This window comes from Sphingomonas sp. GW821-FHT03E12, assembly GCF_059420685.1.
Genome location: NZ_JBWKUF010000001.1, coordinates 1006091 through 1063761 on the forward strand (window position 1 = coordinate 1006091; position 57671 = coordinate 1063761).

Consider the following 57671-nt stretch of genomic DNA (forward strand, 5'->3'; position numbering starts at 1 on the left):
GCGGCGATCGGGGTCACCATGCCCTCGAACAAGCAGCAGTTGCGCGGCCTGATCGTCACCGAGCTGGATGTGGAACTGGTCCTGCGCGACGGGATGAAGCCGGTCTGGCGTGGCCGCGCGCTGACCGCCCAGGCGGAAGGGACGCGCGCCGATGCGCCGGCGACGCTGGCACCGAAGCTCGCCAGCGCAGCGGTTCGCGGCTTTCCGGCCGAGCAGCCCGAGCCGGTCTCGATCCCTTAAGGGCTACAGATCGAGCTTTTCATACTCCGGCGGCGGATTGATCCCCTCCATCCGCTCGGCGAGCAACGGGCGGAAACTGGGGCGGCTTTTCATGCCGACATACCAGCGCTTGGCCTGCTCGTGGCTCTTCCAGTCGATCCCGCCCAGATAGTCCGCGACGCTGATCTGCGCCGCGGCGGCGAGATCGGCGAGGCTCATCGTCGCGCCGCCCAGCCAGGTGCGGTGGTCGAGCAGGAAATCGATATAGTCGAGATGCGCGACCGCGGCTTTCATCGCCTCGCGCAGCGCGGTCGAATCCGGTGTCGCGCGGTGGACGATGCGTTTGAGCATCCGCTCGTGCAGCAGCGGCCCGGTGATGTCGCGAAAGAACTGGACGTCGAACCAGGCGACTAGGCGGCGGATCTCGGCGCGGTCGGCGGCGGTGCCGTTGAGCAGGGCGGCCTTGCTCACCGTTTCCTCGAAGAACTCGCAGATCGCGACCGAATCGATCAGCACCACGCCGCGGTCGTCGGCCATCACCGGCGTCTGTCCCGCGGGGTTCATGTCGAGAAATTCGTCGCGCCGCGCCCAGGGGGATTCGCGCACCGGCTCATAGCCGACGCCCTTCTCGCCCAGGACGAGCCGGACTTTCCGGGAAAAGGGGCACAGGGGGAATTGATAGAGCTGCCACATGACTCAAGGCTTTAGGCGGCGGACACGGGCGGCGGCAAGCGCCGGTTTCCCGATCAGGCGGCGATGCGCAGCCAGAGCGCGGTGGCGTCGTCGCTTCGCTTGAAGCGCGGATAGCGCGTGCGGCCGGCATCCTCGGCCTCGATGGCGCGGAGACGGGCAGCGAGCGCGGGCAGACCATCCGCACGCAACGTGGCGACGAAGGTTTCCGGTGGCATGCCATAATCGTCGATCAGCGCCGCCATTCCGTCGGTCATCAGCAGGATTTCGTCACCGGGCGTCACCGGAACCCTCGCGGATTCGACAAAGGCGAGATGCGCGGGATCGACGCCCAGAATGTAGCGCTCCGGACGCATGCGTTGCGCGCGCAGCATCTCCAGCGGGCGTTCAGACCCCGCGGCGTAGATGCGCGCCCGTTCGGTCTCGTCGCTGCTCGGTTGCGGGCCAAGGCGGGTGACGGTCTCGCCGCGCAGCAGGAAGCATGCGCAATCGGCGAGCCATGCGAGGTCGAGTGTCCCGGGTGTCAGCGCGGCCGCCAGAAAGGCGGCGCTCGGCAGCTCCCAGTCGCCAGCAGGTGCGCGCAAACGCTCGGCAGCATAGGCCGCAGCGGTCTGCGCGAAGACGTGCTGGAGGATGACGGGAAGAGCGCCGTCCTGGGCCGCGGCAAAGGCGCGTGAGGCGGTCTCGGCAAGCCATGCCGCGCCGGGCTGGCTCCCCATCAGTCCCGGCGGGCCGAGGTCGGTCGCGCCGTCGATCATCCAGGCACGCGCCGGTGTCGCGCCGCATCGGTCGTCATTGGGGGTGGTGGCGGAGCCGGCAAGGCTGATGCTCTGGATCAGATCGAAATGCATGGCACCCGCTATCGCGCACTTGTGACGCGGCCGCTACGCCGCAGGCTTGCGCTTTTCGCCTCAGGCAGTCACGCTGACCGCATGGACGCGGATATCGATCCGTTCGAGACGGTGGTGATCGCCTATAGCCAGCCTCAGGCGGCGGTGCTGATGTCGCTGTTCGCATGGCACGGGATCCCGGCCTACGCCCATAGTATCGAGATGGTCCGGACCAACGCGCCGCTTACGCTGGCGCTGGGCGGAATCCCGATCCGCGTGCACCGCGAAGCGGCAGCAGAGGCGCGGGAGCTGCTTGCCGTGGCGGTTGCAGATGCAGAACCGCCTGCATCCCGGTCCGCAGGACGCCGTGCAACCAGCGGCCTCGGCGCCCTGATCGGCTTCCTGCTTGCGGGGATCGCCCCACCGCCGCGGGTCAGCGCGGTAGTGATCGACGATAGACGCTGACCGGATTACGCCGGGCAGGGCTCGCCGACAATGCTCCAGACCCTGCGACCTGCATTGTCTCGAGAGCCGACCAGCCGAACCCGATCACCTCGATTGAGCGTGAGCAAGCAGCGCATCGTGCGCGTGACATCGGCCTCTTTCCCATCATCCAGGCGCAACCGGATCGAGGCCCATGCTTGCGCTCCACTATGACCTCGCGGAAACCCGTAGGCGATCGCCACGACCGTTGCCTCGGTCGTAACGGTCGCGCGATCACGGCCGGGGAGGTCAGCCCACCTGAACCAGGTGAACCCCGCCACCAGCGCGAGGCAAATGAGCGCGGCCACGACGTCGCCGCGCGACAGTCGCAGCCACACGCTCACTCCGCAGCGACCAGCTCTTGTCTGTCATCCAGCGGATGCGACAGCCGTTCGAGCATCTCCTTGGGAACGACCTGCCAGAAATTGCCGCTGATCCGGTCCCAATCCTCGAGCAGCCCGCCCGACCAGTTACTGTCGGTCGTCGCGTGATGCTCGGTGACGAGGGTCTTGAGCACGGCCTCCCAATGCGTTGACGACAGGCGCTGCCACACGATGCTGTCGGGATTGGCGTTGGTCTCGAACACGCCGTCTTCGTCATAGATGAACGCCATGCCGCCGGTCATGCCCGCACCGAAATTGGTACCGGTGCGGCCGAGCACCACCGCAACACCGCCTGTCATATACTCGCAGCCATTGGCGCCGCAGCCCTCGACCACGACCTGCGCGCCCGAGTTGCGGACCGCAAAGCGCTCGCCCGCCTGACCCGCCGCGAACAGGCGGCCGGAGGTCGCGCCGTAGAGGACGGTGTTGCCGATGATCGTGTTCGCGCGGCTATCAAGCGGCGAGCTCACCAGCGGGCGCACCACGATGGTACCGCCGGACAGGCCCTTGCCGACATAGTCGTTGGCGTCGCCGAACACTTCCAGCGTCACGCCCTTGCACAGGAACGCGCCCAGCGACTGGCCGGCTGATCCGCGCAGACGGACCTGGACATGGCCGTCGTTGAGCTTCGACATGCCGAAGGTCCGCGTGATCTCGCTCGACAGACGCGTACCCACCGCGCGGTGCGTGTTGCGGACATTGTAGGCGAGTTGCATCTTCTCGCCGCGTTCGAACACGGCCTTCGCATCGGCGATGATCTGCGCGTCGAGGCTGTCGGGCACCGCGTTGCGCCAGGTGTCGAGGCTGAAGCGGCGCTCGCTCTCGTCGGCATCGACCTTGGCGAGGATCGGGTTGAGGTCGAGGTCGTCGAGATGCTCGGCGCCGCGGCTCACCTGGCGGAGCAACTCGGTGCGGCCGATCACCTCGTCCAGGCTCTTCGCGCCGAGCCGGGCCAGAATCTCGCGCACCTCTTCGGCGATGAAGGTCATCAGGTTGATGACCTTCTCGGGCGATCCGGTGAACTTTTGCCGCAGGCGCTCGTCCTGCGTGCACACACCCACCGGGCAGGTGTTCGAATGGCACTGGCGCACCATGATGCAGCCCATCGCGACCAGGCTGAGCGTGCCAATTCCGAATTCCTCGGCGCCCAGGATCGCGGCGATGACGATATCGCGTCCGGTCTTGAGTCCGCCGTCGGTGCGCAGCTTCACGCGGCCGCGCAGGCCGTTGAGGGTCAGCGTCTGATTGACCTCGCTGAGCCCCATCTCCCAAGGCGTGCCGGCATATTTCACCGAGGTCTGCGGCGAGGCGCCGGTGCCGCCGACATGGCCGGCGACCAGAATCACATCGGCATGGGCCTTGGCGACGCCCGCCGCGACGGTGCCGATGCCCGCCGACGAAACCAGCTTCACGCAGACCCGCGCGCGCGGGTTGATCTGCTTCAGGTCATAGATGAGCTGCGCCAGATCCTCGATCGAGTAGATGTCGTGATGCGGCGGCGGGCTGATCAGCGTTACGCCGGGCGTCGCGTGACGTAGCTTGGCGATGAATTCGGTGACCTTGAACCCGGGTAGCTGACCGCCCTCGCCGGGCTTGGCGCCCTGAGCGACCTTGATCTCGACCTCGTCGCACGCGCCGAGATATTCGGCCGTCACGCCGAAACGGCCCGATGCGATCTGCTTGATCGTCGAATTGGCGTTGTCGCCATTTTCATAAGGCTTGTAGCGGATCGAATCCTCGCCGCCCTCGCCCGACACCGCCTTGGCGCCGATGCGGTTCATCGCGATCGCCAGCGTCTCATGCGCCTCAGGGCTGAGCGCGCCGAGCGACATGCCCGGCGTCACGAAGCGCTTGCGGATCTCGGTGATCGCCTCGACCTGGTCGATCCCCACGCCCTCGGCCGGGAAGTTGAACTCAAGCAGATCGCGCAGGTAAACCGGCGGCAGATCGCGCACCCCGCGCGAGAATTGCAGATAGGTCGAATAGCTGTCGGTTGCGACCGCGGTCTGCAGTGTGTGCATCAGCTGCGCCGAATAGGCGTGCGTCTCGCCGCCATGGCGCTGGCGGTAGAAGCCGCCGATCGGCAGCGTCGCGACGCCGGTGTCGAACGCAGCGTCGTGGCGCAGCTTGGCGTTGAGGTGCAGCGAGGCATAGCCCTCGCCCGAGATCTTCGCGGGCATGCCGGGGAAGAAGTCGTTGACCAGCGCGCGGCTCAACCCGACGGCTTCGAAATTATAGCCGCCGCGATAGCTGGAGATCACCGCGATCCCCATCTTCGACATGATCTTGAGCAGACCCTCGTCGATCGCCTTGCGGTGGTTCTTCAGCGCCTGCTCGAAGCTCATGTCGCCGAACAGGCCGCGGGCATGGCGGTCTGCGATCGACGCTTCGGCCAGATAGGCGTTCACCGTGGTCGCACCGACGCCGATCAGCACCGCGTAATAATGGGTGTCGAGGCACTCGGCCGAGCGGACATTGACGCTGGCATAGCTGCGCAGACCCTTGCGCACGAGGTGCGTGTGCACCGCCGCCGCAGCGAGTACGCCGGCGATCGCGATGCGATCCGGTCCGATATGCTCATCGGTCAGGAACAGCTCGGTCGCGCCTGCGCGCACCGCCTGTTCAGCCTGGAAGCGGACGTCTGCGATTGCAGCGCGCAACGTCTCCGGTCCACCACCGGCCGGGAAGGTGCAATCGATTTCGGCGGCGAGGCCGCCGAAATGGCCCTTGAGCCGTGCCCAGTCATTGTTGGTCAGCACCGGGCTTTCGAGCACGAGCACCTTGTTCGCCGTCTCCCCGGTATCGAGGATGTTGGCGAGGTTGCCGAAGCGCGTCTTGAGCGACATCACATGCCGCTCGCGCAGACTGTCGATCGGCGGGTTGGTGACCTGGCTGAAATTCTGGCGGAAGAACTGACTGATCAGCCGCGGCTTGTCGCTGATGACGGCCAGCGGGGTGTCGTCGCCCATCGATCCGACCGCTTCCTTGGCATCGGTCACCATCGGCGAGAGGATCAGTTCCATGTCCTCGAGCGTCTGACCGGCCGCGACCTGACGGCGAGTCAACTCGGCACGGTCGAAGCGTGGTCCGCCTTCGCCCACCGCAGGGAGATCGTCGACGGTCAGGAACTCGCCGATCATCCCGGCATAGTCATATTCGCCGGCGATCCGGTCCTTGACCTCGTCGTCCTGATAGAAGCGGCCTTCGTCCAGATCGACCGCGATCATCTCGCCCGGCCCGAGCCGGCCCTTGGCGACGACGGTCGATTCGGGGATCTGGACCATGCCGGTCTCGGATCCGACGACGAGCAGGCCGTCGGCGGTGCGCGTATAGCGCAGCGGACGCAGCGCGTTGCGGTCGACGCCCGCAACCGCCCAGCGGCCATCGGTCATCGCCAGCGCGGCGGGGCCGTCCCACGGCTCCATCACCGAAGCCAGATACTTGTACATCGCCAGATGGTTGGCCGGGGTCTCGGGGCCCATCGCCTCGGGTACCAGCATCAGCTTTGCCGTCGGCGCATCGCGGCCCGAACGGCAGATCGCCTCGAACACCGCGTCGAGCGCTGCGGTGTCGGACGCACCCGCCGGGATCACCGGCTTGATGTCTTCCGAATGCTCACCGAACGCCAGGCTCGCCATCTTGATCTCGTGGCTGAGCATCCAGTTCTTGTTGCCGCGGATCGTGTTGATCTCGCCATTGTGCGCGAGGCAGCGGAACGGCTGTGCCAGCCACCATTGCGGGAAGGTGTTGGTCGAATAGCGCTGGTGGAAGATCGCGACGCGGCTGACGAAGCGCTCGTCCTTGAGGTCGGGGTAGAACTCGCTGAGGCTCTCGGCGAGGAACAGTCCCTTGTAGATCACCGACCGGCAGCTCAGCGAGCAGATGTAGAAGCCGCTGATCTGCGCCGCGATGATCCGCTTCTCGATCCGGCGGCGGACGAGGTAGAGGTTCTTCTCGAACTCTTCCTCGGACACCTGGTCGGGCATCGGCCCGGCGATCATGATCTGCTCGATCTCGGGGCGCGTCGCCTGCGCCTTCTGGCCGATGACGGAGACGTCAACCGGCACCTGGCGCCAGCCATAGATTGTGTAGCCGGCCTCGATGATCACGCTCTCGACGATCGTGCGGCAGGCCTCCTGCGCGCCGAGATCTACGCGCGGCATGAAGATCATGCCGACTGCGAGCCGGTTGGGCAGCACGCGGTGGCCCGAAGCCAGCACTGCGTCGTCGAAGAAGCGCAAAGGCAGATCGACATGGATGCCCGCGCCGTCACCGGTCTTGCCGTCGGCATCGACCGCGCCGCGGTGCCACACCGCCTTCAGCGCATCGATCGCGCTCTGCACGACGCGACGTGAGGGCTGGCCGTCGATCGCCGCGACCATGCCGACGCCGCAGGCATCGCCCTCGAATTCGGGGCGGTACATGCCTTCCGCGGCGAGGCGGAGGCGCTCCTGCTGGAGGTCGGTCATCAGTTCAGATTCCTTTTCGCTGCAGCCAGCTCGAACTCTCTCTCCATTTCCGCAATGATCCTGGGCTCGACCTTCTCCGCCCAGGAAGCGCGCGCGGTCGCGAGATCGGAGACGAGCGTGGCGTACTTCATCGCCAGAGGAGAGGCCTTGAATTTGAGCACCTGCTCGCGTTCGGCGGGGGAGAGGGTGGCGAGCGCTAGCGGATAAGCCTGGCCTATCATCGCCCTCGCCGCTCCACGATCGACTTGCTGGGATTTGCTGTCCATCGCTCGTGCAAGATCGATGCGCCGAATAATATCCCGCGTGAGCTTCACATTGGCCGGGGAGGAATAATAGGCAAGCAGCCTCTCGGCCTCATCCGGGGTCAGTCTTCGGCGATAGACGCCGGCGATCACTTCCCAGAGAGCGGGAAGGTCGCCTTTGAGCTGTGCCGTGATCCTTGGCCAAGCGTCGGTCATGACCTCTTTGATAAGGTCGGGCTGCTCGCGCATGAGTTCGGCTGATTCGGGCGACTTCGCCATCAGCGCGGGCATCGCCTCGAGTAGCGAACCCCATAGCTGGTCGGCGCGTTCTTCGCTGTTGAGAAAGCGCGCCAGCTCGTATGCGTGATCGGCGCTGGTCTGCGCTTTGGCCGAACCGGTGGGCTCGTTGGCCGAACCCGATGGCTCGACCCCGCCGCATGCCGCTACCGCAAGGGCGAGCGCTAGGGCTGACGTGATCTTCACGCCGCTTCGCGCTCCTTGCGCACGGGTGCCGTCGCCTGCGCCTTGAGCCAGGCGTGCATCCGCTCGCTGACATCGCGGCCGTCGCGGATCGCCTGGACGACCAAGCTGGCACCCTTGACGATGTCGCCCGCGGCGAACACGCCGTCGAGGTTGGACATCATCGTGCGCGCATCGGTACGGATCGTACCCCAGCGGGTCACGCCCAGCTCCGCCGCACCGAACAAAGTCGGCAGATCCTCGGCGTCGAAGCCGAGCGCCTTGATCACCAGATCGGCGGGGACGTCGAACGCCGAACCCGGGTCGGGCTCGGGCGCGCGGCGGCCGCTGGCGTCAGGCGCGCCGAGGCGCATGCCGACGGCCTTGACCGCGGTCACCGTGTCGCCGCCATCGAATGCTTCGGGGGCGGAGAGCCAGACGAACTCGACGCCTTCCTCCTCGGCATTGGCGGTCTCGCGCTGCGATCCGGGCATGTTGGCGCGGTCGCGGCGATAGAGGCACTTCACCGATGCCGCGCCCTGGCGCACCGCAGTGCGGACGCAGTCCATCGCGGTGTCGCCGCCACCGATCACGACGACGTTCTTGCCCTGTGCATTCAAGCTTCCGTCATCGAACGCCGGCACCGCGTCGCCAAAGCTTTTGCGGTTCGACGCGATCAGATAGTCGAGCGCTTCGACCACGCCGTCCGCGCCCACGCCCGGGGCCTTGATCGCGCGCGCCTTGTACACGCCGGTCGCGATCAGCACTGCGTCATGCTTGGCGCGGAGTTGCTCGAGCGTCGCGTCGCGGCCGACCTCGAAGCTCTGGTGAAAGACGATGCCGCCCGCCGCCAGCCGGTCGGTGCGGCGCATCACGACTTCCTTCTCCAGCTTGAAGCCGGGGATGCCATAGGTCAGCAGCCCGCCCGGCCGGTCGTGCCGGTCATAGACATGCACGTCATAGCCGAGCTTGCGGAGATACTCCGCCGCGGTGAGTCCCGCCGGGCCGGCGCCGATTACGCCCACCGACTGGCCGCGGGCAGGGCCGGGGACGAGCGGCTCGACCCAGCCTTCTTCCCAGGCAGTGTCGGTGATGAACTTCTCGACCGAACCGATCGTGACCGCCCCGTGCTGCGAGAATTCGATGACGCAATTGCCCTCGCAAAGGCGATCCTGCGGACAGATGCGGCCGCAGATCTCGGGCATGGTCGAGGTGCTGTTGGACAGCTCATAGGCTTCGCGCAGTCGGCCTTCCGCCGTCAGCCGCAGCCAGTCGGGGATGTGGTTGTGCAGTGGGCAGTGCACCGAACAATAGGGCACGCCGCATTGCGAGCAGCGCCCGGCCTGTTCCTCGGCTGAGGGCGGCGCATAGCGTTCCGCGATCTCGTGGAAATCCTGCGCACGCAGCTGGGCCTCGCGCTTCGGCGGAAACGCCTGCGCACGGTCGACGAATTTGAGCATGACTTCGTTTGCCATGCCCGCGCCGTGACAGGTCGCGCGAGGCGAGTCACGCAAAAACCGGCATATAGGTAAACTATGCTGACCTATTTAGCAATAATTGATCAGGTTTCCTTCATTAGTTGCGAAAGACTCTCAATAATAAAGTCCGTTCCGGTCCTATCTGGCCAGAAGCCACACCAAGGCGGCGCTTCCGGCGATGATTCGGTACCAGGCAAAGGGGGCGAAGCCGTAGCGCCCGACCACCTTCACGAATGCCCGTACGACCAGCAGCGCGACCACGAACGCCGCGCCGAACCCGATCGCGATCGCGCTCAGGTCGTCGAAGCTCAGCAGGTCGCGGTCCTTCCATAGCGAATAGGTGGTCGCGGCGAGCATCGTCGGTACGGCAAGGAAGAAGCTGAACTCGGCCGCGGTCTTGCGCTCGACGCCCATCAGCAGCGATCCCATGATCGTCGCACCGGAACGGCTGACGCCCGGCAGCATCGCCAGGCACTGGACGACGCCGATCGATACCGCGGTGCCTGTGGGGATTGCCTCGACGCGCTGGTAGCGGACGGTTTTCACCATCCGTTCGATCAGCAGGATCAGGAAGCCGCCGACGATCAGCGCTACTGCGACGATCACCGGGGTCTGCATCGCCGCGCGAATCGCGTCATAGGCGATGACGCCGATCGCGAGAGCGGGTGCGAAACCGATCAGGATGTTGCGCACGAATGCTACCGATTGCGGCTCACCCCGCAACAGGCCGGTCCCCCGGTCCCAGAAGGTGCGCCAATAGGCGACCAGCACCGCCAGGATCGCGCCGAACTGGATCGCGATCTTGAACGTGATCGAGCTGCTGTCATTGAATCCGAACAGCTCGCCCGCCAGGATCAAATGCCCGGTCGAGGAGACGGGCAGGAACTCGGTCAGCCCCTCGATGATCCCGAGCAAGATATAGGTCAGCGTGTCACTCATGCCGGATGGTTCCCCTGCCGGGGTTCACCCGGTCTTGAATGTGCCGGAAAATCTGGGCTCAGGCGGCTTGATGCGCGCCAGCGAAGCGCCCGTGGCGGCGATACTGGACCAGCCAGCCGGGCGCGACCGCGCCAAACAGGGTCGGTGCAACGCCCAGTTCGGCCAGTCCGTCCGCCGCCGCGACATTGTCGGTCTGCAGCATTAGCCACTGATCCCAGCTGATCGGCATGCCGGGCAGGAAGCCCAGCGTCGCGATCACCGCGCCCGCGAAATCGGGCAACTCGATCAGTGACGGATGGCGGCCGATCGCATCGGCAAGGCGCTGGTGGAACTGGGTGAAGGTGATCACCTCGGGCCCGCCCAGCTCGAACGTCTTGCCGCCGAAGGTCTCCGGGGCGGAAACCGCCTTGACTACGGCCGCGGCGACGTCGCCGACATAGACCGGCTGCATCCGCATCGCGCCGCGCAGGACCGGCACCGCCGGCGCGCGCGCGATCAGCCCGGCGAAGCGGTTCACGAACTTGTCCTCGCGCCCGAAGATGAATGAGGGGCGCAGGATCGTCGCGGCGGGGAAGGCAGCACGGACGAGCGCTTCGCCCTCGCCCTTTGAGCGGCCATAGTCCGACTGCGCCTCGGCGTCGGCGCCGATCGCGGAAATCTGGACGAAGGCCGTTGCCCCCGCCGCAGCGGTGGCCTTGGCGGCATTTTCCGCGCCGATCGCGTTGATGGCATTTGCCTCACGCCCGAACGCGCCGGCAAGGTTCACCACGGCATCCGATCCGGCAAGCGCGCGCGCGAGCGAATCGGGCTTGCGGACATCACCCGCGACGAACTGGGTCTGGCCGAGGCCGCCGAGCGGCTTCAGGAACCAGGCCGAGCGCGGGTCGCGCTGGACGATTCGGACGCGCGCGCCCGTCTTGAGCAGCGCTTGCGCGACATAGCGTCCGACGAACCCGCCGCCGCCGATCAACGTCACCAGCTTGTCCTTCATCACGCCCTCGAAAGTCTGTCCCAATTTCATCCCCCATGCCGCGCGACGCGGCAAAGGGCAACCATATGAAGATGAGTTGCGAGAAGCGGTTGACAGGCCCCCCGGCCGTCCCCTAGAGGCGCCCGCCTACCCCGTGCCCAGATGGCGGAATTGGTAGACGCACCAGCTTCAGGTGCTGGCGGTCGCAAGGCCGTGGAGGTTCGAGTCCTCTTCTGGGCACCACCACCCCTCCGGGTGACGGAAAACGCCAGTTTTCCAGCGTTCTCAGCAAGAACCGCCGGATGGAATCCGGGCTTAATACGCCCAGAGTCACTGGCATTTGGCATATTGTCAGCCCTGGCAGGGCCTTGGCGGCTCCGGTAAGCGTTGCTGCGGGTGCAGTCTCGACTCTGGATCGCATCCGGATCGCAGCGTCGATCTCCGGGACAGCGCGCGGATGACTCCGTCGGCGCTGTGATGTCTCTGCGCTGGCAGGCTGCGTCCGATTGTGTTGTCCCCTGGATGGACGGGGAAGGGGCCTGCCCGAGGACCGCCCGACACGCATCGCTCACATGCGCAGGGAGCGCTGGCAGTCTGCATCGCCTGATCTTCACTTTCGAATCAGATGCTTATCACAAAAATGCATATCGCGATAATTTAATGCTGGACAAGGCCGATCCAGCGGATGTAGCTAAACATTATCGCGATAAGGAATATCGCGGAAGCAAATGAAAGGAGATAGATCATGACCAAGTCGAACAAGCTTCTCGCCGCCGCTGCCTCGCTCGCTCTGGGTGCTGCTCCCGCCATCGCCCAGGACAAGGCCGCCGAGCCGGTCAAGTCGGTGGTCCTCGTCCATGGCGGCTTCGTCGATGGCTCGGGCTGGATGGACGTCTACAAGATCCTCAAGAAGGACGGCTACAAGGTGACGATCGTCCAGAACCCGACCCTCTCGCTCGAGGATGACGTTGCGGTCACCAAGCGCGCGATCGCCGCCGCCGATGGCAAGGTGATCCTGGTCGGCCACAGCTATGGCGGCGTGGTCGTCTCCGAAGCGGGTACCGATCCCAAGGTCGCCGGCGTCGTCTACATCGCCGCTTTCGCGCCGGACAAGGGCGAGTCGGTCTCCAGCCTGATCGCCAACCCCGCGCCGGGTGCGCCGGTGCCGCCGATCCTGCCGCCCAAGGACGGCTTCCTGTTCCTCGACAGCGTCAAGTTCGCGGCATCCTTTGCCGCCGATGTCCGCCCCGATCTCGCCCAGTTCATGGCGGACTCGCAGGTTCCCTGGGGTGTCGCTGCGCTCGACGGCAAGGTGACCGTCCCGGCATGGCGGGTGAAGCCGAGTTGGTATCTGGTGGCGAGCGAGGACAGGATGATCCCGCCCGCAGCCCAGCGCCAGATGGCTGCCCGCGCCGGTGCCAAGGTCGAGGAAGTCGCGGCCAGCCACTCGCTCTACGTCTCCAAGCCCGCCGCCGTCGCCGCGATCATCGAGCAGGCGGCAAAGGCTGCCCAGTAACCCGCCCGCCTGAGACTCCGATGCCGGTCCCCGATCACAAGGGGCCGGCATCTCCCTATCTGGATCAGCTCAAACCCGGATACTCGATGCGCTATCCTGACCGGCATCCGGGCGGTTCGCTGCTGAGGTTCGCGTCGTGGGTTTCATTCTCCCGCGAACGCCTTCTCGGCATCTTCGCCATGGAGATTCATGAGCGAATCCATCAGATCGCTTTCCGCGCTTGAGCAGACGCCGAGCACCACTGCCTCGTCGCAGTCGTCGCCGGTGATATAGGCGTGGCCCATGTTCGAATCGATATAGATCGACTGCCCCTGCTCCAGCGCGACCGGGTCGTAGAATTCGGTATGCACAACGATGTTGCCCGACACGACGAAGACGAATTCCTCGCCGGGGTGGCGTACGAGCTCGCCAAATTCTTCGGGGGTCTTGGCGCGGATGCGGGTCATGATCGGCAGCATCCGCTTCCGCCGCAACTCGGTGCATAGATAGAAATAGTCGTAGTTGGGCGTCTTGACCCGGACCGCGCGGCTCAGATCGCCGACGCTGCGCCGGGCCGTGACCTGCGTATCGCTCCCCTCATTCTCCGCAAACAGCTCCGACATGCGGATGTTCAGGCGGCGGCTGAGCTGAAGGAGCTTGTCGTAGGTGAGGGTGAGGCGGTCATGCTCAATCTTGGAGAGCGTCGAAACCGGAATGCCGGTCTGCTCGCTCATCTCCTTGAGGGTCCAGCGATGACGATCGCGCAGCCCGCGCAACAGCTTTCCTAGCGTCGGCTGTCCGTCCTTCATGCAATGTCGCGCTTTGGTGAATGCAGGTCGAGCGCGTTTCGGGTCAGGATCATCTTGTCGCAATCGAGAATAGAACTCGATCACGACTATACCGGTCCAAGCGCGCAACGCAATGCGAGGGTCTTCAAGCCTTTACGTGTCGGAAACGGAGGTAGCGAGGCTGCCGGTTTACTTGCAAACCGCGGCGCCTGGTGCGGATGCCTAAATCGGCCATTGACAAACCTGTTCCAGATGGATTGTCTCAAAATGAAAAAAATTTCATTTGAGAAATTGCCGATGCCTTCGAGATGGAGGCGAGCGGCGTCGGGAGGGCAGGATGCGGTTCGGCAGATCAATCAAGGTGGCGAGCGCACTTGCGCTCGCGGTGCTGGCGGGCGCAGCCGCGTCGAACCCGTCGGCCCCCGCGACGCCTGCCGAGAGCGTCACCACGCGGCTTCCGGAACGCGAACTGACCAAGGCGGACGTCGATACCTGGCTCGACGGCTACATGCCTTACGCGCTCGAACGCGGCGATGCGGCGGGCGCTGTCGTCATCGTGGTCAAGGACGGAAAGGTGCTGACCCAGAGGGGTTTCGGCTTTGCCGATATCGCGAAGCGGCAGCCGGTCGATCCGGAAACCACGCTGTTCAAACAGGCGTCGGTATCGAAGACGATGACCTGGACCGCCGTCATGCAGATGGTCGAGGCCGGGAAGATCGACCTCGACAAGGACATCAACGCCTATCTCGATTTCAAGATTCCGCCCTATGACGGCAAGCCGGTCACGATGCGCAACCTGATGACGCACACCGCGGGCTTCGATGAGGTCCAGCGCGGCCTGAACAGCTACGACATCAAGGACATTCCAACCCTCGCCGTGGCGATGAAGCGGCAGGTTCCGGCGCGGATCTACGCGCCCGGTTCCACGCCCGCCTATTCGAACTACGGCACGGCGCTCGCCGCCTATATCGTCGAACGGGTCTCAGGCGTTCCGTTCGACGACTATGTCGAGCAGCGGATCTTTGCACCGGCCGGCATGGCGCATTCGACCATGCGCGCGAAGCTGCCGGCACGGCTCGAACCGCTGCTCGCAAAGGGCTATACCCTTGGCTCGGGCAAGCCCGGGCGCCCCGAACTCAACAGTTTCGCGCCGGCAGGGGGACTGGCCGCGTCGGGTACCGATCTCGGCCGCTTCATGATCGCGCATCTCGACAATGGAGGACCGCTGCTCAAGCCCGAAACCGCACGCCTGATGCATGACAGCATCACCCGCGCGATCCCGCCCCTCAACGGCATGGCGCTCGGCTTCTACGAACAGAATATCAACGGGCGGAGGGTGATCTCGCACGCCGGCGATTCGATCGAGTTCCACAGCCAGCAGTGGCTGTTCCTGGCGGAGAAGGTCGGCATCTACATGTCGATGAATGCCGCGGGTTCGAACAAGGTTTCGGGCGCGATCCGCAGCCAGCTATTCGAGGGCTTTGCCGATCGCTACTTCCCGGCGGTTCAGCGCGACGGCCGTGTCGATGCCGCGACCGCGCGCGAGCATGCGCGGATGATGGTCGGGACTTACAACAAGACCCGGCGGATCGAGGCGAGCTTCCTGAAGGCGGCGGAAATTGCCGGGCAGTTCAAGGTCTCGCTCGACGCCGAGGGTGGCCTGGTCTTCGACGCGGCGCAGACCATCGGGGGGACGCCCCGCAAATGGGTCGAGATCGCCCCCTTCGTCTGGCGTGAGGTGGGCGGCAAGATGCGGCTGGCGGCGAAAGTGGAGAATGGCCGGGTCGTCCGCTTCGGAATCGATTCGTCGTCGCCCTTCATGCTGTTCGAACCCGTTCCCTGGTACAGTTCCAGCGCCTGGCTCGCTCCCGCGCTGTTTGCGAGCCTTGCCGCGCTGGCGCTGACCGCGCTGTTCTGGCCGATCACCGCACTGGTCCGCCGATATTATGGTGCCCGCCCGGCGCGCAGCGTCGCGGAATGGCGGGCCTATCGCCTGACGCGCGCGCTTGCCGGACTGGCGGTGGCGGTGATCGTCGCCTGGCCGATGTTCGCATCGGCACTGTTGTCCGACTTTTCTTCGATGAACGGTGAACTCGACGGGACCTTGATCGCGTTGCGGATCGCGACGCCGCTCATCCTCGTCGCGTTGCTTGGTGTTGCGGCCTGGAACCTGTGGCTGGTCTGGAAGGGCGCGCCGGGCAAGTTCCGCCGCTTCTGGAGCGTGGTGCTGGTGATCTGCTCGGTCGTGCTGCTGTGGTTCGCCACCGTCTTCCACCTCATCGGCTGGGGCACCGCATTCTGAGACGCGCCGAATTGTGTTGAGTTTTCTAAATGGAGAATTATTATCAAATCAGGTCATCGAGGCGTGCGGCGTGCAATCGCCTCGAATGTCCGGTTTTTGATTTTAGCAGGGTGAGTACGTGAACATCCAAACCTCTTTCGATGTGAGCGCCGGGTCGTTGGTCCTGCCGCAGCCCTATCTGCTCTTTCTCGGCGATACGACCGAGCGCGGCTATGCGAAGACTGCGTTCGGGCTTCGCGACTGGGCGCCCGAGAAATGCGTCGGCGAATATGCGTTGGCGGGCGCGACGGTCAGCGCAGGCCTGGAGCAACTCACCCCGCTGCAGGCACAGGTGCGGGGCGCTCGTTCGATGCTGATCGGCGTCGCGAACAGCGGCGGCGTCATCGCCGCGAGCTGGATCCCGGCGCTGGTCGAAGCACTCGATGCCGGGCTCGATATCGTCAGCGGCATGCATATGCGGCTGGCCGACATCCCTGGCCTTGCCGAACGAGCGCAACGCCTCGGCCGGCAGCTCATCGACGTGCGCCACCCGCCTGCCGGATTGCCGGTCGGCTCCGGGCGCAAGCGGACCGGCAAGCGCCTGCTCACCGTCGGAACCGACTGCGCGCTGGGCAAGAAGTATACGGCGCTGGCGATCGCGCGGGCCTTCACCGCGCGCGGGGTCGATGCCGATTTCCGAGCGACCGGCCAGACCGGCATCATGATTGCCGGCGGTGGCATCCCGATGGACGCCGTGGTGTCCGATTTCGAGGCGGGCGCCGCGGAGGCAGTTAGCCCCGATGCCGCACCGGACCACTGGGACGTGATCGAAGGGCAGGGGTCGCTCTTCCACCCGGCCTATGCGGCGGTGTCGCTCGGGCTGCTTCACGGCAGCCAGCCCGATATGATCGTGGTCTGCCACGAGCCCGGCCGCACCGATGTGCTGGGCCTGCCCGGCTATAAGCTGCCGAGCATCGAGGAGACGATCGACCTGAACCTGCGTCTGGGTGCGCGGACCAATCCGGCGATCCGTTGCGCGGGCGTGTCGTTCAACACCGCGCATATGGATGCGCAAGCGGCGGCGGATCTCATGACGGTGGAGAGCGCACGGCTGGGCATGCCGGTCGCCGATCCCATTCGCGGCGGCGAGATGTTCGACCGTCTCGTGAGCGCCTGCCTCGCATGAGCGCCGGTTCAGCCATCGAAAGGAACGCCTGATGTCCGACGCAGCGATCAAGAAGCCGGGCGGATGGAGGCGTGTCCTTCGTTGGCTGAAACGCATCCTGCTCGGCCTGCTGGCCCTCGCCATGATCATCGTGATCATCGGCACGATCTATGAAGCGCTGGGCCGCCGCAATGCACAGGCGGACTATCCCCCGCGCGGCCAACTGGTCGATGTCGGCGGGCGCAAGATGCACATCGATTGTCGCGGCACCGGATCGCCGACCGTCGTCTTCGAATCCGGGCTGGGCACCGGCGGGACGATCGACTGGACGCTGGTGCACGACAAGATCGCCCAGACGACGCATGCCTGTGCCTATGATCGCGCGGGGATCATGTGGAGCGATCCCAAGACCACGCCCCAGCACGCCGCCGCCGTGGCCGACGACCTTCATGCTTTGCTGAAGGGGGCGGGCATCACCGATCCGCTGGTGCTGGTCGGCCATTCGATCGGCGGGCCCTATGTGCGCGCTTACACAGGCAAATATGGCGATCAGGTCGCCGGGCTGGTGCTGGTCGACACCTCGCACCCCGATCAGGTCGCCCGGCTCGGCAAGGTCTCAAACACCAACGCCCATCCGGGGCAGGTCGCGTGGATCATGCACACGGCGACGAAGCTTGCATGGACCGGCGCCGTGCGGTTCCTGATGGCCAAAGCGGGGCAGGGGGACTTGCCCAAGGATGCGACGGCGAAGCTGGCCGCATACGCCAGCACCTCGGTGGTCGGCGCGACCTCGGAACTCGACGGGTTCGACGCCACGATGGACGATGCGCGTGTGGTCCGCAGCTTCGGCAACCGCCCGGTGATCGCGCTCACTGCAATGAAACCGCTCGGGCCGGAGGAGCTGCAGGGACTGAACATGAAGGCGGCGGACGGCGCGCGGTTCAAGGCGGAGTGGAAGCAGCTCGGCGCCGAACAGGCCGCGCTTTCGACCCGCGGCCGCCAGCAGATCGTGCCGGATGCCGGGCACTACATCCAGATCGACCGGCCCGACCTCGTCATCGCGGCCGTCCGCGAAGTGGTGGGCGAAGTCCGCGCCGACGCCGCCAAGAGACCGGCTGCAGGTCAGTAACAATGTCGCCGGGACACCGGCAGGGAGATGGTATGATGAAGCGTAAGATCCTGTTCGGCGCCCTGTCGTTGCTGCTGGTCGCGAATGGTCCCGCGCCCGAGTACGACATCGTGATCCGCGGCGGTCGTGTGCTCGACGGCGCGGGCAGCCCCTGGGTTCGCGCGGATGTCGCGGTGAAGGACGGGCGCGTGGTCCGCATCGGCCAGGTCTCGGGCAAGGGCGCCAAGGAAATCGACGCGCGCGACCGCTATGTCTCGCCCGGCTTCATCGACATGATGGACCAGTCGGGCAGCGTCCTGCTCAAGAGCGGCGCGGCCGAGAACAAGCTGCGCATGGGCGTGACCACGGTGATTGCGGGCGAGGGCGGCACCCCGGTACCCGCCGCCGAGATCCCGGCCTATTTCGGCAAGCTCGAGCAGCAGGGCATCTCGGTCAATTTCGGCACCTATTACTCCGCCACTCAGGCGCGGATGAAGGTGATGGGTGATGGTGCCGGATCGCCGACCGCGGCGCAGCTCGAGGAGATGGGCCGCGAGGTGAAGCTCGCGATGCAGAATGGCGCGTTCGGCATCACCAGCGCGTTGATCTACCCGCCGAGCAGCTTCCAGACGACGTCGGACCTCGTCACGCTGGCCAAGGTCGCGGCGCAGTGCGACGGTTTCTACGCCACGCACATGCGCGACGAGAGCGAGGGCCTCGTCAAGGCGGTCGAGGAAGCGATCGAGATCGGCGAGAAGGGCGGGGTCAAGGTCGAGATCTTCCACCTAAAGGGTGCCTATGCGCCTGGCTGGGGCAAGCTGATGCCGCAGGCGCTGGCGGCGATCAACGCGGCGCGGGCGCGCGGTGTCGATATCGCGGCGGACCTCTATCCCTATACCGCCGGTGGCACGGGGCTTGAGATCATCGCGCCGAGCTGGGTCTGGGCGGACGGCGTGCAGAAGGGGATCGAGCGGCTGCGCGATCCCAAGGTTCGTGAGCGGATGAAGAAGGAAGTCGCCGCGGGATCGATGCCGGGCTGGTCGAACCTCGTCCACGCCTCGGGCGGGTTCCAGAACGTCCGGCTCGCCAACGGCTTCAGCGATAAGTACCGGCCCTATCACGGCAAGAGTCTGGCCGAGATCGGCGCCGCGCTGAAGCGCGATCCCGCCGACGTCGCATGGGATATCCTGCTCGAAGGCCTGCCGAACCGCTCGGTCGCGCTCTATTTCATGATGAACGAGAAGGACATCGAGACCGCGCTCAAACAGCCCTGGGTCAGCATCGGCAGCGATGCCGCTGCGTCTGAGAAATTCGGCGAGATGGACGACCTCGGCCTGCCGCACCCGCGCGCCTATGGCACCTTTCCGCGCATTATCGCCGAATATGTGAAGCGCCGCCCGGTGCTGACGCTTGAGGATGCGGTGCGCAAGATGACCGGCTGGCCGGCGCAGCGCATGGGGCTCACCGATCGCGGACTGATCCGCGACGGGATGCGCGCGGATATCGTCGTGTTCGATCTGAACACGCTCGACGATGTCGCGAGCTGGGACAAGCCGACCGCGTCGCCGACGGGGATCGAGACGGTGATCGTCAATGGCGTCGTCACCTTCGCCGACGGCAAGCATAGCGGCGCCAAGGCGGGCAAGGTGCTTCGTCATGGCTGCGGGGTCTAAGGCGATGGCCAGCCATCTCTCTCGGCTTTGCTTGGGCGGACTTGCGCTCGCCGTTTCGGCGCCCGCTTTGGCTGCGGAGCCGAAGGTCTCGACCCCCGAAGATCTCGGCATTGCCGTTTCCGCACAGATCGCCTGCGCCGGCATCTTCGTGGCGGAGCGGCCGGAGGCCGATGTGCTGCGCCAGGACATCCATCCCTTCGCACCGTTTATGAAGGCGGTGACGATCGCGGTCGATCGCAAGGCGCGGACCGTCACGGCGTCGGCGCCGGGCACCGCGCCGCGGATCGCGCTCTATCGGCCGGTCGCCGGGTGCACCTTGCTGACCGGCGATGTTTCCACCGCCGCGCTCGACGCGCAGGCGGCGCGGCTCAAGCCGATGCGGGCGAAGGCGGCGAAGCCATGGCCGATCGGCGACGCGCCGGTAGCGAAGCTTCAGGCGGCCGCCGAAGCCAGGCTCGACCGCGCCGCGCTCGACACGGCAGTGCGTGCCGCCTTCGACGAGCAGAACAAGGACGGCTATCCCGATACGCGCGCGATCGTCGTCGTGCAGGGCGGCGCGATCGTCGCCGAACATTATGCGCCGGGGTTCGACCGAAACACCGAGATGCTCGGCTGGTCGGCGAGCAAGAGCATCATGGGCACGCTGGTCGGCCTGCTTGTCGATGACGGCGTGCTGAAGCTCGACGACCCCGCACCGGTTCCCGAGTGGAAGGGCGAAGGCGATCCGCGCGCCAAGATCACGCTGCGCCAGTTGCTGACGATGTCGAGCGGCCTGACCTTCAGCGAAAGCTATGTGCCCGGCAATGACTCGATCAAGATGCTGTTCGAGGCGGGCGACATGGGCGCGATGGCGGCGGCGAAGCCGCTGAAGGATGCGCCGGGCACCAGCTGGAGCTATTCGTCGGGGACCACCAACATCCTTTCGCGCATCGTGTTTCAGGCGACCGGCGGGACGCTGGAGGGCATGACGCGTTTCGCGCAGAAGCGATTGTTCGAGCCGACTGGCATGACCAGCGCGCTGATCGAACCGGACGAGGCGGGGGTGCAGGTCGGCAGTTCCTATGCCTATGCTACCGCGCGCGACTGGGCGCGCTACGGGTTGCTTCATCTCAACGGGGGCAAGGTCGGCGGCAAGCAGTTGCTCTCCCGCGAATGGCTCGATTTCGCGGTAGCGCCGACCAAGGCCTCGCCGCGACCCGTCTACGGCGCGCAGCTTTGGTTGAACCACGCCGAAAGCGGGGGCGAGCACCGCAAGCTCTACCCCGACCTGCCTGAAGATACCGTGATGGCGCGGGGGCACAGCTTCCAGATCGTCGCGGCGATTCCGTCGCAGGACGCGGTGATCGTCCGGCTCGGCTGGACCCCCGAGGGGCAGAGCTTCGACTGGAACAAATATCTCTCACGGATCGCGGCGGCGCTGGCGCCCGCCAAGACGACGCCTTGAATCGACCGAAGGACGAATTTCGATGACGAATACCCAGCTTTCGCTCGACGTGGCGATCGACTCGCTTCCGCTTGCCAAGCCGTTCCGCATCTCCGGCCACGTCTTCACTGAGGCGCCAGTGGTGATCGTCACGGTTTCGGACGGCATCCATATCGGACGCGGCGAAGCGGCTGGTGTGTACTATCTCGGGGATGACGTCCCGACGATGGTTGCAGCGATCGAGGGGGCGCGGGCGGCGGTCGAGGCGGGAATCACGCGCGACGGACTGCAGAACCTGCTGCCCGCCGGCGGCGCGCGCAACGCGATCGACTGCGCGCTGTGGGAGCTCGGCGCGCGGCGCAGCGACACGCCGGTGCACGAGCTGGCGGACCTGCCCCCTCCGCGCCCGCTGCGTACCACCTTCACGCTCGGCGCCGATGATCCGGAAGTCATGGCGGCGGGTGCACGCGACTTCGCGCAGGCACGCGCGCTCAAGCTCAAGCTGACCGGCGACCTCGACCTCGACATCGCGCGGGTCAATGCGGTGCGCGCGGCGCGCCCCGATTGCTGGATCGGGGTCGACGCCAATCAGGGCTTTGCGATCGGCGAGCTCGACCGGTTGATCGCCGCGCTGGTCGCGGCAGACGTGAAGCTGCTCGAACAGCCGCTGGCGCGGGGGCGCGAGGCCGATCTCGACGGCTATAACAGCCCGATCCCGCTTGCGGCGGACGAGAGCGTGCTGACGCTCGCCGATATCGACGGGCTGGTCGGGCGGTTCGACGTCGTCAACATCAAGCTCGACAAGTGCGGCGGCCTGACCGAGGGCCTCGCCATGGCGCGCCGCGCCCGCGAACTGGGCCTTGGCGTGATGGTCGGCAACATGGTCAGCTCGAGCCTGGCGATGGCGCCCGCCTTCATCGTCGGCCAGCTCTGCGACATCGTCGACCTCGACGGTCCGATCTTCCTCGCCGCCGACCGCACGCCCTCGATCGAATATCGCGACGGCGATGCCTGGTGCAGCGAAGCAATCTGGGGACGCGGATGACCGCGCCGAAACCGACAGGAGAAGGAACAGGGGCATGAAGAAGATCATTGTCGCGGCGCTGGCATGCACCGCATTCGTCCCGCCCGCGATCGCGCAGGAAGCGCCGGCCAGGACCTATGTCCAGGCCGGCCGTTTGCTTGCCGATCCGGCGAGCGGCCGGGTCGAGACGGAGAAGACGATCGTCGTCGAGCGCGGCAAGATCGTCGAGATCCGCGACGGCTATGTCGGCGAAGGCAAGGTGGTGGACCTGCGCGACGCGTTCGTCATGCCCGGCTTCATCGACAGCCATGTCCACCTGACGTTCGAATCGAGCCCGTCGAGCCGGCTGGACGCGGTGACCAAATCGACCACCGATCAGGCGTTCGACGGTGTCGTCTATGCCGGGCGTACGGTGCGCGCGGGTTTCACCACCGTCGTTGATCTCGGTGCGTCCCAAGAGGCGATCAACGCGCTGCGCGACGCGACCGCCAGCGGCAAGATCGTCGGTCCGCGCATCATTGCCGCGGGCGGGGTCGCCGCGCATGGCGGGCATGGCGATGTCCATGGATACCGGCAGGAGATCATCGACCTGTTCCGCTCGCCCACGCTCTGCTCGGGCGCCGATGACTGCGCGCGCGCGGTTCGGCAGGCAATCCAGGGGGGCGCCGACATCATCAAGACCGCCTCGACCGGCGGGGTGATGTCCAACACCGCGGCGGGCCTGGGCCAGCAGATGAGCGACGCCGAACTGGTCTCGATCGTCGAGACCGCGCACCGGCTCGGCCGCAAGGTCGCCGCCCATGCGCATGGCACCGACGGCGTCAACGCCGCGCTGCGCGCGGGCGTGGATTCGGTCGAGCACGGCACGTTCATGGACCCGGAATCGATCCGGCTGTTCAAGGCGAAGGGAAGCTATCTCGTCCCGACCCTGCTCGCCGGGGACACGGTGACCCAGCAGGCGGCGACCGCCGACTGGATGCCCGAGCCGGTCCGCGTCAAGGCGCGCACGGTGGGTCCGCTGATGGTCGATGCGCTGCGTCGCGCGCATCAGGGCGGCGTCAAGATCGCCTTCGGCACCGACTCCGCCGTGTCCAAACATGGTGAGAACGCCCGCGAGTTTGCGCTGATGGTGAAGGCGGGGATGACCCCGCTCGACACGATCCGTGCCGCGACCGTCTGGGGGGCGACGCATATCGGGCTGGAGAAGGAGATCGGATCGATCGCGGCGGGCAAGGCGGCGGACATCGTCGCGGTGCGCGGCGACCCGCTCAAGGACGTCAGGCAGCTCGAAGCGATGCACTTCGTGATGAAGGGCGGCGCCGTCGTCCGTCCGGCCGGGGAGTAATCCGGCCTCTTCGTACCACACCAGAATGAGCGGCCCCGCACCGCGGGGTACGCCGGGAGAGTGAGAGATGCGATCGATCGTGCAAAAGACCTTGCTGCCGTTCGCCCTGCTGCTGGGCGTCGGCGCATCGGGGCAGGCGCAAACGCCCGCCCCCGCCGCCCCGAAGGCGGCGCAGCCGACTCCGGCCGCCGCTCCGGCAGCGGCACCCCTGGCGCCGGGCGCCAAGCCGCTGACCAAGGAGGATGTTGACGGCTGGCTCGACGGCCTGATGCCCTACGCGCTCGCCCGTGGCGATTTGGCGGGCGCCGTCATCGTCGTGGTCAAGGACGGCCAGGTGCTGACTCAGCGCGGCTTCGGCTATGCCGATGTCGGCAAGCGCACGCCAGTCGATCCGGACAGGACGATGTTCCGTCCCGGATCGGTGTCGAAGCTGTTCACCTGGACCGCGGTGATGCAGGAGGTCGAGGCGGGCCGGATCAACCTCGACAAGGATGTGAACGCCTATCTCGATTTCGAGATTCCGGCCTATCAGGGCAAGCCGGTGACGATGCGCCAGCTGATGACGCATACCGCCGGGTTCGAGGAACATGGCAAGCGCACGATCTTCGAGGACCTCAAGTTCAACATCTCGCTGGGCGACTATGTGAAGACACCGCCCAAGCGCATCTATGCCCCGGGGACGACGCCGTCCTATTCCAACTACGGCACCGCGCTGGCGGGCTATATCGTCGAGCGCACGTCGAAGATGTCGTTCGACGACTATATCGAGCGGAAGATCTTCCGCCCACTCGGCATGGCGCAGTCGACCTTCCGCCAGCCGCTGCCCAAGGCGTTCGAGCCGCTGATGGCGGCGGGATACCGCAAGGGTTCGGACGCGGCATCGAAGTTCGAGATCGTCGGCCCGGCGCCTGCCGGATCGCTGTCCTCGACCGGTGCGGACATGGCGAAGTTCATGATCGCGCATCTCAATCAGGGCGCGGGGCTGATGAAGCCCGAAACCGCGAAGATGATGCACGACACGCCGCTGACCCTGCTGCCGCCGCTCAACCGGATGGAACTCGGCTTCTTCGAAACCAACATCAACGGCCGCCAGGTGATCGCGCATCTGGGTGACACCCAGCTGTTCCACACCGCGCTCCACCTGTTCATGAACGAGAAGATCGGCCTCTATCTGTCGGTCAACGCGACCGGTGCGGAGGCATCGGCAGGCCCTGTCCGCAAGGCGCTGTTCGAGAAGTTCGCCGACCGCTATCTGCCCGGTAACGAGATGCCAGCCACGCGAGTCGATGCGAAGACGTCGGCGGAACATGCGCGGATGATGGCCGGAAACTGGCTCAACAGCCGCCGCGGCGAATCGAACTTCTACGCACTCGCTTCGCTGGTCGGCCAGTTCACGGTCAGCGTCGGCCCGAACGGCGAGCTGCTCGTTCCGGCCCTGCGCGACATCAACAACGCACCCACGAAATGGGTCGAGACCGCGCCCTTCGTCTGGCACAACGCCAATGGCCATGGGCGGCTCGCCGCGCAGGTCGTCGACGGCAAGGTCGTACGCTGGAGCATGGACGGCCTTTCGCCCTTCATGGTGTTCGATCGTGCGCCCGCGTCCAAGTCGGCGGCGTGGATCAAGCCGGCCTTCTTCGTCGGGTTCGCCGTGCTGCTGCTCACCTTCCTGCAATGGCCGGTCTCTGCGCTGATCCGCCGCAACTACAAGGCGCCGCTGACGCTCTCGCGCCGTTCGCTGCTCGCCTATCGCGGGGTGCGGGTCGCTTCGGGGCTGGTGATCGCGCTCACCTCCGCATGGCTGGTCAGCCTGTCGACGCTCAAGGCGATCCCGTCCTTCGACCCCTGGCTGTGGTTCTTGCAGATCTCGGGGTTGATCGTCTTCGTCGGCGGCCTGCTGATCGCGCTGTGGAACCTGCGCATCGTCCGCCAGGAAAAGCGCGGCTGGTTCCGCACGATCTGGGCCGTGCTGGTGCTGCTGGCGATGCTGCTGGCGCTCCACATCGCCTGGACCTTTGGCCTGATCGCGATGACGGTGAACTACTGATCCTCACGACCGACTGAAACCGCGGCTCACCCCTGAGCCGCGGTTTCCACAATGCCGCCGCGCCCGACGATGCTCCCTTCGTCAGGCGCGGCGAAGTTGTTTCTGGAACATGGGTTCGCTGTGTTCGATCCGGCGCAGGTGAGCGTGAGGCTAGCGCGCCTCCCTCGATCGGTGGTGCGGGGGCGAGTGCCCGTTCCCATGTACGAGCCGACTCTCGAGCTGCCCGCTCGCTGCCGCACAAGCAGCAAGGACGGGTCAAGACGCCGCTACGCTTGCCTATCTGCTGCGAGGGGCGGAGGCACCGCATCGCCGTCGCGCGTTTGGCGAGCGAGCCACCACAAGGGCCGGCATTCGCCCTGCTGGGCCGCGACAAACAAAAAGAGGCGGCGGGTTGCCCCGCCGCCTCCAGTGATCTGTGGATGAAGCTCGAGGGTCAGAAGTTGAGCTTCACGCCACCAGAAACATAGCGGCCGATCACGTCGTAGTTCGGCGTGATGTACTGGGTGAGCGGCGGGTCGCGGTCGAAGAGGTTGTTGACGTTGCCGAACAGCGTGAACGAACCGACCTTGGCCTGCAGCCCGATGTCGACATAGGTGCGGCTGCCGAAGCGGCCATCGACGATCTTCTGCGCGTTGTACGTGCCGCCACCGACGTAGCGGACGCGCACGTTGGCGCCGAAGTTCGCGTTGTCGAACGCCACCGTCGTGCTCCCGCGCCATTTCGGGGTCGAGAAGGCAGTCTCGCCGCCGACGATGCCCGACACCTCGACGCCGTCGACCTTCAGATGGAGGACGTGGTTGGCCAGCGCGCGGACGGTCAGCTGACCGTTGCCCACCGCCGTGCGGTACGATGCCTCGATATCGAGGCCCTGCGTGTTGTAGTTGGCGAGGTTGAGATAGGGGTTGGTCAGCGTGTCGATTTCACCGTTCGCCTTGCGGACGATGACGCCGCCGCAGGTCGGGTCGGACGGTGCCTTGGCAAAACACTGGGTGAGCAGCGTCTGCGTCGGGATCACGGTGATGACGTTGTCGATGTTGATGTCATAATAGTCGACCGACAGGCGGAAGCCCGGGATGAAGCTTGGCGAATACGACCCGCCCAGCGTCAATGTGTGCGAGATTTCCGGCGTGAGGTTCTTGTTGCCGCCGCCATAGACGGTGACGTTGCTCTGCACTGCCCCACCCTTATAGGGGTCCTGGACGACGCCGATGTTCACCGAGCGGCTCAGATAATATTCGGTGATGCTGGGCGAGCGGATGTCGCGCGAATAGACCGCGCGCAGCAGCAGGTCGTTGACCAGACGCAGCGTGCCGCCGGTCTTCCACGACCAGATTCCGCCGCTGGTGCTATAGTCCGAATAGCGCGCGGCGCCGTTAACCTCGAGCTTGGCCACACCCTCGGCATTGAGCAGCGGCAGGTTCGCTTCGACAAAGGCTTCCTTGACGTTGAAGCTGCCGTTGGTGGCCGACGAGTTGAGCACGCTCAGCGCGTTGGCCAGCGACAGGGGGTCGACATAGTTGGTGACCTGCTTTTCCCAGCGGACGTCGGTGCCGAGCGCGATATCGACCGGCCCGGCCCAGGTGGAGAAGGGCTGGCCCGACAGGCTGGCGCCCGCCGCGTCGAGCTTGATCGTGGCGATCAGATGCGAGCCGGCAAACGCCCATTTCGCCGCGGCATCGGAGATGTTGCCGTTGCCGAGGATATTGATCGGCACGCAATTGGGATCGTCATTGGCGGTCGATGCATCGGCGTTGATCCGGCACGTCGGTGTGCCCCCGACCAGCACCGAATCGACGCCATTGGCGAAGCGCGTCTTGATCCGCTGGTTGTTGATCCCCTGATCGAGCCGGATTTCGCCGTGATCATAATAGGCGTCGTACTTCCAGCCGTTGCCGAAGCTGCCTTCCAGGCCGATCGCGCCCTCCAGATTGCGGCGGCTGTACTTCAGCGTCAGCATTTCCCGCTTGGAGCCGATATCGTCGAGGAAGCGACCGAGCAGGAACGGTCCGGTGATGCCGGCAGCGGCCAAGCGCGTGCGGTTCGCTGCGGTCAGGAACGCGTTGTCGGGCCGGATCAGCGTGCTCGCGTCGGCTGCGGTCTCAGGGAAGAGACCGTAATTGCCGGTCATGCGGTGAAAGCTGAACTGCGCCCAGACCTTCAGTGAATCGGTCACGTCATAGCTGGCACGGGCAAAGGCGTTGACGCGCTCATAGGGCGCGCTGACCGAGACATAATCATAGGTGTTCTGGCCGCCGCCGCCGACCGTCGTCGCGCCGCTGGTAACGCTGCCGAACGGGAAGGAGCCGATGCTGCCGTCGGGGTTGAAGACCAGGCCGTAGGGCGCGGCGCTGGTGTTGAGGATCGAGCCGCCATTATAGACTTGCGTCGAATTGGGGTCCCGAACGAACTTGAGCCCCTCAGTGGGGTGCACGAACAGGCCTGCCTCGAGGTTGGGACGTCCCTTGCGGGTGAGGATGCCGTTTTCCTTCATATAGTCGCCCGCGACCATGAAGTGGCCGCGTCCGCCCGCGAAGTCGGTACCCCAGGCGATGTCGGCGCCGTAGCGCCCGCCGTCGCCGCGCGACGACACGCCTGCCTGAGCGCCAAGCTTCCAGCCGGTGAAGTCATCGTCGAGGATGATGTTGACCACGCCCGCGACCGCGCCCGAGCCCCAGGCCGCCGACGCGCCGCCGGTGACGACGTCGATGCGCTTGACCAGGCTTTGCGGCACCGTGTTGAGGTCTTGCGAACCCGAGAAGCGATGGCCGTTGAGCAGGGTCAGCGTGCGCACGCCGCCAAGCCCGCGCATGTCGGCGGTCGAAACGCCGCTGTTGGTGTTGCCGGCGGTCGTCGTCGGGGTCGAGCTCGCGCGGAACTGGGGTGCGTCGTTGAGCACCTGCGCGACGCTCGGGCGGTTGCCCAGTGCCAGCTCGGCTTCACCGATCACGGTGGTCGGGGTCGGCGCGTCGAAGCCCGAGCGCTGGATGCGCGATCCGGTTACGACGACGTCGTCCTCGCCGGCGGTGCTTTCCGCGGCGGTCTCCGGAGCCGTCTGCGCATGGGCCGGGCTCTGAACGGCGACGATCGTAAGTGCAGTGCTGGCGAGCCAGCCCAGATGAACAGTTTTCATGGAAATCCCCTTCTCCTCCTCGCGGCAAATGCGTGATCAGGCCGTTTTCTCGGGATCGGTCCTGGTTGAGATTGCAGCTTGCCGAATTCTATACGGACAGACAAAATGGAGAAATTCAAGCAAAAAGAGAAAAATTTTCAAAATCGGAAAATTCATGCAGCGGCAGAGGCGCGAGATGCCGCGCACTAGAGGCCGGATTTGCGGGTATTCTGCGCGCGCATGGCGTGCGCGGGTGGCATTATGCGTGGGATTCGTACGCGCAGGCGCGGCTCAGCGGCGTCCGGTCTCCCGAAGGAAGCCGTGCCGCGGATCGCCATGTGGATCCGTTTGCTGCCGATGCCGGGGCATATGGCCCCGCCGCCGGGACCGTGAGCTCCCGGCGCGCCTATGCGGGCCGCAATGCGCGGCGCCGGCGCCCTGTCTCAGCCGGCCATTTCCTTGAGCGGGGTCGCGGCGTCGGCGAGCCGGGCGGGGTCGATCGCCAGCCGCTCGACCACCAGCTTGCGGCCCTGAACATAGTCCTTGGTCGCGTTGACGCAGTCGAGCGCGATGACCTGGCCGTCCTTGAGGTAGATGACCGAGAAGCTGCGCGTGTCCGGATCGCCGCGCACTACGCTGGCGTCATGGCCGGTCGAGAGGCCGACGGTCTGGAGCTTCAGGTCATATTGGTTCGACCAGAACCACGGGACCGCATCATAATGCGCCTCGACCCCGGCGATGGTCTTGGCCGCGACGGTCGCCTGATCGTTGGCGTTCTGGACCGACTCCAGTCGCACCGGCATGCCGTCGGCATAAGGGTTGGCATGCAGCGCACAGTCGCCGATCGCGAAGACATCGGGCAGCGAGGTACGGCAATGGCCGTCCACTGCGACGCCGTTGCCGCCCTCGGCGCCTGCGTCGATCAGCGGCTGAACCGCCGGGACGATGCCGATGCCCACGATCACCATCTCTGCGGAAATCACCTCGCCATCCTTGAGCCGCACGCCTGTCGCCTTGCCATCCGCGGTCTCGATGCAATCGACCATGACGCCGAGCCGGACATCGACGCCATGCGCGCGATGCTCGCCCTCGAAGAAGCGCGACAGCGGCTCACCCGCGACGCGCGCGAGCACCCGGTCGAGCGCTTCGAGCAGCACGACCTGCTTGCCCGCCTTGGCGAGCACCGCGGCGGCCTCGAGCCCGATATAGCCGCCGCCGATCACGACCGCCTGGGTCACGCCGGGTAGCTCGGCCACCATACGGTCGGCATCGGCGCGGGTGCGGACAGTGTGGACGCCCGTGGCATCATTGCCCGAGCAGCCCAGCCGGCGCGGCGCGCCACCCGTCGCCCAGATCAGATGGCCGTAGCCGATTGTCTCGCCATCCGCGGTGGTGATTTCATGTGCCTGCGCATCGACGCTGACGACCCGGCGGTTGAGCAGCATCTCGACCTTGCGCTCTTCCCAGAAGGCTGCCGGGCGGATCATGATGCGTTCGAACGTCTTCTCGCCCGAGAAATACTCCTTGGAGAGCGGTGGCCGTTCATAGGGAAGTTCGGGTTCGTCGCCGATGATCGCGATGCTGCCTTCGAACTTGGCCTGGCGCAGTGCGATCGCGGCCTGCGCGCCGCCATGTCCTGCCCCAACGATCACCACGTCATAGCGCATGCGAATCTTCCTCCCGTCGCGGACTGGTGCCGCCTATTCTTCAGCCGCCAATTGCCTGAGCATCGTTTCGAGCGCCCGCGCCTGTTCGGCGCCGAGGCTCTTGCGCAGCGCGCGATCGAACGCAACGGCCTGTTCGGCCAATCCGTCGAACAGCCCGCGGCCCGATGCGGTCAGGCGCAGCAATTCGGCACGGCGATCGTCGGCGGCGACGCGCTCGAGCCATCCGCCCTCCTCGAGCGCCGCCACGGCGCGACTGACCTTGGTCTTTTCGGTATTCGAACGGCGCGAGACGGTCGCGGCCGTCAGTTCGCCGTAGCTGCCGAGATGCGCGAGGATGCGCCATTGCGTGCGGCTGAAGCCGTGCGTCTCGCGATAGGTCGGCTCGAATTTCTTGCCCGTCCGTTCCCCCGCCTGATTGAGCAGATAGGGGAGGAAGCGGTCGAGATCGAAGGGCTTCCCGGAAGGCGGTCTGGCGCTCATGGGCGCTTGCTTATCGTTGCATTCGCATCTATTGCAAGAACTAATTGTTGCATATGCAACTAATCATGGAGAGTGGCATGGCGTCGCACAACATGCAGGCGGTGGGCTATATGCCCGGCTTCGGCAACGACTTCGAAACCGAAGCCCTGCCCGGCGCACTGCCGCAGGGGCAGAATTCGCCGCAGAAATGCCCCTATGGCCTCTATGCCGAACAGCTTTCGGGCACCGCCTTCACCGCACCGCGCGGGCAGAATGAGCGCAGCTGGTGCTATCGCATCCGCCCGAGCGTACGCCATGTCGGCCGCTTCGCCGCGATCGAGCTGCCGCACTGGAAATCCGCGCCCAACATCGTGCCCGGCGTCGCCAGCCTCGGCCAGTATCGCTGGAACCCGGTGCCGCACAGTGCGGGCGAGCTGACCTGGCTGACGGGCATGCGCACCGTCACCACCGCGGGCGACGTCAACACCCAGACCGGCATGGCGAGCCATGTCTATCTGGTCACCGCGTCGATGGTGGATTCCTACTTCTACTCGGCCGATGGCGAGCTGCTGGTCGTGCCGCAGGAAGGGAAATTGCGCTTCTGCACCGAACTCGGCGTGATCGAGATCGCGCCGGGGGAGATCGCGGTGCTGCCGCGTGGCCTCGTCTATCGCGTCGAGGTGATCGACGGGCCATGCCGCGGCTTCGTTTGCGAGAATTACGGCCAGCCCTTCGCGCTGCCCGATCGCGGGCCGATCGGCGCCAACTGCATGGCCAATCCGCGCGATTTCAAGACGCCGGTGGCGGCGTTCGAAAATCGCGAGGCGCCCTCGACGCTGACGATCAAATGGTGCGGCCAATTCCATCAGAGCGCGATCGGCCATAGCCCGCTCGACGTGGTTGCCTGGCACGGCAATTACGCACCCTATAAATACGACCTGTCGACCTACAGCCCGGTAGGCGCGATCCTGTTCGATCATCCCGATCCGTCGATCTTCACCGTGCTGACCGCGCGGTCGGAGATCCCGGGAACGGCGAACATCGATTTCGTGCTGTTCCGCGAGCGCTGGCTAGTCGCCGAGCACAGCTTCCGCCCGCCCTGGTATCACAAGAATGTGATGAGCGAGCTGATGGGCAACATCTATGGCGAATATGACGCCAAGCCCGACGGCTTCGCGCCGGGCGGCATGAGCCTGCACAATTGCATGCTGCCGCACGGGCCCGATCGCAACGCGTTCGAGAAGGCGAGCAACGCCGCGCTCAAGCCCGAGAAGCTCGACAAGACGATGAGCTTCATGTTCGAGACGCGCTTCCCCCAGCATCTGACCGACTGGGCGGCGCGCGAGGCGCCGATGCAGTCCGACTATGCCGATTGCTGGGACGGGCTCGACAAGAAGTTCGACGGGTCGATCGACCCCGCCTGAAGCCCTTTCACTGATTGCCGGAGATACTATGAGCCTGCTGCGATCCTGGGTCGCGGCCGCCAACGCGGCCGACACCGATTTTCCGCTCAACAACCTGCCCTATGGCGTGTTCAGCGATGCTACGCGAGGCCCGCGCTGCGGCGTCGCGATCGGCGACCGGATCCTCGACGTGGCGGCGCTGGAAGCAGCAGGGCTGTTGCAGATCGGCGAGGGGCCGCTGTTCGCAGAGCCGGCCTGGAACGCCCTCATGGCGCAAGGGCCGACGGCATGGCGCACGCTGCGCGCGCGGCTGATCGAGCTACTGGCCGAAGGTGCTGCGGAGCGCGAGGCGGTCGAGCCGCATCTGGTGCCGATGGCGGGCGCGCAGCTGCATCTGGCGTTCCGGGTGGCCGGCTACACCGATTTCTACGCGAGCCGGCAGCACGCCTTCAACGTCGGTACGATGTTCCGCGGCCCCGAGAATGCGCTGCCGCCCAACTGGCTGCACATCCCGATCGGCTATAATGGCCGCGCCTCGTCGGTCGTCGTCTCGGGCACCGATGTGCGGCGGCCCTGGGGGCAGGTGAAGGGGCCGGACGACGCCGCGCCGCGCTTCGCCCCGTCGGCGCGGTTCGACATCGAGCTGGAGCTGGGTGCGATCGTCGGGACCGGATCGTCCGATCCGCTGACCGTGGCCGAGGCGGATGCGATGATCTTCGGCTATGTGCTGCTCAACGACTGGTCGGCGCGCGACATCCAGGCGTGGGAATATCAGCCGCTCGGGCCCTTCCAGGGCAAGGCGACGGCAACGACGATCAGCCCGTGGATCGTGACCCGGGCGGCGCTCGAACCGTTCCGCGCGCATGGGCCGGTACGCGAGAAGCCGTTGCTGCCCTATCTCGATGAGCCGGGTCCGATGCTCTACGCCATCGACCTCGAGGTCGGCCTGACGCCGGAGGGTGGCGAAGAGACCGTGATCAGCCGGACCAGCTATCGCGAGATGTATTATTCCGCCGCGCAGCAACTGGCGCATCACAGCACGGCCGGGTGCCGGATGGATGTCGGCGACCTGCTCGGCACCGGTACGATCTCCGGACCAGGCAAGGATAGCTTCGGCAGCCTGCTCGAACTGAGCTGGGGCGGCAAGGAGCCGGTGACGCTTTCCGGCGGCGGGCAGCGCCGTTTCGTCGAGGATGGCGATACGCTGATTCTGCGCGGCCAGTGCCGGGGCGACGGCTATCGCATCGGTTTCGGCGACTGCAGCGGCACGGTGATCCCCGCTTTCGACGATCCGTACCGCCGGGGCTGATTCCGGAAAAATCCTGAAATTGAACGAATCTAAGCGTGGTTGTTCCGACCGCGCCGCATTCGTGCGCGCATCACCGATGTTGTCACGTATTACGAAACAGTGTTTCGCGTATTGACACGGTTTGAGTTCGGGGTAAGTTTCCTCAAAACACGTTCACAACATAAAAGAGGGGAGGCCCAATGCGGTTCAACGACGGACAAGGAGCGGGAATCAGGCTGAAGCTGCGCGTTGCGCTGCTCGCAACAGCGATTTGCGCTGTGCCTGCGGTCGCGCAGGCGCAAGACAGCGCGGCTGAGCCCGAAGCGGCGCAGGAACAGCCCGGCGAGATCGTCGTCACCGGCAGCCGCATCTCGCGCCGCGACGTCGAGGCGCCGACCCCGACCAAGGTGCTGGGCGCCGAGATCCTCGAAGCGCGCGGATCGAGCAGCATCGGCGATTTCCTCGGTGAAGTTCCCTCCTTCCGCAACACGCAGGGCCCGCAGACCAACACCGCGGCAACGCTGGGCACCGGTCAGTTCTCGGCCGACCTGCGCGCACTGGGCGTGATCCGTACGCTGACGCTGGTGGACAGCCGCCGCTTCGTGCCGTCGGCCGCGACCGGCCAGGTCGATCTCAACCTGATCCCGCAGATCCTGGTCGACCGTATCGACGTGGTCACCGGCGGCGCATCGGCCGCCTATGGCTCGGACGCCGTGTCGGGCGTGGTCAACGTGCTGCTCAACAAGCGGCTTGAAGGGATCAAGGGCGAAGCGTCGATGGGGATCAGCGATCGCGGCGACGCGCGCGAGACCCGCGCGGCGCTGGCGTTCGGCGCGCCCTTCTCCGACGGGCGCGGCCATATCGTGGTCGGCGGCGAATATGTGAAATCGCTGGGCGTCACCGACCCGTTCGGGCGCGAGTCCTTTGCCGAGCAGCCGGGCCTGATCTCCTATGTCGGCGCGCGGCCGGCGGGCACGCCGTCGCGCGTCTATGAGCGCGGCGTGACCTTCATCAACATGGCCTATGGCGGCCTGATCACCGGGGTGAACGCCGACCTCAACGCCGGCAACGGCGCCGACGTGCTGCGCGGTATCCAGTTCGGCCCGGGCGGCGTGCCGACGGCGTTCAACTATGGCAATTTCGCCAATTACGGCAGCGGCAGCACGCTGGCGAGCAACTTCACCGGCGGCAACAAGGGCCTCTATCCGCAGGACGGGTGGACGCTGATCGTGCCGACTACGCGCCGCGTCGCATTCGGCCATGTCGACTATGAGCTGACCGACAAGCTCAACGTCTTCGTCGAGGCGAGCTATGGCCGCAGCGGCGGCTACGGGAACTCGCCGCCGGTACGCGATCAGGGCGGAGCGGCGACGATCCTGCGCGACAATGCCTATCTCCACTCGTCGATCCGCGACATCATGGTCGCGAACAACATCACCTCCTTCACGCTGGGCCGGCCGTACAATGATTTCGGCCCGATCACGCGCTCGAATGAGAACACGACCGAGCGGTTCGTCGGCGGCTTCGACTATGATTTCGGCGGCGGGTGGAAGCTTGACGGCTATTATCAATATGGCCGCAACGTGCTGAACGCCAATGTCGGCAATCTGCGCCTCGAGAGCAATTTCCGCTTCGCCACCGATGCGGTGAATGTCGGCGGCCAGATCGTCTGCGCGGCGACGCAGGCGAATGGCACCGTGACCGCGACCGGGCAGGTGCTCAACCGCTTCAATTCGGCGGCCTCGGGTTGCGTGCCGATCAACCTGTTCGGTCAGGGATCGCCGAGCAAGGCGGCGATCGACTATGTCACCGGCGACATCTTCTACCAGGTCACGACCAAGCAGCAGGTCGCTGCGCTGACGGCGCAGGGCGAGCTGTTCAAGCTGCCCGGCGGTCCGCTGGCGGTGGCGTTCGGCGGCGAATGGCGCAAGGAAGAGGCGTCGGCGATCTCCGACACGTTGTCGCAGGCGAACGCCTTCAACTACAGCAATCCCAAGCCCTATGCGGGCGGCTATGATGTGAAGGAAGTCTTCGCCGAAGTCGTCGCGCCGCTGCTGCGGGACGTTTCCTTCGCCCATCACCTCGAGCTGAACGGTGCGATCCGCTACACCGACTATTCGACCTCGGGCGGGGTGACGACGTGGAAGCTGGGTGCGATCTACGCGCCGTTCCCGGATCTGCGCTTCCGTGCGACGCGGTCGCGCGACATCCGTGCGCCCAACAATGCGGAACTCTACGCGACGACCGCGAGCCTTGCGCAGCTGCGCAACCCGTGGAGTGGCGTGACGACGCAGATCACGACGATGAACCAGCCGAGCCCGACGCTGAAGCCTGAGCGCGCGGATACCTGGACGGTCGGCGCCGTGTTCACGCCCCGCTTCATTCCGGGGCTGACCGTCTCCGCCGACTATTACGATATCGATATCAACGGTGCGATCTCGAGCTTCTCGGCCCAGTCGATCCTCGACAATTGCTTTGCGGAGACGGGGACGCCGTTCTTCTGCAACTTCGTCAGCCGGACGGGGACCGGGGCGGCGACCGTGGTCGATTCGGTCGCGGTGCAGCTGCTCAACATCGCCGGGATCCGGACCCGCGGGTTCGACTTCTCGGCCGCGTACCGTACCCGGATCGGTTCGGGCGAGCTGACGCTTCGCGGCATGGCTTCGTACGTCAAGGACCTGATCTTCGACGATGGCACCGGCGCTGCGCCGCGCTTCAGCAATGGCGTGATCCAGTCGCTGGGCGGGCGGATCGATCGTGCCGGATCGGTCGGCGGAACGGCGTTCACCGCGGGTCAGCAGACCAGCGCGACCAACACGCCGAGCTGGACCGCGACCGGGTCGATCACCTGGGCGCAGGATCCGGTGACGGTCAACCTGCAGGGCCGTTATATCGGCGGCGGCAAGTTCGACGCGACGCTGGTCGGGCCGGGCGACAAATATTACGATGCCGCCTCGCCGATCTCGATCGGCAACAACCGGGTGGACAGCCGCTTCTACCTCGACCTGTCGACTCAGATCGACGTGATCAAGGACGGCAAGCGCAAGCTGCAATTCTACCTCAACGTCAACAACCTGCTGGACAAGGAGCCGCCCTTCCCGGTGGTCGCCATCGCCGGCATGTATGATCGGATCGGCCGCTACTACCGTGCCGGCCTCCGCTTCTCCTACTGACCTGTGCCTGTCCGCGCTCGGCGAAATGCTGGGCGCGGACCTGTTTGTGCAGGATGCCGACGCGCGCGCAGCCTGTCTGCGCGACATGACCGGCCACTGGCCGAGTGGTGCGCAGGCGGTCGCCCGGCCGCGCTCGACCGCGGAGGTCGCGCAACTGGTCCAGGCAGCTGCGGCGCACGGCGTCGCGATCGTTCCGCAAGGCGGCAATACCGGGCTGGTCGGCGGCTGTGCGGTTCCGGTGGAAACGCCGGCACTGCTGCTATCGACCCGCCGTCTGCGCGCGATCCGCGCGATTGATCCTCACGCACCGGCGGTCATCGCCGAAGCCGGATGCATCCTCGCCGAGGTGCAGGAAGCGGTGGCCGTGCATGGCTTCACCATCCCGCTCGGCCTCGGCTCCGAGGGCAGCGCAACGATCGGTGGCCTTGTCTCGACCAACGCCGGGGGCATCCGCGCACTGCGCCATGGCGTGATGCGTAATCAGGTGCTCGGGCTGGAGGTCGTCCTGCCCGATGGCCGGGTTTGGAACGGGCTGCGCACGCTCGCCAAGAACAATATGGGCTATGACCTCAAGCAGCTGTTCATCGGCGGCGAGGGGACGCTGGGCGTGGTCACCGCCGCTGCATTGCGGCTGGTTCCCGCATCGCGCCAGATCGAGACTGCCTGGCTTGCGGTCGAGGACCCGGCGGCGGCGCTCGCGCTGCTCGGCGCGTTGCGTGCGGCGCTGGGCGATCTGGTCACCAGTTTCGAACTGATCCAGCGGCGGGGCGTCGAATGGGGCGCGGCCGCGGTGCCCGGGTTGCGCGTGCCCGATCCCGGCGAGCATGGCTGGTTCGTGCTGGTCGAGATCGCGACCGCTGCTGCCGGGCTGCCGTTGCGCGCAGCAGTTGAGGCGGCGCTCGCGGATATTTTCGAGCAGGGGCTGGCGCGCGATGGCATGCTTGCCGAAAGCGAGGCGCAGCGGCGCGAGCTGTGGCGTATCCGCGAGGCGGTGGTGATGGGCAAGGCCGCAGGCAAGCCTTCGATCAGCGTCGACGTTGCAGTGCCGCTCGGGCAGGTTCCGGCCTTTCTTGCCGAGACGGAGGCTGCGGTCGCAGGTCTGCTGCCCGGATGCGAGACGCTTGGCTTCGGTCATCTGGGCGACGGCAATATCCATTTCTCCGTTCACCGCGGTGCGAACGACCTGGAGCGCTTCGGCGCGGCTGCGGGTCAGATCGCGACGGCGGTCGAGGCGATCGCGCTGCGGCTGGGCGGGACGATCTGCGCCGAACATGGCGTCGGACGGCGGATGCGTGCCGCGGTCGCGGACGCGCTCGATCCGGCCGAGCTCGACCTGCTGCGCGCAGTCAAGCGGGCGCTGGACCCGCATAACCGGATGAACCCGGGCGCGGTGATCGACCTCTAGTCGCGCAGCACGAAGCGCGCGTTGATCTCCACCGGGACGCCGAAGGGCAGAGCGGTCACGCCGATCGAGGTCCGGCAATGCCGCCCGCGTTCGCCGAGCACTGCGACGATCAGCCGGCTGGCACCGCTGATGACCTGGCTCTGCTCGGTGAAGTCGGGCGTGCAGGCGACGAAGCCGTTGAGCTCAAGGCAGCAGTCGATGCGGTCTGTATCGTCGCCGGTCGCCTGCGCCAGCCATGCGAGGATGTTGAGCGCGCTGAGCTCTGCTGCCTTCGCGCCGTCCTCGGTTGCGAGCTCGGCGCCGAGCCGCCCGAGATAGGGCCGCTCCCCTTCGAACTGCGCGATCATCCCCGAGACATGGAGAATGTTCCCGGTGAGGCGGTGAAGCAGGAACGGCGTGTCCTTCTGGACCACACGGGGCAGCCGGAACCCGGCATTGATGACGGCTTGCGAGATTGAAAGCGATGCGTCCAACATGTGCCCTACCGTGATTGACCTTGTCTCGGATTGCTATATTGTGTCACGTAATTCGTGACAATAGATCGTATATCGAGACAAATCGGCGATCGTTGAGCTCGCAGGGGAGAGGCGGGATGGAGCATAAACCGTTCACCATCGGCATGATCGCGTTCGATCGGATGACGAATCTCGATTTCGTCGGGCCGTTCGACATCCTCTCCCGCGTGCGTGGGGCGCAAACGATCCTGCTCGCCAAATCGCTCGATCCCATCACCACCGATTCGGGCTACCGCCTGTTGCCCGGGATGCGGCTGGCCGATGCGCCGGAGCTGGACATGATCTTCCTGCCCGGCGGGCCGGGTTCGACCGCGATGATGGAAGACGCCGAACTGCTCGACTTTCTGCGCGAGCGGGGGCCGCGCGCGCAGTGGATCACGTCGGTCTGCACCGGCGCGCTCGTGCTCGGCGCGGCGGGGTTGCTCAAGGGGTATCGAGCGGCGACCCATTGGAGCGTGATGGACATTCTCCCTGTGCTGGGCGCGACCCCGGTCCGCGAGCGCGTGGTGATCGACCGTAACCGTGTGACGGGCGGCGGCGTGACCGCGGGGATCGACTTCGCGCTGACGTTGATCGCGCGCATCTGGGGTGAGGATCAGGCGAAGCTCATCCAGCTCGGCAACGAATATGACCCGGCGCCGCCCTTCGACGCGGGAAGCCCGGATCGGGCGCCCGATGTGGCGGCGCGCTATCGCGAGCTGACAAGCGAGATGACTGCGGCACGGCTGGCGGCTGCGGAACGCGTTGCGGCGGCATTCTGACGGCAGCCTGTGTATCGGAAATTGAACTTGTAGCGTATATCGCTACTTCGTATCGTATAGTGAAACAAAATGGAGATTGAGATGTTCGCCGACCTTGCCGAGCCGCCGCTCGACCCGATCCTTGGCCTCGCGCAGTTGCTTGCGCAGGATCAGAGCCCGGACAAGGTCGATCTGGGGATCGGCATCTATCAGGACGAGCAGGGGCAGGTACCGGTTCTGGATAGCGTAAAGGCCGCCGAGCGCTGGCTGGTCGAGACCCAGCCGAGCAAGCGCTACCTCTCCTCGGCCGGCAATGCGGACTATAACACCCAGACGCGCGGACTGCTGTTCGGCGAGGGCAGTGACGGCTTTGCGCGCAGCCGCACGATTCAGGCGCCGGGCGGTACCGGTGCGCTGCGGCTGGCATCGGACCTGCTGTACAAGCTGCGTCCCGGCGGGCGCGTGTTCATTCCCGGCCCGACCTGGCCCAACCATCCCGGCATCCTCAAGGCGAGCGGCCATGAGGTCGTCGTCTATCCCTATTACGACATGGCCACGGGGGCGCTGCGCTTCGACGCGATGATGGCGGCGCTCGCCGATCTCGGTGCGAACGACACGCTGCTGCTGCATGGTTGCTGCCACAACCCGACCGGTGCCGATCTCGACCTCGACCAGTGGGGCGCGGTCGCCGATCTGGTGGCGAAGGCCGGCGCGGCGGTGCTGGTGGACCTGGCCTATCTGGGTCTGGGCGATGGTGTCGATCGGGACGCGGCGGGCATGCGCCTGCTGGCGACGCGGATCCCCGAATTCCTCGTCGCCAGCTCCTATTCCAAGAATTTCGCGCTCTATCGCGAGCGCGTCGGCGCACTCACTCTGGTTGGCGGGAACGAGAAGGCTGCGGTGCTGGCGCACGCGCATGCGCTGCCTGTGGCCCGCACTTTATGGTCGATGCCGCCTGATCACGGCGCGGCGATCGTCGCGCGGATCCTGAGCGATGCCGAGCTGCGGCAGGGCTGGACCGGCGAGCTGACCACGATGCGCGAACGGATCAACGGGATGCGCGCACGGCTGGCGGCGCGGCTCGCCGAACATGGCGGGCGCGACTATGGCTTCATCGCGAACCAGCGCGGCATGTTCACGATGCTGGGCATCTCGCCCGAAGGCGTCGAGACGCTGCGCCGCGATCACCACGTCCATCTGACCAGCTCGGGCCGCGTCAATGTCGCCGGCCTCAACAACAGCAATGTCGAGCGGGTCGCGGACGCGATCGCCGCCGTCAGCCAGAATTGAGTGGAGTAAACTAGAATGGCCAAGCCGTTTGCCTCGTCGACAGACCTGACGGAAAAGACCGAAACGCTCGAAGTGGTTGCCGATGGCGTCTATGCGCTCACCGCCGAGGGCGATCCCAATGTCGGCGCGTTCGAAGGCGAGGATTTCATCGTCGCGATCGAGGCGCGGGCGACCCCGGCCGCAGCGCGTGACTGGCTGACCAAGCTGCGCGAGCATACCGACAAGCCGGTCCGCTACCTGATCCTGACGCATTATCACGCGGTGCGCGTGCTGGGTGCGAGCGCGTTCGATGCGCAGGACATCATCATGAGCAATGCCACCGCGGCTTTGGTCGAGGAGCGCGGCGAGCAGGACTGGGCGAGCGAGTTCGGCCGCATGCCGCGGCTGTTCAAGCAGCCCGACGAGATCCCGGGCCTGACGCGGCCGTCGATCACCTTCACCAACAGCTACGCCATCGATCTGGGCGGCGATCGCGGCAAGCTCGACCTCCAGTTCTGCGGGCGCGGGCATACCGAGGGCGACATCGTCGTCTGGCACGAGAAGAGCGGCACGCTGTTCGCCGGCGACCTGGTCGAGGCGCAGGCCGCGCTCTACACCGGCGATGCCTTCCACTTCGACTGGGCGACCGGCACGCTCGACAAGGTGAAGGCCTATCAGGCCGAGCATCTGATCGGCGGGCGCGGTGCGGTGGCGCATGGCCGCGCGGCGGTGGACGCGGCGGTCGAGCAGACGCGCGAGTTTCTCAACGGCATGATCGAGCATGTCGGGGCGGCGCACAAGAATGGCGGCACGCTTAAGGATGCGTTCGAGGCGACGCACACCGCGCTTGGCCCCAAATTCGGGCATTGGCCGATCTTCGAACATTGCCTGCCGTTCAACGTCCAGCGGCTGTGGGACGAGTTTGACGGGATCGAGCGGCCGCGCATCTGGACGATGGAGCGCGACCGCGAAGTCTGGGCACAGCTTCAGGGCTGAACAGAAATGGCCAATGTGTCGAACATCCCGGTCTGGCGCGAGATCGGCGCTACGCCGCCGCCTGCCGCGCAGCGTGAGACCGCGCCGGTCGTGATCGTCGGGGCGGGGCCGGTCGGCCTTGCCATGGCGCTTGACCTCGGCCGGCGCGGGCATCGCGTGGTGGTGCTCTCGCAGCTCGATTTCGTCGCGGCGGGATCGAAGGCGATCTGCTTCGCCAAGCGCTCGCTCGACATCTTCGACCGGCTCGGCGTCGGCGATGCGATCGTCGACAAGGGCGTGATCTGGAATGTCGGCAAGGTGTTCTGGGGCGACCGCGAGGAGCCGGTGTTCCAGTTCGACATGCTGCCGGTGAAGAACCAGAAGCGGCCGGGCTTCATCAACATCCAGCAATATCATGTCGAGGACCGGCTGATCGCCGCGCTGGAGGCGCTGCCCAATGTCGAGCTGCGCTGGGGACACCGCATGGCCGGGCTTGCACAGTTGGCCGATGGCGCGCGCGTCGAGGTGGAGACGGCGGACGGCGGCTATGCGATCGATGCCGACTGGGTGATCGCCTGCGACGGTAGCCGCTCCGCGGCGCGCGATGCGCTCGGCCTCGATTTCGAGGGGCGGGTGTTCGAGGACAATTTCCTGATCGCCGACGTGAAGATGACGGGCGAGCGGCCGTCGGAACGCTGGTTCTGGTTCGATCCGCCGTTCAATCCGGGCCAGTCGGCGCTGATGCACAAGCAGCCCGACAATGTCTGGCGGCTCGACTTCCAGCTCGGCTGGAACATCGATCGTGCCGCAGCGGTGAAGCCCGAGAATGTCGACCCGCTGGTGCGCGCGATGCTGGGCGACGACGTCGCCTATGAGCAGGAATGGTACAGCGTCTACACCTTCCAGTGCCGCCGCATGGCGCGTTTCGTCCATGACCGGGTGGTCTTCGCGGGTGACAGCGCGCACCTCGTCTCGCCGTTCGGCGCGCGCGGGTGCAATGGTGGGATGGCCGATGTCGACAATCTCGGCTGGAAGCTCGACCTGATCCTGCGCGGCGAAGCGGGCGCAGACCTGCTCGAAAGCTATGACGCCGAGGCGATCACGATCGCCGACGAGAATATCCTGAACTCGAGCCGCTCGACCGACTTCATGACCCCCAAATCGGCCGCCAGCCGCATCTATCGCGACGCCGTGCTCGAACTGGCGAGCGAAGTCCCGTTCGCCCGGCCGTTCGTCAATTCGGGACGGCTATCGACCGCAGTCGCGCTGCCGGAGAGTCCGCTCAGCACGCCCGACGCTGACGACTGGGTCGGCGGGGGCGTGGCGCCGGGCTGGCCCGCGCTCGATGCACCGATCGGCGATGCCTGGCTGCTCGAGCGGCTGGGGCGCGGCTTTGTGCTGCTCGCGGACCGCGATCCGGGCATCGCCGGGATCGAGACGATCGTCGCCGGCGAAAACGACGAACTGCTGCGTGAACGCTATGCGCTGGCACCGGGCGCGGCCTATCTGATCCGGCCCGACAGCTATGTCTGCGCGCGCTGGCATGCGCCGGACGAAGCCGCGATCCGCGCGGCACTCCTGCGCGCGAAGGGGAATTGAAGATGGCCCGGCTGATCACCGATCCCAATCTGGCCGCCGCTGACGACATCTATGCGCGGCTGATCGCGATGCATGACGGGCGCTCGGTCGAGGAGAGCCTGAAGCTGTCTGCGCGGCTCAACCTCATCCTGCTCAATCATATTGGCGACCGCGCGGTGGCGGAGGAGGCGATCGCGCTGGCGGGTCAGTCGCGCGGATAGCTGTGGCGCGAGCCGAGCAGGCGCGAGCAGCGCTGCGCGCAGCCGAGCAGCAATTCGACCAGATAGGGCGCGGGCGGCCCCGGTGCCTCGTCGGTCGGCAGCATCAGCGTGACCGCAGCGACGATCGTGTCGCCGTCGAACAAGGGTGCAGCGAGCGCATTGTGGCCGATCCCGAACTTGTTGACGCCCCAGCTGTAATGGCGCGCCTGCACCATCGCGACCTCACGCTCGAACGCCTCGCGGTCGGCGATCTGGAAATTCTCGCCGCGCATCTCGGCCTGGTCGAGCAGCTCACGCCGCCGCTCGCGCGGCTGGAAGGCGAAACAGACGCGCGCGGTCGGTGACTCGGGCAGGTTGAGCATCAGCCCGGGCTGAACGTCGATGCGCATGGCGGCGCGCGCGGGCAGGCACTGGACCACAACCGCATCGGCGCCGGCCACCGCGCAGAGCAGGACGGTGCAGCCGCTTTCCTCGTTGAGCCGGTCGAGCGGCGCGCGCAGCAGTTCGGGCATCTGCATCCGCCCCGCTGCGATCTGCCCCCAACGGCCGATCCGCCAGCCGAGCTGGAAGCCGCGCCGCCCGCCGCCTCGACTGACCAGCCCGAGCATCTCGAGGTTGGAAAGATGCCGCGACGCGCGCGACTTGGTCATGCCCAAGGTCTGCGCCATTTCCTGCACGCCCACCGGCCGCTCGCTTTCGGCGAGCAGGTCGAGAATGCGAGTCGCCATCGCCACCGTGGCAATCGACGCAGGCGCATCCGGTGCACGCCGTCTCAAATCCCTGTCCATCGCCCAAATCATAGCGTTTGTTGCGATATGCGCAACTATTTGCCGATGTTGTTGCGCATAGCGTGCCAGCGTCGCAGTTTTGTCGCGAGGGTTAGACAGAGAGGCTGAAGTGGGCCCGGATCAAAATCGCCGTTTCACACAGGTTGGGCCGGGCACGCCGATGGGCGAGCTGCTGCGCCGCTACTGGCATCCTTTCGCTGCGGTCGCCGAGGTCGACGAGCTGGGAATCAAGCCGGTCCGGCTGCTCGGCGAGAATCTTGTCGCATTCAAGTCGAAGAACGGCAGCTACGGTCTGATCGACCGGCAATGCCCGCATCGCCGCGCCGACATGCTCAACGGCATCATCGAGGATGACGGCCTGCGCTGCAGCTATCATGGCTGGTGCTTCGCAAGCTCGGGCCAGTGCCTCGAGCAGCCGTTCGAGGACATCGCCAACCCCAAGGCGCGCTTCAAGGACAAGATCCGCACCAAGGCCTACCCGGTCGAGGCAAAGGCAGGGATGCTCTGGGCCTATATGGGGCCGCAGCCGGCGCCGCTGGTGCCCAATTGGGAGCCGTTCACCTGGGCCAACGGGTTCCAGCAGATCGTCTTTGCCGACGTCCCCTGCAACTGGTTCCAGTGCCAGGAGAATAGCTGCGATCCGGTCCATTTCGAATGGATGCACCGCAACTGGACCTCGGTGCTCAAGGGCGACGGCAGCTACGGTCCGACGCACCTTGAGCTGGCGTTCGAGGAGTTCGAGTTCGGCCATATCTACAAGCGCGTGCGCGAGGATACCGACAAGGACAATCCGCACTGGACGGTCGGCGCGACCGCCTTGTGGCCAAACGCCTTCTTCCTGGGCGACCATATCGAATGGCGCGTGCCGATCGATGACGAGACCACGCTGTCGGTGACCTGGATGTTCCATCGCGTGCCCGCCGACCGTGAGCCGTTCGTCCAGAAGCGCATCCCATACTGGACCGGCCCGGTGAAGGACGCCGATGGCGAGTGGATCACCAGCCATGTGATGAACCAGGACATCGTCGCCTGGGTCGGGCAGGGCACGATTGCCGACCGCACGCAGGAGCATCTGGGCAAGAGCGACTGGGGCATCGTCATGATGCGCCGCAGCTTCGAGGCGAACATGAAGCGGGTCGAGGCGGGCGAGGGCGATCCCAAGGCGGTGATCCGCGACGCTGAGTTCAACCGCTGCGTCGAGCTGCCGATCAAGCACAAGGAACTCTTCACCGCGTCGATGACGCTCGAGGAGAGCCGGCGGCTGGGCGACACGCTTCAGTACCGGATCAACCGGCCCGACTATCAACACCAGGTCGGCCAGCCCGAGGCGGTGAAGCGCGAATATCAGATCGCGATGGGGATGATCCCCGAGGACGCGACCGAAACCATCTGAACAATCGATAAGATCTAGGGAGTCGACGGCATGAAACTGGGTACGATCCGAATTGATGGCAAGCCGACGGTGATCGCCCGCGTTGCCGAAGACAAGGCGGTGGCGCTCGACGCCTATCGCTGGATGGAAGACCTGATCGAGGCGGGTAATGCCGGGCTCGACACCGCGAACGAAGCGATCCAGGCGGCGCTTGCTGGCAAGCTGCCGGTGATCGACCTGTCGGCGAGCACCGACTGGATGGCGCCGAACCCGCGCCCGTCGAAGATCCTGGGCTGTGCCGTCAACAACAACAACCTGAACAGCAAGGCGATGAAGCCGATGACGGCTCCGATGTTCTTCATCAAGGGGCGCTCGGCACTCACCGGCCACAACAAGACCATCGACATCCTGAAGGACCACGGCCCGTCGATCCCCGAGCCGGAACCCGTCGTCGTGTTCGGCAAGACCGCCAAGAACGTGCCGCCCGAAAAGGCGCTCGACTATGTGTTCGGCTACACGCTGACCAACGACGTCACCGCGAGCGGGGTCAAGTTCGGCGAGGATTCGATCGCGCTCAAGCAGACCGCCGATATCGTGAGGCCGCACCATACCGCCTGGCGCCCGAAGTTCGAGGACGACAACAACTGGCTGCTGTTCATCTATCACTCCAAGTCCAAGGCGGCGGACACCTTCGCGGCAATGGGCCCGTGGCTGACCACCAAGGACGAGGTGCCGGACCCCAACAAGCTGCTGGTGCGCGGCTATATCGACGGCGAATGCTTCACCGACGATTCGACCGCCAACTATTTCTTCCCGGTCGAGCAGGTCATCTCGACCGCGTCGAAATGGTTCACGATGGAGCCGGGCGACTGCATCCACACCGGTACCGCATCGAAGGGCACCGAAAAGCATCCGCGCGGCAATATCGGCACCTATCTGTCGGGTTATGACGGCAAGCTGTGCGACGTCGAGATCGACGGGCTCGGCCGCCTCTCCAACCGCATCAACCTGGAGAAGTGAGCATGTCGTCGGTGCCGGTGATCGACGTTCACACGCACATGCTGAGCGAGGCATGGCTGAACGACATCCGCGCGCATGGCGCCCCCAAATATGGGGTCAAGCCGACCGCGGCGGGACAGGACAGCGTGTGGATGAGCGGCGCGCCGTTCGTCACGCTTTTCCCCGAGATGTTCGACTATGACCTGCGGGTCGCGAACATGGACAAGGCCGGCGTCGATATCGCCATCGTCTCGCTGACCTGCCCCAGCGCCTATTGGGGCGGGGAAGCGGTGAGCACCCGCGTGTCGCGCGAGATGAACGCGCATATGGCGTATCAGCAGGGGCGCTTCCCGGACCGCATCCGCTTCTTCGCGACGTTGCCCTGGCAATATCCCGAGCGTGCGGTGGAGGTGCTTGCCGAAGCCGTCGTCCAGGGCGCAGTCGGCGTGTTTGTCAGCGCCAATATCGACGGCAAGAGCCTGACGGCACCGCAGTTCGCGCCGATCTGGCAGGCGATCGACGACCTCGCGCTGCCCGTGCTGGTCCATCCCACTGCGCCGCAGGGCTCGGCCGAGATGGAACTGCATGAATATGGCCTGGTCCCGCCGATCGGCTTCATGTTCGATACCACGCTGGCGGTGTCGCGGATGATCCTCGACGCGTTCATCGACCGCTATCCCAACCTGGCGATCATCGCGGGGCATGGCGGCGCGACCCTGCCCTATCTCGCCGGCCGGCTCGACCGCTGCCACGAGATGATCCCGGCCTGCTCGGAGAAGATCAAGGACAAGCCGTCCAGCTATCTTCGCCGCATCTATTATGACACCGTGGTCTATGAGAAGAGCGCGCTCGACCTGTGTATCGAGGTTGCGGGCGGACCGGAGCGAGTGATGTACGGATCGGACTATCCCCATAATATCGGGGACATGGCGGGATGCCTCGCCCGGGTGAACGCGCTCGACCCCGCTGCCGCGAAGCTGGTGAAGAGCGGCACCGCGCAGAAGCTGTTCAAGCTGTGACCGGGCCCCGCCTGATCGTCGATGGGAAACCGCTGGCGACGGCGGAAACCTTCCCGGTGATCGATCCCGCCACGGGGCAGCCGTTCGCGGATGCGCCGCTGGCGAGCGCGGCCGATCTCGATGCCGCGGTCGATGCCGCGCGGCGGGCCTTTCCCGGTTGGGCGGCGACCCCGATCGAGGACCGCGCCGCTGCGATCCTGGCGATCGCCGACGCGATTGAGGCGGCGAAAGACGAGCTGGCGCGGCTGCTTTCGGCCGAGCAGGGTAAGCCCATCCCCAATGCGGTGGGCGAGATCATGGGCGCGCTCGCCTGGGCGCGCGCGACCGCGGCGTTGCGGCCGTCGGTCGACGTGATCAAGGACGACGACAGCGTCCGGGTCGAGGTGCACCGCAAGCCGCTGGGCGTGGTTGCGTCGATCAGCCCGTGGAACTTCCCGGTGATGATCGCGATCTGGCACATCATCCCGGGGCTGGTAGCGGGCAATACGGTGGTGATGAAGCCATCGTCCTTCACCCCGCTCGCGGCACTGCGCATGGTCGAGATCGCCAATGCGCATTTGCCCGCGGGCGTGCTCAACTCGGTGACGGGCGAGGTCGAGATCGGCCGCGCGATCGCGGCGCATCGGGGCATCGACAAGATCGTCTTCACCGGATCGACTCCCACCGGCCGGTCGATCATGGCGGACGGTGCTGCCAATCTCAAACGGCTGACGCTTGAGCTGGGCGGCAACGATGCGGCGATCGTGCTGCCCGACGCCGATGTCGACAAGGTCGCGGCCAAGATCTTCGCCAAGGCCTTCGGCAACAGCGGCCAGATCTGCGCCGCGGTGAAACGCGTCTATGTCCATGAGCGCATTCATGACGCGCTGGCGGAGAAGCTTGCCGGGATGGCGCGCGCCGCGGTGGTCGGACCGGGCAGCGATCCGGCGAGCCAGTTCGGCCCGGTGCAGAACCGCAAGCAGTTCGATCTGGTGCGCGCGCTCGCCGACGATGCGCGCGCGCAGGGCGGGCGCTTCCTGGCCGGCGGCGAGCCGGTCGCGGGCGAGGGCTATTTCTTCCCGCTCTCGGTCGTGGTCGACGTGACCGACGGGATGCGCATCGTGGACGAGGAACAGTTCGGCCCGATCCTGCCGGTGATCCGCTATTCGGATCCCGAGGATGCGCTCGCGCGCGCCAACGCCAATGAGAATGGCCTGGGCGGGTCGGTATGGTCGGCGGACCCCGCCGCGGCGCTCACCTTTGCCCAGCGGCTCGAGGCCGGGACGGTCTGGGTCAACGATCACGCCAGCATCTCGCCCGACGTGCCCTTCGGCGGCGCCAAGCAATCGGGCGTCGGCACCGAATTCGGCCTCTATGGGCTCGAAGAATATATGCAGCTTCAGACCGTCAGGGTGGCGAAGAACTGAGGCGCACAGGGAGAGTACCGGGATGTTCCAGTTCGACCAGGCATTCCGCGATGAGTTCAGCGCCAACTGGCGCGTGCTGGCGATCGCGATCACGGCATTGTTCTTCGGATTCTCGGCGCCGGCCTATGCCCTGCCGTTCATCTACCCGGAGGTGATCAAGGAATTCGGCTGGACGCGCGAGCAGGCGACGCTGCTGGCGACCGCCAAATATCTGACGGGTGTGATTTCCTGCCTGGTGTTCGGACGCTTCCTCGACATTGCCGGGGCGTGGCGCGCGCTGATGGTTTCCATCGTCGTCGGCGGGTTCGCATTGCTTGGTTTCGCATTCGTCGGCGGGCTGACCAGCTATTATGCGGTCGGCGTGCTGCTCGGCATTGCCGGGCCGGGCGCGATGGTGTCGTGCTTCGTGCTGGTCGGCCGCACCTTTCGTGCATCGCAGGGGACCGCTACGGGCATGGTGCTGCTCGGCACGGCGATCGGCGGCGTGGTGATGCCGGTCGTCACCGTCGACCTCATTCAGGCGTTCGGGTGGCGGACGGGCATGGCCGCGCTGTCCGCAGGCATCTGGCTCGTCGCGGTGCCGGCGCTGATCTATGGCATGCTGCGTGTGCCGATCACCGAGCAGGCGGCAAGCGCCAGCGATGCCAGCGAGAGCGTCGGCGTGCGCGAATATTTCGGCAAGATGATGCGCGGATCGAGCTTCTGGCTGATGTCGATCGCCTTCTTCCTCGTCACCATCGTCGATCAGGCGCTGACCCAGCATCAGGTGCTGATGCTGCTCGACGCCGGCCTCAGCAAGGACGACGGCGCGTGGACGGTGAGCGCGATCGGCGTCGTCGCGATCTTTGGCCGCGTGCTGGCGGGCAACATCCTCGACCGCAGCTCCAACCGCGGGCTGGCGGGGCTCTACTTCCTGCTCACCACCTGCGCGATCCTGTCGTTCGCGCTGGCCAACCCGATCGTGCTGGTGAGCTACATCGTGGTGCGTGCGATGGGCCATTCGAGCGTGATGGTCGATGGCCCGGTGATCTCGCGCCACACCTATGGCACCCAGCATCTGGGGCTGCTGACGGGACTGCTCACGGCGATGGCCAATCTCGGTTCCGCCACCGGACCCTGGGTGATGGGGCGGATGTATGATGCGGCGCAGTCCTACCAGTCCGCGCTGATCCTGTTCATGGTCCTGCCGGCCGTTTCCGCGGCGTGCATCTGGTTCGTGAATCCCCGTGCGTGGAAAGCGCAGCGCGCCGACGCGCAGCGGCGTCCGGACCAGCCCGTCGAAGGAAGCCCGGCCGTCGGCCTGGCACCATGAAGAAACGGCGCCGTCCCTGGGGGGCGGCGCCGTTCCTGTCTGTCCGGCGGGCAGGGCGCCGCGCTAGCTGCGCCGTTCGCCGATCCGGTTGCGCAGCACGCCGATCCCCTCGACCTCGAGCTCGATGACGTCGCCGGGCTCGAGATAGCGGCCGGTTTCGAACCCGCAGCCATTACCCGCGGTGCCCGATCCGAACACGTCGCCGGGGTAGAGCGTCTCGTCGCGGGAGACGAAGGCGATGCACTGGGCGAAGCTGAACTGCATGCCCGAAGAATTGCTGCGCCCCTGGACCTCGCCGTTGATCCGCGAGGTCATTGCCAGATTCGACACGTCGGGCAGTTCGTCACGGGTGACGATCCACGGACCCATCGCATTGCCGGTGTCGAAATCCTTGCCCTTGGACGGGCCCATGCGGAACTGCTGGTCGCGCACCTGCTCGTCGCGGGCCGAGAAGTCGTTGTAGATCATATAGCCGAAGATATGCGCGTCGGCGTCCGCCTCGGCGATGTCCGCGCCGCGCTTACCGATCACCGCTGCGAACTCCAGCTCATAGTCCATCGTGCCGGAGAAGCGCGGCCACTGGATCACCGAGTCATGGCCCGAGCAGGTCATGCGGTTGCCCTTGAAATAATAGGGCCGCTGGTACCAGCTGGCGGGCAGGTCATAGGCACCGCTCGCCTTGAACCCGGCATAGGCGGCCTCGGGATCGGGCTGGCTCGCGGCGCGCATGCGCATGCTGGCTTCGAGCGCCTGAAGGCAGTGCAGCTCGAAATTGGCGAAGTCGCGGATCGAGTTGGGTACCGGCAGCGGCGGCAGGTAGCGGACATAGGCGGGGTCGTAGCCATGATCGCCACGGCTGCGCGCGACGATCTCCCGCGCCGCATCGAGCGCCGGCTCGCCGCCTTCGATCAGCGCCAGCATCGTCGAAAGCATGCCGCGCGCCGCTTCGGGTGCGGCCGCTGTGAGATCGACGATCGAACCGTCGCCGATGATGGCTCCGGTGCGCGGCCCTTCTCCGGCGTCGAAGGTGACAAGCTTCATCGCATCCTCCACTTTTATATCGCATTACGCTACAAAGTAACGCATAGCGTAACAGAGTCTCGCGTCAATCGGTTGGAGGAAGCATGGCGAAGATCGTTCTGGGCATCGGCTGCGCACACACGCCGCAACTCCACACGCTCGCGCACGATTGGGATATCCGCGCCGAGCGGGACCGGCAGGACGGAATCCCGCTCTGGTTCAAGGGACGCAAGCTGCGCTACGCCGAGCTGGAGGCAGAGCGCGCCGGCGAAAATATCGGTGCGCTGCTCGACCTGCCGACGCGGCAGGCGGCGCTCGACAAGAGCTTTGCGGCGATGGACCGGCTGCACGAAGCCTATGTCGCCGCGAACCCGGACGTGGTGGTGATCATCGGCAACGACCAGCACGAAATCTTCTCGGAGATGGTGCCGACCTTCGCGGTGATCGCGGCGGACGAGATCGCCAATGTCCCGCGCACCGATGTGCAGAAGACACGGCTTCCGGTCGGGATCGAGATTTCGGATCACGGCCATCTGCCCGATGCGCCGACCGTCTATCCCGGCCATCGCGAATTCGGCACGCATCTCGCCCGCCATCTGGTCCGCGAGAGCAGCTTCGACGTGACGCTGTGTCATGAGAAGCCGACGGTCAGCAACGACAAGTCGCTGCTGTTCGGCATGCCGCACGCTTATGGGTTCCTGTACAATAACATCATGCGCGACCATGTCCGCCCGCACGTGCCGGTGGACGTCAATTGCTGGTATTATGACAACAGCCCGAGCGCGGCGCGCTGCCACGACTTCGGTGCGGCGGTAACGCGGGCGATCGAAGCGTGGGACAGCGATGCCCGTGTTGCCGTGCTGACGACCGGCGGGCTCACCCATTTCGTCGTCGATCCCGACTGGGATGCGCGCTTCATCGAGGCGATGCGCACGTGCGATCACGACTGGCTGCGCGCGATCCCGCAGAACGAGCTGATGGCCGGCACGTCGGAGTGCAAGAGCTGGATCGCGACCTCCGCGGCGATGGATGCGGCGGGGCTGGCGATGGAGCTGGTCGACTATCAGAAGCTCTACCGCACCGAAGGCGGAACGGGATCGTCATGCGGTTTCACGCTATGGCGCTGATAACAAGGGCGTCTCGCCAACCGTGACGGCCGATGTTAGGGGATACGAATGATCGATCAGAACGAAATCCCTGAGGACGACGCCGGCTCGGCCCGGGTGAAGAGCGTCGAAGTCACCGTCCAGATCCTGGAGGTGCTCACCGAGGCATCCGATCCGGTGCGTGTCACCGACATGGCGCGGCAGCTCGACATGACCAAGGCGCGCGTGTCGCGGCACCTGCAGACGCTGACCCGGCTCGGCCTGGTCGATCGCGCGCGCGAGGGCGAGGGCTATGTCTTCGGGCGCAAGCTGCTCAAGTTCGGGCGCGCCGCGGTCTATCGCAGCAACCTTGTCCAGCTGGCGCGGCCGTTCCTGCAGGACCTGTTCAATGCCACAGGTCATACCGCGCTGCTCGCGACACCGACGCGGGGCGGGGCAATGGTCGTGCATTCGGTGCAGAACCAGTTCGAGCCGGGGATCATGATCCATCCGGGCACGCTGCTCACCCTGCCCAATTCGCCGGCGGCGCGGCTGATCTATTATTTCGAGAACCAGAAGCCGACACCGCCGCGCGTCATCTCCAATCTGCGCGACTATGGCGTCGATTTCGAAGCCAATCCGCGCGGTACGGGCCTGGGCGGCATCGCCGCGGCGATCTTCGAGCCCGACGGGCTGATCGCGGGCACCGTCGGCGTGATCTTGTCCTCGTCGCTGCTGATGCCCGAGCCGGACGCCGACCTGCTCGAACAGGTCCGCTACACCGCGGCGCGGCTGCAGAATGAATATGCCGAGGGCGCGGTGTCGCCGCTGATGCCGGAGCGCGGCGAGCCCGCCTAGGCGGGCTCGAACGGGGTCTGAACGAGTCGGTCGAGGAAATCCTCGCACCGGGCGAGCTGGTCGAGCGCAACGAACTCGTCGGGCTTGTGCGCCTGCTCGATCGAGCCGGGGCCGCACAGGATCGTCGGGACGCCGCGGGCCTGGAACAGTCCTGCTTCGGATCCGAAGGCGACGAAGCCCGGTTCGGCGTTCGATCCCGCGAGCCGTTGGACATAGCGCGTGAGTGGCGCATCGGCGTCAATCGCGAAGCCCGGCACGCGGCCGTTCGTTGTGATCTCGATCCGTGCATCGGGATGGACTGCGCGCATCTCTGGCAGCAGCTCGTGGTCGATATAGGCCTGCAGCTCGGCGACGATCGCGTCCGGATCGGTCCAGGGCAGGGTGCGGATATCGAAGCGGAAGCGGCATAGAGCCGGCACGATGTTGCTGGCCTGGCCGCCCTCGATCACGCCCGCGGACAAGGTCGAGAAGGGGACCGAGTAGCCGGGATGGCGTTGCTCCTCGGCACGCAGCCGCGCCGCGATCGCCTCGATACGCGCGATCAGCCGGGCGGCGTAGAAGATGGCGTTGACGCCATAGGGGGCGAGCGAGCTGTGCGCCTCGAGTCCGTGCACCGCGCAGCCATAGGCGCTGCCCGTCTTGTGCCCGATCACCGGCTCCATCGAGGTCGGCTCGCCGACGACGCAGCCGCGCGGGCGCAGGCCGCGCGCGACCAGCTCCTCGATCATGTGGCCGGCGCCCTTGCAGCCGATTTCCTCGTCGAACGAGAGGGCGAGGTGCACCGGCTCGCTGAGGTTCGCTGAGGCGAGCATCGGCACCTTGGCGAGGCACGCGGCGATGAAGCCCTTCATGTCGCAGGTGCCGCGGCCGAACAGCAATCCGTCGCGCTCCTCGATCACGAACGGGTTGCTGTGCCACTCCTGCCCGTCGACCGGGACGACATCGCTGTGCCCCGACAGAACGATCCCGCCCTCGCCCGATCCGATCGTGGCGAACAGGTTCGCCTTGCCCGGATCCTTGCCGCTGGTGAGGACCGAGGCGATGCCATGGCCCGCGAGATAGTCGCGGACCCAGTGGATCAGGTCGAGATTGGAATCGCGGCTGACGGTCGGGAAGCCGACCAATGTCCGCAGGATCTCGACCGTTTCCGCCGAGGGGCGGCGATCAGCGGACCTTGCGGCCATGGACGTGCTTCCAGGGTGAAGGCGTCGCGTCGAGGTTCATCGGCACCTCGATCAGCACCGGCCCCTCGAGTCCGCGCGCGGTCTCGAGCGCGGCGGCAAGGCCGTCCGGCCCCTCCGCCTTCAGGCCGGCGACGCCGAAGCTGTGCGCGAGTGCGACGAAATCGGGGTTGTGCAGGTTCGACGCGATCAGGCGGCCGCCATATTTGTTGGCCTGGATGCGGCGGACATTGCCGAAATTGCCGTCGTTGAACACGATCGCGATCAGCGGAATGCGGTGCAGCACCGCGGTCGCCAGCTCGGGCATGGTGTACATGAAGCCGCCATCGCCGTTGACCGAGATCACGCGGCGCTTGCCCGCGCCGACCTGCGCACCGAGCGCGGTCGCGAAGCCATAGCCGAGCGTGCCCTGATAGCTCGAATTGACATAGGTCCGCGGCGTATAGACCGGCAGCGCATAGCGCGAAGCATAGCCGACCTGCGTCATCTCATCGACGAAGACATCGTCCTCGGCCATCGCCGCGCGGATCGCATCGAGATAGCCGACCTGCGGCTGGATTTCGGTGGCGACCTCTTCGCGGAACGCAGCGCGGATCGCGGCGAATTCGGCGGTGCGCGGCGCGGGCGAGAGGCCCTTCGCTGAGAGTGCTTCGACCAGCTTCGCGGTCGCTTCGGCCGCGTCGGCGACGATGCCGACTGCGGGCGGGGCGATGCGGTTGATCTCGGACTGGTCGAGGTCGATGTGGACGACCTTGAGGCCGCCACCCATGCCCCATTCGCGCAGCTGGGTCAGGCGCGATCCGATGCCGATCACCACGTCCACGTCCGGCCAGTGCGGCAGCGCAGCGGCGGCGGGCAGGGCATAGTCGTCGTCCGAGCGCACGACGCCGCGGCCCATATGGCGGCTGACGATCGGCGCCTGGATCAGTTCGGCGAGGGCGCGGACTTCACGGCCCGCTTCCTGGGCGCCGCTGCCGACGATGATCATCGGGTTGCGCGCGCCGGCGATCAGCGTCGCAGCCTGCTCGATCGCAGCCGGATCGGCGAGCGGGTTGGTCAGCGCGGGCAGGGCGTCGGGGTAGGCGAAGAAGCCGGTCTGGGCGAGGATATCGGGCGGAATCTCAAGCGCTACCGGGCGCGGGCGGCCGGTGAGCAGCTGGCGGAAGGCTTCGTCGAGCAGTCCGGGGATCTCGCTCGCATGAGTCGCGCGCGCGCTCCACTTGGTCAGGCTGCGCAGCAGGCCGTCCTGATCGTTGATCTCGTGCAGCGCGCCATAGCGGCGGTCGATCAGCGCGCTGTTGACGGTGCTGGTCAGGCACAGGACGCGGGCGTTGCAGGCATAGGCGGTCGAGAGCGCCGCACCGGCGTTGAGCAGGCCGGGACCCGGGACCACGGCGCACACGCCGGGCTTGCCGGTGACCATCGCATAGCCGAGCGCCATATAGGCGGCGCCCTGTTCGTGGCGGCTATGGACGACGCGGATATCGCCGCCGCCGCGCTGGAGCCCGTCGAACAGCTCGTCGAGCTGGACGCCCGGCACGCCGAAAAAGGTGTCCACGCTCCAGCGATGCAGGCCCGCCACCAGCGCATCGCCCCCGGTTCCACGCGTCGCGCTCACATTTTCTGCCTTCGTCCGCTGGTCCAGACTCACCGCTCAAACCCCTGCTTGTTTCGTAATGCGAGACTATGTCGCGTATATCGTGATTAAATGCAATGGCGTTTCTCTCGCCGGGCGTCTATCCTGTTCCATGAAGCGAGACGCCATGTCCATCGGTGATCGCGTCCACGCAGGAGCCGCAATGCGCCCGATCCGCACGCTTGTCCTCGCCTTTGACGGAATCAACCTGCTCGACATCAGCGGCCCGCTGCAGGCGCTTGAGGCGAGCGAGCCGCATCGCGGCGTGCCCGAACGCTACGAGACTGTCGTCGCTTCCGCACAGGGCGGCGAGGTTCAGACCACCGCGCGCATGCCGATCGTGACCCGAGCGTTGGCAGACATCGATCCGCACGGGATCGACACGGTGATCGTCGGTGGAGGCAGTGCCGGGGGGAGTCCGATCGTACCGGGCGCGCTGGTCGAATGGATCGCCGTGAACGCGCCGGGGCTACGCCGCATCTGTTCGATCTGCGCCGGCGCGTTCGTGCTCGCCGCGACCGGGCTGCTCGACGGGCGGCGCGCGACCACGCACTGGCATTGGGCACCGCGCCTCGCGCGCGACTATCCGCAGATCGCGGTCGAACCCGATTCGATCTTCGTCAACGACGGCAAGCTCTGGACCTCGGCCGGAGTCACTGCGGGGATCGACCTGACGCTGGCGCTGATCGAGCAGGACTATGGCCATCGTGCCGCGATCGAGGCGGCCCGGCGGCTGGTGGTGTTCATGAAGCGGCCGGGCGGGCAGGCGCAATTCTCCGTCCCTCTGCTCCTCCAGAGCGGTTCCGGCGACGGCTTTGCCGAGCTCCATGGCTGGATGCGCGCGAATCTGACGGGCGACCTGCGCGTCGAGCGGCTGGCGGAACGAGCCGGCATGGCCGAACGCTCCTTCGCACGCGCCTATGTAGCGGCGACCGGCATGACCCCGGCGCGCGCGGTCGAGGCGATGCGGGTCGAGGCCGCGACCGGATTGCTCGAGGCGAGCGGGCTGCCGCTCAAGCAGGTCGCGGCGGCGGCGGGCTTTGGCGACGAGCAGAATCTGCGCCGCGTCTTTCTGCGCCGGTTCGGGGTCAGCCCTGTCGATTATCGCCAGCGCTTTGCCGCGCGCACCGCGGAGATGTCTGGCGGGATTTGACGGCTGCTTGTCCTTTCGGCCGGATTGCCGCGGACCTATCCGGACCGGCGAGCGCAAAGGGCGCGAACGGATCGGGAGGCTTGCCGTGGAGATCGAGACTATCTGTCAGTCGAATGCGGATCGCCGCCGGTTCCTGCAGACGCTGGGTGCTGCAGGTCTGTCGGGCGCCGTGATGACGCTGGGCAGCCGCGCAGCCTCGGCGCAGGCGGGCGGACATGGTCAGCCGATGCATGGCGTGCTGGGTGCGAAGGGCGCGGGACCGGGCCGTCCCAGGATCGCGATGCTGGTCCATCCCAAGATGGTGCTGCAGGATCTGGTCGGACCGCTCACCGTGTTCAACCTGATGCACAGCGAGATCCATCTGGTCTGGAAGACGCTTGATCCGGTGATGAGCGAGGTGGGGATCGCGGTGACGCCGAGCACCACGCTGCGCGATTGCCCGGAGAAGCTGGACGTGCTGTTCGCGCCGGGCGGGCTCGCCGGGACGCTCGACATGATGGACGATCCCGAGGTCGTCGAATTCTTCGCG

Annotated in this window: 45 protein-coding genes and 1 tRNA gene (2 of these 46 running past the window's edge); 30 read left to right on the forward strand and 16 right to left on the reverse strand. The window is 66.1% G+C overall.

Annotation, left to right across the window (positions count from 1 at the left end):
* A protein-coding gene (locus tag AC07TU_RS04955) for a hypothetical protein (protein ID WP_495186783.1) crosses the window boundary here: on the forward strand, positions 1-240 show its end. Its footprint begins 309 nt before the window's first position; only the last 240 of its 549 coding nucleotides appear in the window; its start codon lies beyond the left edge, outside the window; it ends in the stop codon at positions 238-240.
* A 3-nt stretch (positions 241-243) separates the two neighbouring features.
* On the opposite strand, the gene AC07TU_RS04960 is transcribed toward AC07TU_RS04955, so the two are convergent.
* Positions 244-912, reverse strand: coding sequence for a glutathione S-transferase family protein (locus AC07TU_RS04960; protein ID WP_495163319.1), 669 nt, complete (start codon positions 910-912; stop codon positions 244-246).
* A gap of 53 nt (positions 913-965) precedes the next feature.
* Positions 966-1760: a protein phosphatase 2C domain-containing protein gene (locus tag AC07TU_RS04965; RefSeq protein WP_495186784.1), complete on the reverse strand. Its 795-nt coding sequence runs from the start codon at positions 1758-1760 to the stop codon at positions 966-968.
* A gap of 81 nt (positions 1761-1841) precedes the next feature.
* On the opposite strand from AC07TU_RS04965, the gene AC07TU_RS04970 reads away from it, so the two are divergent.
* A complete protein-coding gene (locus AC07TU_RS04970) occupies positions 1842-2204 on the forward strand; it encodes a hypothetical protein (RefSeq protein ID WP_495186785.1) in 363 nt (120 codons plus the stop codon).
* A 358-nt stretch (positions 2205-2562) separates the two neighbouring features.
* Here the strand turns inward: AC07TU_RS04970 and gltB are convergent, their stop codons facing one another.
* The 5 genes from gltB to AC07TU_RS04995 form a co-directional block, all read right to left on the reverse strand.
* Positions 2563-7074, reverse strand: a complete 4512-nt coding sequence (gene gltB, locus AC07TU_RS04975; protein ID WP_495186786.1) for a glutamate synthase large subunit — start codon at positions 7072-7074, stop codon at positions 2563-2565.
* Positions 7074-7799, reverse strand: a complete 726-nt coding sequence (locus AC07TU_RS04980; RefSeq protein WP_495186787.1) for a DUF2059 domain-containing protein — start codon at positions 7797-7799, stop codon at positions 7074-7076. Before AC07TU_RS04980 ends, gltB begins: the two co-directional genes overlap by 1 nt.
* Positions 7796-9250, reverse strand: coding sequence for an NAD(P)-dependent oxidoreductase (locus AC07TU_RS04985; RefSeq protein ID WP_495186788.1), 1455 nt, complete (start codon positions 9248-9250; stop codon positions 7796-7798). The genes AC07TU_RS04980 and AC07TU_RS04985 overlap by 4 nt, the downstream gene beginning before the upstream one ends.
* 141 nt (positions 9251-9391) lie before the next feature.
* Positions 9392-10192 carry an undecaprenyl-diphosphate phosphatase gene (locus AC07TU_RS04990; protein WP_495186789.1) on the reverse strand — a complete coding sequence of 267 codons (801 nt, stop codon included), beginning with the start codon at positions 10190-10192 and terminating at the stop codon, positions 9392-9394.
* Positions 10193-10250: 58 nt separating this feature from the next.
* Positions 10251-11183, reverse strand: coding sequence for a complex I NDUFA9 subunit family protein (locus tag AC07TU_RS04995; RefSeq protein ID WP_495186894.1), 933 nt, complete (start codon positions 11181-11183; stop codon positions 10251-10253).
* 135 nt (positions 11184-11318) lie between these two features.
* On the opposite strand from AC07TU_RS04995, the gene AC07TU_RS05000 reads away from it, so the two are divergent.
* Both AC07TU_RS05000 and AC07TU_RS05005 read left to right on the forward strand, forming a co-directional pair.
* A tRNA-Leu gene (locus tag AC07TU_RS05000) sits at positions 11319-11405 on the forward strand.
* A 502-nt stretch (positions 11406-11907) separates the two neighbouring features.
* On the forward strand, positions 11908-12678 hold the full coding sequence (locus tag AC07TU_RS05005) for an alpha/beta hydrolase (protein ID WP_495186790.1): 771 nt from the start codon (positions 11908-11910) through the stop codon (positions 12676-12678).
* Positions 12679-12821: 143 nt separating this feature from the next.
* Here AC07TU_RS05005 and AC07TU_RS05010 read toward each other — a convergent pair whose 3' ends face one another.
* A complete protein-coding gene (locus AC07TU_RS05010; protein WP_495186791.1) occupies positions 12822-13550 on the reverse strand; it encodes a helix-turn-helix domain-containing protein in 729 nt (242 codons plus the stop codon).
* 256 nt (positions 13551-13806) lie between these two features.
* On the opposite strand from AC07TU_RS05010, the gene AC07TU_RS05015 reads away from it, so the two are divergent.
* The 8 genes from AC07TU_RS05015 to AC07TU_RS05050 all read left to right on the forward strand — a co-directional run bounded on the left by AC07TU_RS05015 (position 13807) and on the right by AC07TU_RS05050 (position 25511).
* Positions 13807-15747: a serine hydrolase domain-containing protein gene (locus AC07TU_RS05015; protein WP_495186792.1), complete on the forward strand. Its 1941-nt coding sequence runs from the start codon at positions 13807-13809 to the stop codon at positions 15745-15747.
* 142 nt (positions 15748-15889) lie between these two features.
* On the forward strand, positions 15890-16912 hold the full coding sequence (locus AC07TU_RS05020) for an N-acetyltransferase DgcN family protein (protein WP_495186793.1): 1023 nt from the start codon (positions 15890-15892) through the stop codon (positions 16910-16912).
* Between the two features lie 31 nt (positions 16913-16943).
* The gene (locus AC07TU_RS05025; RefSeq protein ID WP_495186794.1) at positions 16944-18020 is read left to right on the forward strand and encodes an alpha/beta fold hydrolase; all 1077 of its coding nucleotides are present in this window, start codon (positions 16944-16946) and stop codon (positions 18018-18020) included.
* 35 nt (positions 18021-18055) lie between these two features.
* On the forward strand, positions 18056-19672 hold the full coding sequence (locus AC07TU_RS05030; protein WP_495186795.1) for an N-acyl-D-amino-acid deacylase family protein: 1617 nt from the start codon (positions 18056-18058) through the stop codon (positions 19670-19672).
* Positions 19656-21116, forward strand: coding sequence for a serine hydrolase domain-containing protein (locus AC07TU_RS05035; protein ID WP_495186796.1), 1461 nt, complete (start codon positions 19656-19658; stop codon positions 21114-21116). The genes AC07TU_RS05030 and AC07TU_RS05035 overlap by 17 nt, the downstream gene beginning before the upstream one ends.
* Positions 21117-21138: 22 nt before the next feature.
* Positions 21139-22140, forward strand: a complete 1002-nt coding sequence (locus AC07TU_RS05040) for a dipeptide epimerase (RefSeq protein WP_495186797.1) — start codon at positions 21139-21141, stop codon at positions 22138-22140.
* A gap of 34 nt (positions 22141-22174) precedes the next feature.
* Entirely contained in the window at positions 22175-23464 is a 1290-nt protein-coding gene (locus tag AC07TU_RS05045) for a metal-dependent hydrolase family protein (protein WP_495186798.1), read from the forward strand.
* A gap of 67 nt (positions 23465-23531) precedes the next feature.
* Positions 23532-25511, forward strand: a complete 1980-nt coding sequence (locus tag AC07TU_RS05050; protein WP_495186799.1) for a serine hydrolase domain-containing protein — start codon at positions 23532-23534, stop codon at positions 25509-25511.
* A 433-nt stretch (positions 25512-25944) separates the two neighbouring features.
* Here AC07TU_RS05050 and AC07TU_RS05055 read toward each other — a convergent pair whose 3' ends face one another.
* The 3 genes from AC07TU_RS05055 to AC07TU_RS05065 form a co-directional block, all read right to left on the reverse strand.
* A complete protein-coding gene (locus tag AC07TU_RS05055; protein WP_495186800.1) occupies positions 25945-28641 on the reverse strand; it encodes a TonB-dependent receptor plug domain-containing protein in 2697 nt (898 codons plus the stop codon).
* 422 nt (positions 28642-29063) lie between these two features.
* Entirely contained in the window at positions 29064-30287 is a 1224-nt protein-coding gene (locus AC07TU_RS05060; protein ID WP_495186801.1) for an NAD(P)/FAD-dependent oxidoreductase, read from the reverse strand.
* A 33-nt stretch (positions 30288-30320) separates the two neighbouring features.
* Positions 30321-30767, reverse strand: coding sequence for a MarR family winged helix-turn-helix transcriptional regulator (locus AC07TU_RS05065; protein WP_495186802.1), 447 nt, complete (start codon positions 30765-30767; stop codon positions 30321-30323).
* A 77-nt stretch (positions 30768-30844) separates the two neighbouring features.
* Between AC07TU_RS05065 and hmgA the strand changes: the two genes are divergently transcribed.
* The 4 genes from hmgA to AC07TU_RS05085 all read left to right on the forward strand — a co-directional run bounded on the left by hmgA (position 30845) and on the right by AC07TU_RS05085 (position 38015).
* Positions 30845-32170, forward strand: a complete 1326-nt coding sequence (hmgA, locus tag AC07TU_RS05070; RefSeq protein ID WP_495186803.1) for a homogentisate 1,2-dioxygenase — start codon at positions 30845-30847, stop codon at positions 32168-32170.
* A 28-nt stretch (positions 32171-32198) separates the two neighbouring features.
* The gene (gene fahA, locus AC07TU_RS05075) at positions 32199-33458 is read left to right on the forward strand and encodes a fumarylacetoacetase (RefSeq protein WP_495186804.1); all 1260 of its coding nucleotides are present in this window, start codon (positions 32199-32201) and stop codon (positions 33456-33458) included.
* A 179-nt stretch (positions 33459-33637) separates the two neighbouring features.
* Positions 33638-36610, forward strand: a complete 2973-nt coding sequence (locus AC07TU_RS05080; RefSeq protein ID WP_495186805.1) for a TonB-dependent receptor plug domain-containing protein — start codon at positions 33638-33640, stop codon at positions 36608-36610.
* A complete protein-coding gene (locus AC07TU_RS05085; RefSeq protein ID WP_495186806.1) occupies positions 36561-38015 on the forward strand; it encodes an FAD-binding oxidoreductase in 1455 nt (484 codons plus the stop codon). The genes AC07TU_RS05080 and AC07TU_RS05085 overlap by 50 nt, the downstream gene beginning before the upstream one ends.
* Here AC07TU_RS05085 and AC07TU_RS05090 read toward each other — a convergent pair.
* A complete protein-coding gene (locus tag AC07TU_RS05090; protein WP_495186807.1) occupies positions 38012-38491 on the reverse strand; it encodes a RidA family protein in 480 nt (159 codons plus the stop codon). The two genes, AC07TU_RS05085 and AC07TU_RS05090, sit on opposite strands and share 4 nt — an antisense overlap.
* 116 nt (positions 38492-38607) lie before the next feature.
* Here AC07TU_RS05090 and AC07TU_RS05095 point away from each other — a divergent pair, with 116 nt between their 5' ends.
* The 5 genes from AC07TU_RS05095 to AC07TU_RS05115 all read left to right on the forward strand — a co-directional run bounded on the left by AC07TU_RS05095 (position 38608) and on the right by AC07TU_RS05115 (position 43313).
* Positions 38608-39291 carry a DJ-1/PfpI family protein gene (locus AC07TU_RS05095; protein WP_495186808.1) on the forward strand — a complete coding sequence of 228 codons (684 nt, stop codon included), beginning with the start codon at positions 38608-38610 and terminating at the stop codon, positions 39289-39291.
* 69 nt (positions 39292-39360) lie between these two features.
* A complete protein-coding gene (locus AC07TU_RS05100) occupies positions 39361-40560 on the forward strand; it encodes an amino acid aminotransferase (protein ID WP_495186809.1) in 1200 nt (399 codons plus the stop codon).
* 15 nt (positions 40561-40575) lie between these two features.
* Positions 40576-41535, forward strand: coding sequence for an MBL fold metallo-hydrolase (locus AC07TU_RS05105; RefSeq protein ID WP_495186810.1), 960 nt, complete (start codon positions 40576-40578; stop codon positions 41533-41535).
* Between the two features lie 6 nt (positions 41536-41541).
* The gene (locus tag AC07TU_RS05110; RefSeq protein ID WP_495186811.1) at positions 41542-43113 is read left to right on the forward strand and encodes an FAD-dependent oxidoreductase; all 1572 of its coding nucleotides are present in this window, start codon (positions 41542-41544) and stop codon (positions 43111-43113) included.
* A 2-nt stretch (positions 43114-43115) separates the two neighbouring features.
* Complete coding sequence (locus AC07TU_RS05115; protein WP_495186812.1) at positions 43116-43313, forward strand: DUF2783 domain-containing protein; 198 nt, start codon at positions 43116-43118, stop codon at positions 43311-43313.
* On the opposite strand, the gene AC07TU_RS05120 is transcribed toward AC07TU_RS05115, so the two are convergent.
* Positions 43298-44113 (reverse strand): IclR family transcriptional regulator, encoded by an 816-nt coding sequence (locus AC07TU_RS05120; protein ID WP_495186813.1) that lies wholly within the window; start codon positions 44111-44113, stop codon positions 43298-43300. The two genes, AC07TU_RS05115 and AC07TU_RS05120, sit on opposite strands and share 16 nt — an antisense overlap.
* Before the next feature lie 97 nt (positions 44114-44210).
* Here AC07TU_RS05120 and AC07TU_RS05125 point away from each other — a divergent pair, with 97 nt between their 5' ends.
* From AC07TU_RS05125 to AC07TU_RS05145, 5 genes are read left to right on the forward strand one after another with little or no spacing between them, the layout of a single operon-like run.
* Complete coding sequence (locus AC07TU_RS05125) at positions 44211-45494, forward strand: Rieske 2Fe-2S domain-containing protein (protein ID WP_495186814.1); 1284 nt, start codon at positions 44211-44213, stop codon at positions 45492-45494.
* Positions 45495-45524: 30 nt separating this feature from the next.
* The gene (locus AC07TU_RS05130) at positions 45525-46493 is read left to right on the forward strand and encodes a fumarylacetoacetate hydrolase family protein (RefSeq protein WP_495186815.1); all 969 of its coding nucleotides are present in this window, start codon (positions 45525-45527) and stop codon (positions 46491-46493) included.
* A gap of 2 nt (positions 46494-46495) precedes the next feature.
* Positions 46496-47491, forward strand: coding sequence for an amidohydrolase family protein (locus AC07TU_RS05135; RefSeq protein WP_495186816.1), 996 nt, complete (start codon positions 46496-46498; stop codon positions 47489-47491).
* Positions 47488-48897, forward strand: a complete 1410-nt coding sequence (locus AC07TU_RS05140; RefSeq protein ID WP_495186817.1) for an aldehyde dehydrogenase family protein — start codon at positions 47488-47490, stop codon at positions 48895-48897. The genes AC07TU_RS05135 and AC07TU_RS05140 overlap by 4 nt, the downstream gene beginning before the upstream one ends.
* Positions 48898-48919: 22 nt before the next feature.
* On the forward strand, positions 48920-50209 hold the full coding sequence (locus tag AC07TU_RS05145; protein ID WP_495186818.1) for an MFS transporter: 1290 nt from the start codon (positions 48920-48922) through the stop codon (positions 50207-50209).
* 63 nt (positions 50210-50272) lie between these two features.
* On the opposite strand, the gene AC07TU_RS05150 is transcribed toward AC07TU_RS05145, so the two are convergent.
* Entirely contained in the window at positions 50273-51250 is a 978-nt protein-coding gene (locus AC07TU_RS05150) for a fumarylacetoacetate hydrolase family protein (RefSeq protein ID WP_495186819.1), read from the reverse strand.
* Between the two features lie 83 nt (positions 51251-51333).
* Here AC07TU_RS05150 and AC07TU_RS05155 point away from each other — a divergent pair, with 83 nt between their 5' ends.
* Positions 51334-52356: a DODA-type extradiol aromatic ring-opening family dioxygenase gene (locus tag AC07TU_RS05155; protein WP_495186820.1), complete on the forward strand. Its 1023-nt coding sequence runs from the start codon at positions 51334-51336 to the stop codon at positions 52354-52356.
* Positions 52357-52404: 48 nt separating this feature from the next.
* Positions 52405-53172 carry an IclR family transcriptional regulator gene (locus AC07TU_RS05160; protein ID WP_495186821.1) on the forward strand — a complete coding sequence of 256 codons (768 nt, stop codon included), beginning with the start codon at positions 52405-52407 and terminating at the stop codon, positions 53170-53172.
* Here the strand turns inward: AC07TU_RS05160 and argE are convergent.
* Both argE and AC07TU_RS05170 read right to left on the reverse strand, forming a co-directional pair.
* On the reverse strand, positions 53169-54356 hold the full coding sequence (gene argE / locus AC07TU_RS05165) for an acetylornithine deacetylase (protein ID WP_495186822.1): 1188 nt from the start codon (positions 54354-54356) through the stop codon (positions 53169-53171). The two genes, AC07TU_RS05160 and argE, sit on opposite strands and share 4 nt — an antisense overlap.
* Complete coding sequence (locus AC07TU_RS05170; RefSeq protein WP_495186823.1) at positions 54337-55971, reverse strand: thiamine pyrophosphate-dependent enzyme; 1635 nt, start codon at positions 55969-55971, stop codon at positions 54337-54339. The genes argE and AC07TU_RS05170 overlap by 20 nt, the downstream gene beginning before the upstream one ends.
* A 181-nt stretch (positions 55972-56152) precedes the next feature.
* Here AC07TU_RS05170 and AC07TU_RS05175 point away from each other — a divergent pair, with 181 nt between their 5' ends.
* Both AC07TU_RS05175 and AC07TU_RS05180 read left to right on the forward strand, forming a co-directional pair.
* Complete coding sequence (locus tag AC07TU_RS05175; protein ID WP_495186824.1) at positions 56153-57142, forward strand: GlxA family transcriptional regulator; 990 nt, start codon at positions 56153-56155, stop codon at positions 57140-57142.
* Positions 57143-57227: 85 nt separating this feature from the next.
* On the forward strand, positions 57228-57671 hold the 5' portion of the coding sequence (locus tag AC07TU_RS05180) for a DJ-1/PfpI family protein (RefSeq protein WP_495186825.1). Its footprint extends 420 nt past the window's final position; only the first 444 of its 864 coding nucleotides appear in the window; the start codon lies at positions 57228-57230; the stop codon falls past the right edge of the window.

What these genes read in the sequence shown, in the direction of transcription:
- gltB (WP_495186786.1), bottom strand. Translation starts at nt 7,074, where the DNA reads ATGACCGACCTCCAGCAGGAGCGCCTCCGCCTCGCCGCGGAAGGCATG.
- AC07TU_RS05155 (WP_495186820.1), top strand. Translation starts at nt 51,334, where the DNA reads ATGGCGAAGATCGTTCTGGGCATCGGCTGCGCACACACGCCGCAACTC.
- AC07TU_RS05080 (WP_495186805.1), top strand. Translation starts at nt 33,638, where the DNA reads ATGCGGTTCAACGACGGACAAGGAGCGGGAATCAGGCTGAAGCTGCGC.
- AC07TU_RS04990 (WP_495186789.1), bottom strand. Translation starts at nt 10,192, where the DNA reads ATGAGTGACACGCTGACCTATATCTTGCTCGGGATCATCGAGGGGCTG.
- AC07TU_RS05025 (WP_495186794.1), top strand. Translation starts at nt 16,944, where the DNA reads ATGTCCGACGCAGCGATCAAGAAGCCGGGCGGATGGAGGCGTGTCCTT.
- AC07TU_RS04985 (WP_495186788.1), bottom strand. Translation starts at nt 9,250, where the DNA reads ATGGCAAACGAAGTCATGCTCAAATTCGTCGACCGTGCGCAGGCGTTT.
- AC07TU_RS05005 (WP_495186790.1), top strand. Translation starts at nt 11,908, where the DNA reads ATGACCAAGTCGAACAAGCTTCTCGCCGCCGCTGCCTCGCTCGCTCTG.
- argE (WP_495186822.1), bottom strand. Translation starts at nt 54,356, where the DNA reads ATGGCCGCAAGGTCCGCTGATCGCCGCCCCTCGGCGGAAACGGTCGAG.
- AC07TU_RS04960 (WP_495163319.1), bottom strand. Translation starts at nt 912, where the DNA reads ATGTGGCAGCTCTATCAATTCCCCCTGTGCCCCTTTTCCCGGAAAGTC.
- AC07TU_RS05095 (WP_495186808.1), top strand. Translation starts at nt 38,608, where the DNA reads ATGGAGCATAAACCGTTCACCATCGGCATGATCGCGTTCGATCGGATG.
- AC07TU_RS05135 (WP_495186816.1), top strand. Translation starts at nt 46,496, where the DNA reads ATGTCGTCGGTGCCGGTGATCGACGTTCACACGCACATGCTGAGCGAG.
- AC07TU_RS05050 (WP_495186799.1), top strand. Translation starts at nt 23,532, where the DNA reads ATGCGATCGATCGTGCAAAAGACCTTGCTGCCGTTCGCCCTGCTGCTG.
- AC07TU_RS05040 (WP_495186797.1), top strand. Translation starts at nt 21,139, where the DNA reads ATGACGAATACCCAGCTTTCGCTCGACGTGGCGATCGACTCGCTTCCG.
- AC07TU_RS05060 (WP_495186801.1), bottom strand. Translation starts at nt 30,287, where the DNA reads ATGCGCTATGACGTGGTGATCGTTGGGGCAGGACATGGCGGCGCGCAG.
- AC07TU_RS05030 (WP_495186795.1), top strand. Translation starts at nt 18,056, where the DNA reads ATGAAGCGTAAGATCCTGTTCGGCGCCCTGTCGTTGCTGCTGGTCGCG.
- AC07TU_RS05130 (WP_495186815.1), top strand. Translation starts at nt 45,525, where the DNA reads ATGAAACTGGGTACGATCCGAATTGATGGCAAGCCGACGGTGATCGCC.
- AC07TU_RS05035 (WP_495186796.1), top strand. Translation starts at nt 19,656, where the DNA reads ATGGCTGCGGGGTCTAAGGCGATGGCCAGCCATCTCTCTCGGCTTTGC.
- AC07TU_RS05160 (WP_495186821.1), top strand. Translation starts at nt 52,405, where the DNA reads ATGATCGATCAGAACGAAATCCCTGAGGACGACGCCGGCTCGGCCCGG.
- AC07TU_RS05115 (WP_495186812.1), top strand. Translation starts at nt 43,116, where the DNA reads ATGGCCCGGCTGATCACCGATCCCAATCTGGCCGCCGCTGACGACATC.
- AC07TU_RS05105 (WP_495186810.1), top strand. Translation starts at nt 40,576, where the DNA reads ATGGCCAAGCCGTTTGCCTCGTCGACAGACCTGACGGAAAAGACCGAA.
- AC07TU_RS05120 (WP_495186813.1), bottom strand. Translation starts at nt 44,113, where the DNA reads ATGATTTGGGCGATGGACAGGGATTTGAGACGGCGTGCACCGGATGCG.
- AC07TU_RS04965 (WP_495186784.1), bottom strand. Translation starts at nt 1,760, where the DNA reads ATGCATTTCGATCTGATCCAGAGCATCAGCCTTGCCGGCTCCGCCACC.
- fahA (WP_495186804.1), top strand. Translation starts at nt 32,199, where the DNA reads ATGAGCCTGCTGCGATCCTGGGTCGCGGCCGCCAACGCGGCCGACACC.
- AC07TU_RS05090 (WP_495186807.1), bottom strand. Translation starts at nt 38,491, where the DNA reads ATGTTGGACGCATCGCTTTCAATCTCGCAAGCCGTCATCAATGCCGGG.
- AC07TU_RS05065 (WP_495186802.1), bottom strand. Translation starts at nt 30,767, where the DNA reads ATGAGCGCCAGACCGCCTTCCGGGAAGCCCTTCGATCTCGACCGCTTC.
- AC07TU_RS05175 (WP_495186824.1), top strand. Translation starts at nt 56,153, where the DNA reads ATGCGCCCGATCCGCACGCTTGTCCTCGCCTTTGACGGAATCAACCTG.
- AC07TU_RS05150 (WP_495186819.1), bottom strand. Translation starts at nt 51,250, where the DNA reads ATGAAGCTTGTCACCTTCGACGCCGGAGAAGGGCCGCGCACCGGAGCC.
- AC07TU_RS05110 (WP_495186811.1), top strand. Translation starts at nt 41,542, where the DNA reads ATGGCCAATGTGTCGAACATCCCGGTCTGGCGCGAGATCGGCGCTACG.
- AC07TU_RS05100 (WP_495186809.1), top strand. Translation starts at nt 39,361, where the DNA reads ATGGAGATTGAGATGTTCGCCGACCTTGCCGAGCCGCCGCTCGACCCG.
- AC07TU_RS05085 (WP_495186806.1), top strand. Translation starts at nt 36,561, where the DNA reads ATGATCGGATCGGCCGCTACTACCGTGCCGGCCTCCGCTTCTCCTACT.
- AC07TU_RS05055 (WP_495186800.1), bottom strand. Translation starts at nt 28,641, where the DNA reads ATGAAAACTGTTCATCTGGGCTGGCTCGCCAGCACTGCACTTACGATC.
- AC07TU_RS05045 (WP_495186798.1), top strand. Translation starts at nt 22,175, where the DNA reads ATGAAGAAGATCATTGTCGCGGCGCTGGCATGCACCGCATTCGTCCCG.
- AC07TU_RS04995 (WP_495186894.1), bottom strand. Translation starts at nt 11,183, where the DNA reads ATGAAGGACAAGCTGGTGACGTTGATCGGCGGCGGCGGGTTCGTCGGA.
- AC07TU_RS04970 (WP_495186785.1), top strand. Translation starts at nt 1,842, where the DNA reads ATGGACGCGGATATCGATCCGTTCGAGACGGTGGTGATCGCCTATAGC.
- AC07TU_RS05145 (WP_495186818.1), top strand. Translation starts at nt 48,920, where the DNA reads ATGTTCCAGTTCGACCAGGCATTCCGCGATGAGTTCAGCGCCAACTGG.
- hmgA (WP_495186803.1), top strand. Translation starts at nt 30,845, where the DNA reads ATGGCGTCGCACAACATGCAGGCGGTGGGCTATATGCCCGGCTTCGGC.